33 protein-coding genes, 1 tRNA gene, 4 pseudogenes and 1 riboswitch are annotated in these 40,673 nt (G+C 39.5%); of the genes and pseudogenes, 7 read left to right on the forward strand and 31 right to left on the reverse strand.

Features of this window, described 5'->3' with window-relative positions; genetic code table 11:
• A partial coding sequence (locus tag V757_RS28075; protein WP_081710686.1) for an Rpn family recombination-promoting nuclease/putative transposase occupies nucleotides 1-862 on the forward strand: 862 nt, incomplete at its 5' end.
• A 168-nt stretch (nucleotides 863-1,030) separates the two neighbouring features.
• Here the strand turns inward: V757_RS28075 and azu are convergent.
• The 13 genes from azu to V757_RS23715 all read right to left on the reverse strand — a co-directional run bounded on the left by azu (nucleotide 1,031) and on the right by V757_RS23715 (nucleotide 11,299).
• Nucleotides 1,031-1,483 (reverse strand): azurin, encoded by a 453-nt coding sequence (gene azu / locus V757_RS23660; protein ID WP_023951844.1) that lies wholly within the window; start codon nucleotides 1,481-1,483, stop codon nucleotides 1,031-1,033.
• A gap of 488 nt (nucleotides 1,484-1,971) precedes the next feature.
• Nucleotides 1,972-2,056 (reverse strand) — tRNA-Leu (locus tag V757_RS23665).
• Nucleotides 2,057-2,130: 74 nt separating this feature from the next.
• Complete coding sequence (gene secG, locus V757_RS29975) at nucleotides 2,131-3,141, reverse strand: preprotein translocase subunit SecG (RefSeq protein WP_023951847.1); 1,011 nt, start codon at nucleotides 3,139-3,141, stop codon at nucleotides 2,131-2,133.
• A gap of 16 nt (nucleotides 3,142-3,157) precedes the next feature.
• On the reverse strand, nucleotides 3,158-3,922 hold the full coding sequence (tpiA, locus tag V757_RS23675; RefSeq protein WP_023951849.1) for a triose-phosphate isomerase: 765 nt from the start codon (nucleotides 3,920-3,922) through the stop codon (nucleotides 3,158-3,160).
• A gap of 137 nt (nucleotides 3,923-4,059) precedes the next feature.
• Complete coding sequence (locus tag V757_RS0114570) at nucleotides 4,060-4,635, reverse strand: GNAT family N-acetyltransferase (protein WP_023951850.1); 576 nt, start codon at nucleotides 4,633-4,635, stop codon at nucleotides 4,060-4,062.
• 103 nt (nucleotides 4,636-4,738) lie between these two features.
• Complete coding sequence (locus V757_RS23680; protein WP_023951852.1) at nucleotides 4,739-5,719, reverse strand: NAD(P)H-quinone oxidoreductase; 981 nt, start codon at nucleotides 5,717-5,719, stop codon at nucleotides 4,739-4,741.
• Nucleotides 5,720-5,721: 2 nt separating this feature from the next.
• On the reverse strand, nucleotides 5,722-6,054 hold the full coding sequence (locus V757_RS23685; RefSeq protein WP_023951854.1) for an oxidoreductase-like domain-containing protein: 333 nt from the start codon (nucleotides 6,052-6,054) through the stop codon (nucleotides 5,722-5,724).
• Between the two features lie 92 nt (nucleotides 6,055-6,146).
• Nucleotides 6,147-6,368 carry an RNA-binding S4 domain-containing protein gene (locus V757_RS23690; protein ID WP_023951856.1) on the reverse strand — a complete coding sequence of 74 codons (222 nt, stop codon included), beginning with the start codon at nucleotides 6,366-6,368 and terminating at the stop codon, nucleotides 6,147-6,149.
• A gap of 267 nt (nucleotides 6,369-6,635) precedes the next feature.
• A complete protein-coding gene (locus tag V757_RS23695; protein WP_023951858.1) occupies nucleotides 6,636-7,622 on the reverse strand; it encodes a branched-chain amino acid ABC transporter permease in 987 nt (328 codons plus the stop codon).
• Nucleotides 7,622-8,509 carry a branched-chain amino acid ABC transporter permease gene (locus V757_RS23700; protein ID WP_023951860.1) on the reverse strand — a complete coding sequence of 296 codons (888 nt, stop codon included), beginning with the start codon at nucleotides 8,507-8,509 and terminating at the stop codon, nucleotides 7,622-7,624. Before V757_RS23700 ends, V757_RS23695 begins: the two co-directional genes overlap by 1 nt.
• A gap of 64 nt (nucleotides 8,510-8,573) precedes the next feature.
• Entirely contained in the window at nucleotides 8,574-9,773 is a 1,200-nt protein-coding gene (locus tag V757_RS23705) for an ABC transporter substrate-binding protein (RefSeq protein ID WP_023951862.1), read from the reverse strand.
• 36 nt (nucleotides 9,774-9,809) lie between these two features.
• Nucleotides 9,810-10,526 (reverse strand): ABC transporter ATP-binding protein, encoded by a 717-nt coding sequence (locus V757_RS23710; RefSeq protein WP_023951865.1) that lies wholly within the window; start codon nucleotides 10,524-10,526, stop codon nucleotides 9,810-9,812.
• The gene (locus tag V757_RS23715) at nucleotides 10,526-11,299 is read right to left on the reverse strand and encodes an ABC transporter ATP-binding protein (RefSeq protein WP_023951867.1); all 774 of its coding nucleotides are present in this window, start codon (nucleotides 11,297-11,299) and stop codon (nucleotides 10,526-10,528) included. The genes V757_RS23710 and V757_RS23715 overlap by 1 nt, the downstream gene beginning before the upstream one ends.
• Before the next feature lie 145 nt (nucleotides 11,300-11,444).
• Nucleotides 11,445-11,542, forward strand: a riboswitch (yybP-ykoY riboswitch).
• 93 nt (nucleotides 11,543-11,635) lie between these two features.
• Here V757_RS23715 and V757_RS23720 point away from each other — a divergent pair.
• Nucleotides 11,636-12,211, forward strand: coding sequence for a TMEM165/GDT1 family protein (locus V757_RS23720; protein WP_023951869.1), 576 nt, complete (start codon nucleotides 11,636-11,638; stop codon nucleotides 12,209-12,211).
• Between the two features lie 300 nt (nucleotides 12,212-12,511).
• Here the strand turns inward: V757_RS23720 and htpG are convergent, their stop codons facing one another.
• Entirely contained in the window at nucleotides 12,512-14,401 is a 1,890-nt protein-coding gene (gene htpG / locus V757_RS23725) for a molecular chaperone HtpG (RefSeq protein WP_023951871.1), read from the reverse strand.
• Between the two features lie 465 nt (nucleotides 14,402-14,866).
• Between htpG and V757_RS23730 the strand changes: the two genes are divergently transcribed.
• Nucleotides 14,867-15,961, forward strand: a complete 1,095-nt coding sequence (locus V757_RS23730) for an NAD(P)-dependent alcohol dehydrogenase (RefSeq protein ID WP_023951873.1) — start codon at nucleotides 14,867-14,869, stop codon at nucleotides 15,959-15,961.
• A gap of 111 nt (nucleotides 15,962-16,072) precedes the next feature.
• Here V757_RS23730 and V757_RS23735 read toward each other — a convergent pair whose 3' ends face one another.
• The 4 genes and pseudogenes from V757_RS23735 to V757_RS23750 form a co-directional block, all read right to left on the reverse strand.
• Entirely contained in the window at nucleotides 16,073-17,101 is a 1,029-nt protein-coding gene (locus V757_RS23735; protein WP_023951875.1) for an L-threonylcarbamoyladenylate synthase, read from the reverse strand.
• On the reverse strand, nucleotides 17,094-18,281 hold the full coding sequence (locus V757_RS23740) for a 5-(carboxyamino)imidazole ribonucleotide synthase (protein ID WP_023951876.1): 1,188 nt from the start codon (nucleotides 18,279-18,281) through the stop codon (nucleotides 17,094-17,096). The genes V757_RS23735 and V757_RS23740 overlap by 8 nt, the downstream gene beginning before the upstream one ends.
• A pseudogene (purE, locus tag V757_RS23745) lies at nucleotides 18,274-18,778 on the reverse strand (5-(carboxyamino)imidazole ribonucleotide mutase). Before purE ends, V757_RS23740 begins: the two are co-directional and overlap by 8 nt.
• Nucleotides 18,779-18,819: 41 nt before the next feature.
• The gene (locus V757_RS23750) at nucleotides 18,820-19,701 is read right to left on the reverse strand and encodes a phosphoribosylaminoimidazolesuccinocarboxamide synthase (protein ID WP_031274720.1); all 882 of its coding nucleotides are present in this window, start codon (nucleotides 19,699-19,701) and stop codon (nucleotides 18,820-18,822) included.
• Between the two features lie 98 nt (nucleotides 19,702-19,799).
• Between V757_RS23750 and V757_RS23755 the strand changes: the two genes are divergently transcribed.
• Nucleotides 19,800-20,432 carry a DedA family protein gene (locus tag V757_RS23755; protein ID WP_023951882.1) on the forward strand — a complete coding sequence of 211 codons (633 nt, stop codon included), beginning with the start codon at nucleotides 19,800-19,802 and terminating at the stop codon, nucleotides 20,430-20,432.
• A gap of 211 nt (nucleotides 20,433-20,643) precedes the next feature.
• Here the strand turns inward: V757_RS23755 and fba are convergent, their stop codons facing one another.
• From fba to tkt, 9 genes and pseudogenes are all read right to left on the reverse strand, one after another.
• Nucleotides 20,644-21,708, reverse strand: a complete 1,065-nt coding sequence (gene fba / locus V757_RS23760) for a class II fructose-bisphosphate aldolase (protein WP_023951884.1) — start codon at nucleotides 21,706-21,708, stop codon at nucleotides 20,644-20,646.
• Nucleotides 21,709-21,803: 95 nt separating this feature from the next.
• Nucleotides 21,804-22,613: a carbon-nitrogen hydrolase family protein gene (locus tag V757_RS23765; protein WP_023951886.1), complete on the reverse strand. Its 810-nt coding sequence runs from the start codon at nucleotides 22,611-22,613 to the stop codon at nucleotides 21,804-21,806.
• 83 nt (nucleotides 22,614-22,696) lie between these two features.
• The gene (locus tag V757_RS29980) at nucleotides 22,697-23,035 is read right to left on the reverse strand and encodes a hypothetical protein (protein WP_390621562.1); all 339 of its coding nucleotides are present in this window, start codon (nucleotides 23,033-23,035) and stop codon (nucleotides 22,697-22,699) included.
• 24 nt (nucleotides 23,036-23,059) lie between these two features.
• Nucleotides 23,060-24,926: pseudogene (gene pbpC, locus V757_RS23770) on the reverse strand (penicillin-binding protein 1C); the annotation flags it as partial.
• Nucleotides 24,927-24,961: 35 nt separating this feature from the next.
• Nucleotides 24,962-26,953, reverse strand: a complete 1,992-nt coding sequence (locus V757_RS23775) for an alpha-2-macroglobulin family protein (protein WP_147628870.1) — start codon at nucleotides 26,951-26,953, stop codon at nucleotides 24,962-24,964.
• Nucleotides 26,910-30,536, reverse strand: coding sequence for an alpha-2-macroglobulin family protein (locus tag V757_RS23780; RefSeq protein WP_023951890.1), 3,627 nt, complete (start codon nucleotides 30,534-30,536; stop codon nucleotides 26,910-26,912). The genes V757_RS23775 and V757_RS23780 overlap by 44 nt, the downstream gene beginning before the upstream one ends.
• Nucleotides 30,537-30,570: 34 nt before the next feature.
• Nucleotides 30,571-31,765, reverse strand: a pseudogene (locus V757_RS23785) (phosphoglycerate kinase).
• Nucleotides 31,766-31,862: 97 nt separating this feature from the next.
• A complete protein-coding gene (gene gap, locus V757_RS23790) occupies nucleotides 31,863-32,873 on the reverse strand; it encodes a type I glyceraldehyde-3-phosphate dehydrogenase (protein WP_023951892.1) in 1,011 nt (336 codons plus the stop codon).
• 14 nt (nucleotides 32,874-32,887) lie between these two features.
• Nucleotides 32,888-34,939, reverse strand: a complete 2,052-nt coding sequence (gene tkt / locus V757_RS23795; protein WP_023951894.1) for a transketolase — start codon at nucleotides 34,937-34,939, stop codon at nucleotides 32,888-32,890.
• Between the two features lie 75 nt (nucleotides 34,940-35,014).
• Here tkt and V757_RS23800 point away from each other — a divergent pair, with 75 nt between their 5' ends.
• Entirely contained in the window at nucleotides 35,015-35,581 is a 567-nt protein-coding gene (locus V757_RS23800; protein ID WP_315970384.1) for an RsmE family RNA methyltransferase, read from the forward strand.
• A 13-nt stretch (nucleotides 35,582-35,594) separates the two neighbouring features.
• Complete coding sequence (locus V757_RS29785; protein WP_315970385.1) at nucleotides 35,595-35,747, forward strand: RsmE family RNA methyltransferase; 153 nt, start codon at nucleotides 35,595-35,597, stop codon at nucleotides 35,745-35,747.
• A 49-nt stretch (nucleotides 35,748-35,796) separates the two neighbouring features.
• Here the strand turns inward: V757_RS29785 and V757_RS23805 are convergent, their stop codons facing one another.
• The 4 genes from V757_RS23805 to V757_RS23820 form a co-directional block, all read right to left on the reverse strand.
• Nucleotides 35,797-36,264, reverse strand: a complete 468-nt coding sequence (locus tag V757_RS23805) for a barstar family protein (RefSeq protein WP_023951896.1) — start codon at nucleotides 36,262-36,264, stop codon at nucleotides 35,797-35,799.
• Nucleotides 36,265-36,411: 147 nt separating this feature from the next.
• Complete coding sequence (locus tag V757_RS23810) at nucleotides 36,412-38,709, reverse strand: NADP-dependent malic enzyme (RefSeq protein WP_023951898.1); 2,298 nt, start codon at nucleotides 38,707-38,709, stop codon at nucleotides 36,412-36,414.
• 161 nt (nucleotides 38,710-38,870) lie between these two features.
• On the reverse strand, nucleotides 38,871-39,095 hold the full coding sequence (locus V757_RS23815; RefSeq protein WP_023951901.1) for a hypothetical protein: 225 nt from the start codon (nucleotides 39,093-39,095) through the stop codon (nucleotides 38,871-38,873).
• Between the two features lie 65 nt (nucleotides 39,096-39,160).
• Nucleotides 39,161-39,775 (reverse strand): hypothetical protein, encoded by a 615-nt coding sequence (locus V757_RS23820; protein ID WP_147628871.1) that lies wholly within the window; start codon nucleotides 39,773-39,775, stop codon nucleotides 39,161-39,163.
• A 127-nt stretch (nucleotides 39,776-39,902) separates the two neighbouring features.
• Here V757_RS23820 and V757_RS23825 point away from each other — a divergent pair.
• Nucleotides 39,903-40,649: pseudogene (locus V757_RS23825) on the forward strand (aminotransferase class I/II-fold pyridoxal phosphate-dependent enzyme); the annotation flags it as partial.
• Between the last annotated feature and the right edge of the window lie 24 nt (nucleotides 40,650-40,673).

The following is a 40,673-nucleotide window of genomic DNA, read 5'->3' on the forward strand; positions in this document are numbered from 1 at the left end:
TCAGACTCAAGACTSRGTCTTTAAATGGATGTTCGGTCAGCTCGACCATAAGCACCTCCTCATCGACCTTCTCAACACCATCCTCGCCGATAAAGAGCCTCCCATCATCGATATTCAACTCAACAACACCGAACAAATCGGTGAATCCCTTGATAACCGCAACGTCATCTTCGATATCTACTGCACCACCTCTGATAACACTCACCTCATTATCGAAGTACAAAATATCGACCACCCCCACTATATTGACCGTACCTTAGCCTATGCGGTCACCTCCTTAAATAAACAAATCAAAGTCGGGGAGAATTGGCATCGCCCTTTTGACCCCGTCTACGTCATCTCCTTTATTAATTTTATTCAGTTTCCTAAAGAATCCTTTTTTACCCATGCCTCCCTCATCGATACCGAGACCCATCACCCGATTAGTCATAAACTCAACTTAATTTTTCTGGAACTGCCCAAAATCCAGAAAAATACGCTAGACTATCAGAACAGTCGCCTACACACTTGGCTATATTTCATTAAATTCCTTGGAGAAATGAACACCATGCCACATCAATTTATCACTGACGATACGTTTAGAGAAATCTTTCGCAAAGCCAATGTCGCTAACATGACTGCTCAACAAGTGGAGTACTTTATTCGCCAGAATAAATACCATTGGAATCATATGATTTCCCTTGATATTAAATATAATGAAGGAAAAGAAAAGGGGATTCAGGAAGGGATTAATATTGGGAAAGAAGAAGGCTCACATGAGGCTATGATCTCTACCGCTAAAAAACTAAAAGCGCGTGGCACAGATACTGCCCTTATCCATGATGTCACTGGTTTACCCATAGAAATAATTGAGAAACTATAAGTACACAATCACCCAATAAGTTGTATTTTTCATTAATAACAAGTCGTATTTTCCGTTAAGTAAACAACGTCACTTAAAAAGTAAAAAGTAAAATATTATCAAAGAGAAAGAGGATATTCAGAAAAGAATATCCTCTTTATTTATTTCTATTTTTCTAGTTAGATACTATTAATCAGTTACTTTTACAGTACCTTTCATCATAGCGATATGACCAGGGAATGAGCAAAAGAATGTATAAGCGTCATCTTTAGATAAAGTAGCAGGATCTAATGTTAGCTTATCAGACTCACCGCCACCAATTAATTTAGTGTGTGCAATAACTCTAGCATCATCTGCTTTGATATAGTTAGCATCAGGACCCGCCGCTGCGCCATCAGTTGCGATACCTGTTACATCAGCCTCTTTAGAAACGACAATATTATGACCCATTGCCGCTTTTGGCATTGAACCTACATGCTTCAACTCAATATCAAATGTTTTGCATGCTTTGCTTACCACGATTTCTTTAGTGTTGTATTGCATTTGGTCGTTTGACTCAACAACAGCACTACATTCAGCAGCCATTACTGGTGTAGCAGCTACGGCAAATACAGCCGCTAAAGCAAATTTTTTCATTGACATAGTATAACTCCTCTAAAAACATACTAAAAATTCAATTTTCAGGAATTAGCATATAACTAAACTCTTTATGATGCAAGGCGTGCCAAACGCTATTTAGTTTCATTAACCATCACATAAACTACTGTAAATATCATCTATTTTTCAGAATATACCCTCTAGTTCATCCTATTTTGCATTTAATTTCAAAAAGCCATACAGTTGTCTATCACTTATTACCCTACTAAAAAGCTCAGATAAGCTGTTTCATTAAGTTTCATGACCCAATTGAAATAGGTGGTTACCATATTTTTTATCAACCACTATCAATATCACTACCTACCTTTCTTTAAAAAGAGTCAATAATATGACTACTCTTGAGAAGTGGCAATTAGTGATTAGCAATTGACGATTAACTTTTAACAACAATAAATAATACCAAAGAAAAATCCCTGATTCCTTAAAAGAAATCAGGGACTTACGGACAAATGAAATACATTTGAAATACATTTTGGTGCTCACGACGAGATTTGAACTCGTACAGCTCTCGCCACTACCCCCTCAAGATAGCGTGTCTACCAATTCCACCACGTGAGCAATAAAGTCGTTATTATACATAACTTATCTGAGAAATTCAGAACTTTTTGACAGTTTAATGTCAATTTTCTAGTCTATTGCTGAGGTGCTTTTGAACCACCTACATTAGAATCTTTCTCTGTAGAGATAGGTGAAGTCACCTCTTTCTCCATCGCTTTGCTCGTCTCTTTCACCGCCTCTGTTGCTTGGTTTGTCGCTTCTTGTGATTTAGTCATCACTGCTTCACTCGCCTGTTTAGCATTTTCAGTAGCCGTTGCTGCATGAGAATCTGCTACATCCTGTACCTTATCTTTAGCAGCCTCTACTTTATCTGCTGCTTGCTCGACTTTATCAGAAGCAGTAGTAGCAGTAGTAGCAGTAGCATCTTTTTGAGCTGCACCATCAGCTACCGTTGAAACTGATTTGTCAGCCGCTTCAGCCGTCGTTGTAGTTGCACTTGCTGCTGAGTTTGCTGCAGCAGCATCTACTGTTTTAGCGCTTGTTGCTGCAGTAGTATCAGCAGTTGATGTACTCGTGCTAGATGTGGCAGGTGCTGTTGCAGATGATGTTGTTGCTGTTGTCTCTGAACTAGTCATTGATACATTAGGTGTTGCTGTGCCAGAAGATGCTGAAACAGCAGTATCACTAGAAGAGGACGAAGCACTATTTGTCGCCGTATTAGTCTCATTGGCAGGAGCAGATGTTGCTGTGCCTGTTGTGCTAGATGTGTTAGCTGTCGCAGCGTCAGCGTTACTAGCTGGTGCTGTTGGCACTGCCGATGTAGTATTATCAGGTACTGCTGTAGGCGTTGGCGCAAAACCTTCCATCAAACTACCGCCTGATGTAGGTGCTTTTTTCTCCAATCCACCTGACCCAACATAAGCCAAACCTAATGTACTCGCAAAGAAAATAACTGCAGCCCATTTTGTCATACGTGAAAAGAAATTTGCAGAGCCAGCCGATCCAAAGATACTACCAGCTGAGCCACTTCCAAATGATGAGCCCATATCTGCACCTTTTCCCTGCTGTAATAGCACTAGTGCAATAATCGCTAAAGCACTAATAACCTGTACGGCAATTAGGATTGGGAATAAATAAGTTAACATAACTACTCCGAAAAAATTAAGCTATTGCAATAGCCAAAAACTCATCTGCATCTAAGGCAGCGCCACCAACTAATGCACCGTCAATATCTTGCATAGCAAACAAACTTGCCGCATTAGCTGATTTAACACTACCACCATATAAAATTTGTACCTGCGGCGCTTGCTGTTGTCGTAATAACTCACGGATAAAGGCGTGCACTTCTTGGGCTTGTTCTGGCGTAGCCGTCAGCCCAGTCCCAATTGCCCAAACAGGTTCATAAGCAACTACTATATTTTTGAGTTGCTCTCCCAACGCAAGCACAGGCTTTAATTGCTGTTCAATAATGGCTAATGTATTACCCTCTTGTCTCTGCTCTAAAGACTCACCAATACAAACTATTGGCGTCATGCCTTGACTAAGTGCCAAACGGGCTTTCTCTGCCACCTGTTGACTAGTCTCACCATGATAACTACGTCGTTCTGAATGCCCCACAATCGCCCATTGACACGCAAAATCCATAAGCATACCCACGGATACTTCACCTGTGTAAGCACCTTCAGTGTATAAGCTTATATCCTGAGCTCCCCAAGAAATACTGGATCCGCTCAATGCCTGTTGTACTTGCGCTAGATAAGGAAACGACGGGCAGACAGCTAGTTGCACCGTTGCATACTTTTCTGGTGTCGCCTTAGTTTTCTCTAGTAAGCCAGCCAATAATGTCTGGTTTAACGCCAGACTTCCATTCATTTTCCAGTTACCTACTACAAGACGAGACGTACTTTTACGTATCTCATCACTCATATGTTTCTAGCCTTTTGAATTAGCAATTTAAAGTAAACCAACTATTATAAATTGAACCTATTTATTTTGTCAGTAATTTTATAGAGATACCTTAAAAATCAGTTGTTTAATGACTAAAATTACACCATTAATATTATTTAGATGCTTGAACATCTATGCTTGGTTGGAGAAACTATAACAGGCGAAACTGGCATTGCAAGTGTTTTAGCCATTAATACAGCGCCTTCGCCATACGTATTAAGTTGCTCAGCCAAGCCCAACTGTTGAGCATTGATAGGTTTAAAACCTTCTTTTTGCCACACCACCTCTGCACCCTGAACAGCCACAAGATAGGCAGACTTAAGCGTAGGTAACTGTTGTGCTTTTTGAAAAATTGCCCTTAAAAAAGCCTGTCTAACACCACGACCTCGAGCAAATGTGCTTAACGCCATATCATGCAAATATAATAGACTAGGCTTTTTAGGACATTCAAAGTTCTCTGTATGTAAACAAGGAAATTGTTCTAAACTCGCTAGCACACACATAAAATAGCCCAGCACTTGTCCTTGCAGATTGGTCGCGACAAGGCAAAAATCCGGAGATTGCTGTATTTTATTAATGAATGCTTCAGATGTTTCATGGTATTCCTCTGGATAACACTCATGTTGGATCCTATTAATGGCAGCAATATCACCCACTAATGCATGACGAATGATAAAAGAAGCTTTTTGCATTTTTAACGCTTGACTTTATGTATATTGAGTAAAGTATTGGACAGTAAGGTCAAATTGTTTCCAAGTGACCTTACAAACGATTCTACCTAGCTAGTAGCACCCTTTATTCAAGGGTTAAGACAATTTTACCGATTTGTTCGCCTGCATCCATCATCGCATGAGCCTTTTGCACATCCTCAAATGGGAATGTCGCGTATACCACAGGTTTTAGCTTACCTTGTGCAAACAAAGGCCAGACTTTCTCAGCAAGATTTTTCGCAATATCGGTTTTAAATTCTGCTGAACGAGGTCGTAATGTTGATCCCGTAATAGTTAAACGACGACGCATTAATAAATTACTATTAATCGTCGCTTTACTACCACCTAATTGAGCAATAATCACAGTACGACCATCTTCTGCTAAGGCTTGTAAGTTACGATTGATATACTCACCACTTACCATATCAAGAATTACATCGACCCCTTTACCTTGGGTTAATTGCTTAATTTCCTCAACAAAATCTTGTGTTTTATAGTTAATACCTTTATCAGCACCTAAGGTCTCTACCGCCTTGACTCTCTCATCAGAGCCCACTGTCGCAAATACCTTATGCCCCAGTGCTTTTGCCAACAAAATAGCTGTCGTGCCGATTCCTGAAGCACCGCCATGCACTAATAAGGTCTCATCACCTTTTAATTGTCCACGATCAAATACATTACTCCAGACGGTAAAATAGGTCTCTGGTAAAGTAGCTGCTTCCACAAGATTCAATCCTTTTGGAATGGGTAAACAATTCCCCGCTGGCGCTGCACAATATTCCGCATAGCCACCACCGGGCGTTAATGCGCAGACTAAGTCACCAATCTTAAAAGAAGTACCTGATAAATCTCCCTCTACAATCTCCCCTGCTACTTCTAAACCGGGTAAGTCAGATGCATCTGGTGGTGGTGGATAGGATCCTTGTCGCTGAAAAACATCGGGACGATTGATACCTGCAGCATGTACCTTAATTAAGACTTCCCCCTTTTTTAATGCGGGCTTTTCACGTTCAACAATCTGTAATACTTCGGGTCCACCTGGTGTGGTGATTTCAATGGCCTTCATCATTATTCCTTCTCTAATAAACTGTTTAACATCGCTATTTGCTTATCATAAGCTTCTTTTTCACGTGCATAAATGCTATATACACAAGCATCACCACAATCACTACCACAGCACTCCCAACTTTCTGGATAAGTCGGAGGCGTCAACTCTTCTATAAGCACCGATAATGTTGATTGGCTCTCACTACTGTCTGAGCGATTATCATTGTGACTTACAGAATGGCTATTGCTTTGTACATTCTCATCGAGTGGTTGTTTATTATTATATTGACTCTCTACTTGTTTACTATCATTTGGCAAACTATTGTCTAGTTTACTATCGAGCTCATTACTCATAGTACCAACTCTCTAACTTTTCATGCATCTTATGTAGATCTTGTCTATATTTTCTACAATCCCTATCTTTAGATACGTTATTGCTTAGGGCATTAGGCTTTGACCTCAATCACAATGCCATCTAATTCAATCCGTTCATCCGCCCGTATTTTAGCTGTTTTACGCGTTTCAACTTGTCCATTACGATACACATACCCTTCAGCGATCAAGTTTTTAGCTTGTCCACCACTATCGACAACACCAGCCAATTTTAATAAATCACATAAAGCGATAAACTCTTGGTCTTGTAGAGAAAATTCTATCTGAGCACTCATCAATTATTCCTTATTAATAAGTCATTATTGTAGCGTATAGTATCTATCAAGAACAAAAAGACAAGAATAACCTCTGATGGAAATTCTTGTCCGATGATTAATAATTAACTTTTTGTTTTTTGACGCACTGGTTTTTCAACTTAACAATCAAGTATAGAGCCGTATTACTCTATTGAAAACATAAGCATTGAAAACCTGAGCGCCGAAACTCCTTTTTTGTTTTTGACGCTCAGTTTTTTATCAAACCCTGAGCGCCGAAACTCCAGATCACACGTGTTTTTTCACAAAATTGTGTCTAAATTTATAACGTATTTCTCCCACAATACCTCGTCTAAAAGTCATCACGCAAAGGATAAAGATTAAGCCCATCACTAAGCTAACTGACTCTCCAAGTGAGTTAAACCATTGAATTCCTGTAGTATCGGCAAATAATCTTCCCATATCACCAATTTTGTTCTCTAGTGAGACCACTATCAATGCACCTAAAACAGGGCCAATAAACGTTCCCATCCCACCGATTAACGTCATCAACACAACTAGCCCTGAAGTTTGCCATACAGCATCACTTAAGGTTGCTGAAACGAATACGATTGTTTTAGTTGCGCCCGCTAGACCAGCCAAAGCAGCAGATAAGACAAAGGCAATCAATTTATATTGATCCACATCATAGCCTAGAGAGATACAACGTGATTCATTTTCTTTAATCGCCTTTAAAACACTACCAAACGGTGAATTAACACAGCGCCAGCAGATAAAGAAGCCAAAGATAAAAATAGCTAACACCACATAGTACAAATTCAAATCTTTGCTCAGATCAATTAAACCGAATAAGGTACCACGAGGGACGCCTTGCAATCCGTCCTCCCCACCAGTGAAAGGCGCTTGCAAAAAGAAGAAATAAATCATTTGCGATAAGGCTAAGGTAATCATAGTGAAATAAATACCTTTGCGTCGAATAGCTAAGCCTCCAATAATGGCACCTAAAATAGCCGCCATAATCACGCCAAATAAAATACTTAACTCTGTGCTCAGCCCCCAAACTTTAGCCGCATGCCCCGTAGCATAAGCAGCACCACCTAAAAAAGCAGCATGACCAAATGATAATAAACCCACATATCCTTGTAATAAATTAAATGCACACGCAAACAAGGCGTAGCATAAAATTTTCATGACAAAAATGGGATAAACACCAAACATTGGAAGAGCACCAATAATGATGGCCAATAATATATATGCGATGAGTTGACGATTCATTATTTTTCTTTCCCAAAAAGTCCAGCAGGACGAACTAATAAAACAAGTGCCATAATCATAAAGACCACAGTGCTTGATGCCTCAGGCCAAAATACTTTCGTAAGTCCCTCAATCACGCCTAAAGCAAGACCAGTCACAATAGACCCCATAATTGAACCCATTCCCCCAATAACCACTACGGCAAAAACCACAATAATAAGGTTAGACCCCATCAATGGAGAAACTTGCAACACCGGAGCGGCTAGAACGCCTGCAAATCCAGCTAATGCTACACCAAACCCATACGTCAAGGTAATCATCAATGGGACATTAATACCAAATGCTTCTACTAGTTTGGCATTCTCAGTGCCCGCTCTAAGCTGTGATCCCAAGCGCGTTTTTTCGATCATAAACCATGTGAATAGACATACTACTAATGAAGCCACCACTACCCAAGCACGATATTTGGGTAAAATCATAAAACCAAGATTTAAAGCTCCTTGGAGTGCTGTTGGTGTTGTATACGCTTGCCCTGATACACCATAGAAACTACGAAACAATCCCTCAAGAACTAATGTAATCCCAAACGTCAACAGTAAACCATAGACATGATCTAATTTATAAAGATGGCGTAATAAAAGACGCTCTAACACCATACCAAAGATGGCAACCACAATAGGAGCAAGAACTAGCATTATCCAATAATTGATCCCTAAATAATTGCTTCCCATCCAAGCAATATAGGCACCAAGCATAAATAAAGCACCATGAGCAAAATTAATGACGTTCAATAGTCCAAAAATAATCGCTAAACCTAAAGATAAAATAGCATAAAAAGAGCCATTTACTAGACCTAACAAAATTTGCCCAAGGAGAGCTGGTAATGGGATGTCAAACACAGTCATCATAATTATTTAACACATTGAGGAGAACGAACTAAGCTCGCCCCCCGATTAAACGAGTAATTAAAGTTTAAAGCTTGCAAGTAGATTCACTCTCTGGACCATAAGCCTCTTCACCAGACACTTTGCGGATCACTTTATAATAATCCCAAGGACCTTTTGATTCAGCTGGCGTTTTCACCTGATATAAATACATATCATGCGCAAGCAAACCATCTTTACGAACCGTCGTATTTTGAACGAAGAAGTCATTGAGCGGATTAGACTTAAACCATTTCATTACCGCTTCCCCATTGTCTGTACCCGTTTCCTTTACGGCTTTCAGATAGTTGGTAACAGCACTATAATCGCCTGCATGAATAAATGATGGTTTACGTTTAACTTTTTCCTCAAAACGTTTTGACCATTCACGCGAAGCATCATCTTGATCCCAATACCACGCACCTGTTAGATATAAACCTTGAGTAACTTCTAAGCCAAGAGAATGAACATCATTAATAAATACTAATAAACCAGCCGGTTTCATGCCCGGTGTTACCCCGAATTCACGAGCAGCTTTAATAGAGTTAATAAAATCACCACCTGCATTAGCCAAGCCTAGGATTTGCGCCCCCGACGATTGTGCTTGAAGCATATAAGATGAGAAGTCGCTTGTACTCAATGGTACTTTCACAGCGCCTTTTACCGTACCACCTGATTTTTTGACTACAGCAACGGTGTCTTTTTCTAGACTATGACCAAACGCATAATCAGCGGTAATAAAGAACCAATCTTTACCACCCTCTTTTACTACCGCCCCGCCAGTTACATTCGCCAGTGCCTTGGTACTATATCCATAGTGAATTGTGAAAGGAGTGCACGCTTCATTAGTTAATTGCGTTGAGCCTGCTCCTAATTGAATATAAGGAACTTTTTTCTCTGCTGCTAAACGAGCAACGGCAAGAGCTGCTGCCGAATTGGTTCCACCCACAATAATATCTACATGTTCTTGGTCAATCCACTCGCGAGCTTTAGCTGACGCTAAGTCTGCTTTGTTTTGATGGTCAAACGTTAATACTTCAATTTTCTTGCCATTTACTTCACCACCAGCATCAGCAATAGCCATTTTAATAGCTTCAGTGCCAGACGGACCATCAATATCAGAATAAACGCCTGACATATCGGTAATATGACCGATACGAATAACATCATTAGAAATAGTTTGTGCCATAGCACTAGTCATGCTCATCGCAGCTAGGCTTGCTGTTAAACAGCTGAATTTGAACTTCATACTATATGTCACCTCAGTTTCTAGACTAGTTTGTTTTTAAACACCCAATAAGGTGTGTAATGTTTGTTCTTTGCTACTAAGTTGAGAGGCAGTAAAACACTCCACCACTTCGCCATGATCCATCACATAGAATTGATCTGCCAATGGAGCAGCAAATTTAAAATTTTGCTCTACCATCACAATCGTGAATCCTTTATTTTTGAGCGTCATAATCATACGAGCCAACGCTTGTACAATAACGGGTGCTAATCCTTCGGAAATTTCATCCAACAGCAAAATATTAGCGCCAGTACGTAGAATTCTTGCCACGGCGAGCATCTGTTGTTCACCTCCAGATAAGCGAGTGCCTGGAGATAAGCGACGCTCTAAAAGATTAGGAAACATTTGATAAATTTCCTCTACAGACATCCCAATATCACGTTGCTTAGTTTTAAGATGTGGTGGTAATAATAAGTTTTCTTCTGTCGTCAGACTAGCAAAAATCCCTCTTTCTTCTGGACAATACCCTACACCTAAATGAGCGACCTTATAGGTAGGTAATCCTATGGATTCTGTACCATGAATTTTGATAGATCCTTTACGCTGTCCCGTCAAACCCATAATGGCACGTAATGTGGTAGTACGTCCAGCACCATTACGCCCTAATAGTGTGACTACCTGTCCTTTTGGCACTTGAATATTGACACCATGTAAAATATGTGACTCACCATACCATGCATGTAAATCCTTAATTTCTAACGATAGTGTACTCATTAATGCGCCCCCTCTAGAACACCCTCACTCGTCCCCATATATGCCTCCATCACAGCGGGATTTGTAGATACTTCTGCATAAGTGCCCTCTGCTAATACAGCACCACGTGCTAATACCGTAATGCAATCAGCAATCGAAGAAATCACATTCATATTGTGCTCTACCATAAGAATGGTACGACCAGTACTTACTTTTTTAATTAATTGAGTTGTTCTCTCCACATCCTCCAAGCCCATTCCTTGCGTTGGTTCATCTAGCAACATCAACTCTGGCTCCATCGCAAGCGTTGTCGCTATTTCTAATGCTCTTTTGCGACCATAGGGTAAATCGGCTGTGATATGATTCTCAAACTCTAATAAATCAACCTCTGCCAATAATTCTCTACAACGATTGTTTAATCTATTTAATGAACTATCACTTCGTAAAAAGTTATACGTATTAGTGTGTGTGCGTTGAAAACCAATACGCACATTTTCTAAGACTGTTAATTCGGGAAAAACAGCAGATATTTGAAATGAACGAATAATTCCTTTACGAGCAATCTGTGCTGGCTTAGTTTGGGTAATATTTTCGCCATTAAAATAAATCTTACCAGACGTTGGCTTTAAAAACTTAGTCAATAGGTTAAAACACGTTGTCTTACCTGCCCCATTAGGACCAATTAAGGCATGAATATTGCCTCGTTGTACATGCAAGTCAACATTATTAACAGCAATAAACCCTAGAAAGCTTTTAGTGAGCTGTTTGGTTTCTAGAATTAAGTCTTTCTCCATACAGATTCCTACATAGATGGTCAATGGAACACATTCTTCAGTATTTTTTTATGTCTTTCCCTCATCATATTTGAATTTTCTGTTGGAAAATACTAGCAGTTACCATTAGATGAATTTGACCTCCTAGGAATTTTTATTTACAATACGCTTACTCATTGGGGAGTAGTCTCTTCTTTAAGAAGGTTTACGTCAACATACTTGGCAACACTTGCTATGGCGTAAACGATTAGTGATAGCTAATTTGACAAGACCTTTGATTGTATTTCTCTTCCTGCCGGATACGAGAAGTATGGTCATTCGTCTTTTATTGATTAGTATCCGGCTTAAGGAATCATAATGAACGCACTTCTCATCTCTACTGGTGTTGTTGCTCTCGCCGAAATGGGCGATAAGACTCAATTACTCGCTTTTTTACTAGCCGCTCGTTTCAAAAAACCTCTTCCTATTATCCTTGGTATTATCTGCGCCACTCTGCTCAATCACGCATTAGCTGGTGCACTAGGTGCTTGGGTAACCACGCAAGTTAGCCCTGAAATATTACGTTGGGTATTAGGCATTTCGTTTATCGCTATGGCAATTTGGATCATGATTCCCGATAAACTTGATGATGAACAAGCAGATTACTCACAAAAATTTGGGGTCTTTGGGGTAACCTGTATTGCCTTTTTCCTCGCAGAAATGGGCGATAAAACACAAATTGCAACCGTTGCAATGGCCGCTCGTTTTGATCAACCAATTTTAGTGATTATAGGAACAACATTAGGCATGTTAATTGCCAATGTCCCCGCTGTATTCTTGGGTGAAAAATTCGCCCAAAAAATTCCAATGAAAGTTGTACACACCATTGCCGCTGCCATTTTCTTTCTTTTAGGTATTTTTACTCTATTTAAAGGCGACCAGCTTTTTAGCTAATCGCTGGTGTAGTTATGATGGCAGACGTTTTTATACGATAGATTGATAAACAAGTACGGAAAAATTAAGTGTCATGAAAAAAGACATCACAGAGAAAATTTCTGTGATGCTCTGAATAACAGTAAAGCAATACTTATCGTGTAAAGCTCTTCCTAAAATGATAAGTCAATACACTTTTAGAGTCACTTTAAATACTGTACATCAACATTAAATAGTTAAATAGAGTTGTCTTAGTACAGAGAAAAATAGTTTTAAATTTAACATAAATTTATTCATCTTTACCAAGAGCATTACCATTCACTATACACTTGCCAATAACCGATTTAGCTTCTGTACAAACTCAGCTGGGTTTTCTAATTGAGCACCTTCAACAAGCATCGCTTGATCTAATAAAACGTTTGCCCAATCTGCAAAATCCGCCTCATTTACCTGCTTCATTTTTTCAATTAACGCATGATTAGGGTTAATTTCGAGTGTAGGTTTGATATCAGGGATTTCTTGACCAGCTGACTTTAACATACGCAATAGATGTGGACTTAACTCATGTTGCCCTACTACTACGCATGCTGGAGAATCAACCAAGCGGTTGGTTATCTCTACTGTTTTAACTCTATCTTTTAAGACTGTTTGCAAACGTTCTACCAAAGGTTTCACATTTTCTGCCACTTCTTCTTGATGTTTCTTTTCTTCCTCATCTTCAAAAGCTGCTAAATCTAATCCACCTTTAGAAATAGACACCAATGATTTACCTTCAAATGTTTTGAAGAAGTTCAACGCCCATTCATCAACACGATCAGATAATAGTAAGACTTCAATTCCTTTTTTACGGAAAATCTCTAAATGGGGGCTACTTTTTGCATTGGCAAAACTTTCAGCGACAATATAGTAAATCTTATCTTGTCCTTCTTTCATACGTGACACATAATCTGCTAATGACACGGTTTGTGTCGCTTGCTCATCATGTGTGGAAGCAAAGCGCAATAGCTTAGCAATTCGCTCCTGATTACTTTGATCCTCTCCTAAACCCTCTTTGAGCACTTGTCCAAACTCCGCCCAAAAGCTTGCATAATCTGCTGGACGATTTTCTGCCAAATCTTCTAGCATACTCAAAACACGTTTAGCAGATCCTTCTCGAATCGTTTTCACATCACGACTTTCTTGTAGAATTTCACGTGATACATTTAATGGCAAATCAGCAGAATCAATAATACCCCGAACAAAACGCAGATAATTCGGTAATAATTGCTCCGCATCATCCATGATAAATACACGTTTTACGTAAAGTTTTACACCATGTTTGGCATCACGATCGTATAAATCAAACGGTGCATTTTTGGGAATATAAAGTAACTGAGTATATTCACTACGCCCTTCTACACGATTATGCGTCCACGTTAACGGATCATTAAAATCATGGCTGATGTGTTTATAAAACTCTTTGTACTGCTCTTCACTAATATCTGACTTATTGCGTGTCCATAGTGCATTTGCCTGATTAACTAACTCCCACTCATTACTTTTTTTCATTGTCTGAGCTTCTTGGTCATATTCTTCTTTTGGCATCTGTACAGGCAAAGAAATATGGTCTGAATAACGACGTAGAATTTCTTTTAATTTCCAACCATTTAAAAACTCTTCACCGTCTTCATTCAAAAACAAGGTAATGCTTGTACCTCTACTCTCTTTGGTAACGGTATCAATCGTATATTCACCTTGTCCCTCAGATACCCATTTCACCGCTTCATTCGCCGCTAATCCCGCTTTTCGAGTAAGTACTTGTACTTGTTTTGCCACAATAAAAGCAGAATAAAAACCCACCCCAAATTGTCCAATCAATTGGGCATCTTTCTGTTGATCTCCTGTTAATGAAGCAAAGAATTCTTTCGTCCCAGAACGTGCAATCGTTCCCAAATGAGCAATAACATCTTCGCGACTCATACCAATCCCATTATCCTCAATGGTAATGGTTTTATTTGCTTCATCATAAGAGACTCGAATACGAAGCTCAGTATCTTCGGCTAATAACTCTGGATATTGTAGTGATTCAAAACGCAATTTATCACATGCGTCCGAAGCATTTGAAATTAATTCACGTAAGAAAATTTCTTTATTTGAATAAAGAGAATGAATCATCAATTGAAGTAATTGTTTAACTTCTGTTTGAAAACCCATGGTTTGTGCAGTAGACATCAATAATCTCCTGAAAATAAGCTAATAAATCTGCCTTTAATTGAGGGCAATTTTTTTATTTTCAAGAAAGACAAAAAGAGCATAAGCAAATAAAAATTCCGCCAACAAAATTAGAACCATAAACTATGTAACTATCACAACAAATACTGTGGAATTATCATTAATTGTATTTATTTAAAGATGACATTCTTAGATATGATTTAACATCGTTTTTTATGTCATTATTGACTGTTATGAAAGAAAATTTAAGGCTTGCTTAAATACAAAATACTTTTCCATTTTTCAGCGCATATTTAATTAATTTTTTTTATTAAAACACCCTTAAAACACTAGCTATAGCTAAAGACCAACTAAATTATTATTTTCCATCTATTTTCATCATTTCTTCATCTAAAAGGACTATGATAAAAGCATCAGAATTAGCTATTTTAAGTGTTCCTTTCAACTGACTAGGAGGATAGTATTATGGCAATGATGAGAGCCGCAGCATTTATTGAACCAGGTAGAATTGAGCTTGTAGAAAAGCCTATTCCCGATGTTGGTCCAAACGATGCCTTAATTCGTATTACAACTACTACTATTTGTGGTACTGATGTGCATATTCTCAAAGGAGAATACCCTGTCGCCAAAGGGCTGACTGTAGGTCATGAGCCTGTAGGTGTTATTGAAAAACTTGGTAGCAATGTAAAAGGTTATCATGAGGGTCAGCGTGTCATTGCTGGTGCGATTTGTCCTAGTTTCACTTCTTACCCTTGCCAAGATGGTGTACCATCTCAAGACGGTGCTTATTTAACTGCTGATGGGACTTGTTCTTGCCATGGCTATAAGGCAACAGCAGGTTGGCGCTTTGGTAATATTATTGACGGGACTCAAGCTGACTATGTCCTCGTACCTGATGCACAAGCTAACCTAGAACCTATTCCTGACGGACTTACTGACGAACAAGTATTGATGTGTCCTGATATTATGTCTACAGGCTTCAAAGGAGCAGAAAATGCTAATATTCGCTTAGGTGATTTTGTGGTTGTTTTTGCACAAGGCCCTATCGGTTTATGTGCGACAGCAGGTGCCCGACTCTTAGGTGCTTCAACAGTGATTGCTGTAGATGGGATTAATGAGCGTTTGACTATCTCTCAAAAAATGGGTGCCGATGTGACTCTAAACTTCCGTGAGGTTGATGTCGTTGAAGAGGTCATGAAAATCACTAAAGGTCGTGGCGCTGATTCTGCTATTGAGTGTTTAGGTACTCAAAAAACATTTGAGACGGCTTTGCGCGTATTAAAACCAGGCGGTACATTATCAAGTCTAGGTGTTTACTCAGAAGACTTAGTTATCCCTGTGAGTGCATTTGCAGCTGGTTTAGGTGATCACAAAATTAATACAGCGCTTTGCCCTGGTGGTAAAGAACGTATGCGTCGCCTAATGAAAGTTATTCAAAGTGACCGCATAGATCTCAAAGCGCTCGTTACCCATGAATACAAGCTAGATGATATCGTTGCTGCTTATGATTTATTCGCTAATCAACGAGACGGTGTACTAAAAGTGGCGATTAAACCTTAATCGTTTATTTAGTCAAAAAACAAAGCTCTATTAGGGAGCTGACCCCATAAGTTAGATAACAAACTTATGGGGTATATTTTGAGACTAGCAATTTAGGTTGTAAACTATAACCTACTCAAACGCCGCTGCTGCCCTTTGTAATCGATCATTTAAGGCTTCCCAATTATCATCATCTTGTGGAAGTGATTGCACCATAATACGCTGAAACCCTTTAGTATCTAATTGACGTAACAAGGCATAAATATCATGCGCATAATCTTGTGCATTGGTCGATACATTAAAATAATTTAAATTTGAACTACTTGGCAATGTATCTATATCTGCAAAAGTCAACACAGCCCATTTCTCTATTGCAGGCACCAGACTCGGTAACCTATCTAGATCTGCTTCTTTGATAAGTTGTAAGGGAGTATTAGGCGCATAATGTGCTTTCAAAGAACCTGAAACACGTGGCGCTGATTTATCTGGACTAGCCGGCTGGTAGCCCAAAACTTCTGCCAATTGTGATCGGGTAATATGCCCCGGTCTTAGTAAAACAGCCCCTACCCCATCTTTAACACGAGAAAGATCTACAATCGTCGATTCAATTCCAATTTCCGAATCATCCCCTTCTAATACAGACAATATTCCTGAGGCTATTTCTTCAGGGAATTCAGAAAGTACATGTGCTGCACTCGTAGGTGAGACATGCCCAAACTTATTGGCAGAAGGTGCTGCCACTCCCCCTTGACCATTGGTTTTTAGCATAGCAAACGCTTTTAATAATTGCTGTGCCACGGGATGAGAGGGGCATCGAATACCAATACTATTTTGTCCACCACTCACAGCAGAAGGAATATGATCAGCCTTGGGGAGGATAAGCGTTAAAGGACCTGGCCAAAACGCCTCCATTAAAGCAAATGCTTCCTCTGGGACAGAAGAGGTCCAATACTGAATGTTTGCATCTGGCGGAATATGTACAATCAGTGGATGATTAGCTGGACGTCCTTTGGCTTGATAAATCTTTGCAACAGCATCAGGATTTTCAGCATCTGCTCCTAAACCATAGACTGTTTCAGTCGGAAAAGCGACTAATTCTCCATTTAACAGTTTTTTAGCCGCTTCGATAATACTTGAATCAAATAAATAAGTATCAGACATGTGCATTCAAATGTAAAATTTCACTTACTTGACGGGCATAGTGTAATACCTGTTGAGGGTCTTTATTGACAATATTCACATGCCCCATCTTACGCCCTTTTCTAGCCTCAGCCTTTCCGTACAAATGTAAATGTACACCAGGTAAGGCTAGCACTTTATCCCAGTCTGGTTCTTTGGCTTCTTGACTATCAATAAACCAACTATCCCCAAGAATATTCAGCATAATTGTCGGTGCTAATAAATCTGTTGCTCCTAATGGCATGCCTGCTAATACACGAACTTGCTGTTCAAATTGGCTAGTAAGACAAGCATTCATTGTGTAATGACCGCTATTATGGGGGCGTGGTGCAATTTCATTGGCTACCACACTATCATCTTCTAGAATAAAAAACTCAACACACATAACACCAAAGTAGTTTAGACCTGAAGCAATTTTAATGGCGGCATCTTTGGCTTTTTGTTCGATGATAGAAGAAATAGATTCAATCCCTACCACTGAACTAGATAAGATTCCATTAATATGAGTATTCACGCCAACCGGAAAGGTAACTACATCACCAGAGAAACCTCGTGCCATAACAACAGATATTTCTTTTTTCAATGGCAACATAGCTTCTAGTACGCAAGGTACTTCACCAAATGATTTAAACGCTTCTACAGCCTCATCTAGTGTCTTAACTCTTGCTTGTCCTTTACCGTCATAACCTAATCGTGCTGCTTTTAAAATACCAGGGAATAATGTCGTTGGAACTTGCTCTAAATCGGCTAGTGTCCTGATTTCAGCATAAGGGGCAACATCAATACCTTGAGACGCAATAAAGGCCTTTTCAGCAATACGATCTTGTACAACAGCTACAGCTGCTGCTGATGGACTTACACGCGCTTGCATAGAAAGATATTTAAGACTCGTGGCTGGTACATTCTCAAACTCTGTCGTAACAGCATTTGTATAATCAAGTAGCTTAGTCAAACCTTCTTCATCATCATAACTCGCCACAACTTCATATTCAGCCACACTGCCAGCTGGACTTGCCATATGAGGCTCAAATACGACAACCTTATACCCCATACTCTGCGCAGCATGACAAAACATACGGCCTAATTGTCCACCACCCAATATACCCAGAGTCTGTCCAGGGTGTAATACGGTGTTATAAGGCAACGGTTGTTTTTCACTCATGGCTACTTACCTCTGGTAATGTCATCGCTCTTGCTACTTGTGTTTGTTTCTGACGAAACTCAATTAATTTAGCTCGCAGATGTTCATCCGTCATCGCCAATGTTGCGATAGCATGCAACGCAGCATTCGCTGCACCAGCCTCGCCAATAGCAAATGTAGCCACAGGCACTCCCTTAGGCATTTGTACAATAGATAGCAACGAATCCTCACCTCGCAAATACCGTGATGGCACAGGTACGCCAAATACAGGTACCTCTGTTAATGCGGCCATCATACCCGGCAAATGTGCTGCTCCTCCTGCACCGGCAATAATAGCTCGAATACCATTTGCATAGGCTTTTGCACCATACTCCACCATATCATGAGGCATTCTATGTGCTGAAATCACTTGTGCTTCATACTCAACACCAAAATCTTTTAAAATGCGTACAGCATTTTGTCATGATATCCCAATCACTAGAGGAGCCCATAATGACGCCAACTTTAGCTACAGTCATGTCTAATCCTAACTCGATTTAAATATAAATAAATTTTTATATTAGCCACGTAAACGATCTAACGCTTCACGATATTTAGCCGCTGTTTTTTCCAATACATCTTTAGGCAAACGTGGCGCAGGAGGTGTTTTATCCCATACCTGTGTCTCTAACCAATCACGTACAAATTGTTTATCAAAAGATGCTGGACTTGTACCCTCTTGATAAGTATCAGCCGGCCAAAAGCGAGAGGAATCAGGCGTCAACACTTCATCCATTAAATGGAGTTTGCCATTTTCATCAAGACCAAACTCAAATTTTGTGTCAGCAATAATAATGCCTTTTGTTGCTGCGTAGTCAGAGGCTTCTTTGTATAAGCGCAAAGTAACGTCACGAATCTGCTCAGCTAGCTCTTTACCTACTACATTCACTACATGCTCAAAGCTCACATTTTCATCATGCTCACCTAAGTCTGCCTTTGCCGCAGGTGTAAAAATAGGCTCTGGTAATTTACTGGCTTGTTTTAAGCCTTCAGGTAATTTAACCCCACAAACAGAGCCCGTTGCTTGATAATCTTTCCAGCCAGAGCCAATAATATAGCCACGAGCTACCGCCTCAACCAGCACTGGTTTCAATCTTTTCACTACCATCGCACGCCCCTTGACTTGTTCGAGCTCATCAGGTGCAACAACATCTTCAGGGCGAATACCAGTTTCATGGTTTGGGATAATATGAGCAAGTTTTTTGAGCCAGAATTCTGTTAGCTCAGTAAGTACCTGACCTTTACCTGGAATCGGGTCATCTAAAATTACATCAAAAGCAGAAATACGATCGCTCGCAATAATTAATAATTTGTCATCACCCACAGCATACATGTCACGCACTTTTCCACGTGCTAATAAAGGTAACGATTTCAAACTAGATTGATGTAATGTACTCACGATAAGCCCTTTAAATTACAAAAAATGATGGCTTATTTTACTACAAATAGCTCTATTTTCCCTTACAATATCCGTTGATTTTATTATTCACCCACAGACTCATGATTTCAACTATTATTGATTTTATTCTTCACATTGATCAACACTTGACCGCCTTATCTGCCAGTTACGGACTTTGGATTTATGCCATTTTATTTCTGATTATTTTTTGTGAAACAGGTCTTGTAGTTACTCCTTTTCTTCCGGGGGATTCTTTACTATTTGCTGCGGGTGGTATTGCCGCTGTTGGGGGAATGAATATTCATGTCATGGTGGGTGTCCTCATTGCGGCAGCGATACTAGGTGATGTGGTTAATTTCACCATTGGAAAGTTTTTTGGGCAAAGACTATTTTCTAATCCAGATTCAAAAATTTTCCGTCAAAGCTATTTAGACAAAACACATGCATTCTACGAAAAATATGGAGGTAAAACCATTATCATTGCTCGTTTTGTACCTATCATCCGTACCTTTGCTCCCTTTGTTGCGGGTATGGCAAATATGCATTATGGGAATTTTTTACGCTATAACGTTATTGGTGGTGCATTATGGGTTGTCCTTTTCTCTTATGCAGGATATTTCTTTGCTAATATTCCAGTTGTCAAAAATAACCTCGGCTTAGTATTAGTAGCCATTATTATTATTTCTGTCTTACCTGCTGTGATAGAGGTTATTAGAGCAAAACGTAGTAAATAGTTAAACCACTTTGGGCATTATTATGTTTATACCCTGTCAGTTTTTTAGTATTTAAGAATTGTTGGCTAAACAACGGTTAAATCTTACCCCTATCATGACCCACACTAACTGGCTATACGGCAATAATCACCACTCTCCCAACAACAAATAACTCCATAAACACTATATGCCTATGGAGTTATTTTTGTCACAACACACTAACAATCAGCGATTACTTCACTTGTTGTGCTAGTTCACCTTTTGCATAGCGAGCAGCCATATCCACTAATGAAATTGGTTTAATTTTGCTAGCTTGACCAGCCGCACCAAATGCCTCATAACGGGCGATACATACTTTTTTCGCCGCCTCACGTGCTGGTTTATTGAACTCACGTGGGTCAAATTTTGAAGGGTTTTCAAACAAGAAACGGCGCACTGCTGCCGTCATCGCTAAACGAATATCTGTATCAATATTCACTTTGCGAACACCATATTTAATCGCTTCTTGAATTTCTTCTACAGGCACACCGTAAGTTTCTTTCATATCACCACCGAATTGACGAATTTCTTCGAGCAACTCTTGAGGTACGCTTGAAGAACCATGCATCACGATATGTGTGTTAGGTAAGCGAGCGTGAATCTCTTTGATACGTTGGATAGAAAGAATATCACCTGTCGGCTTACGTGTGAATTTGTAAGCACCATGACTTGTACCAATAGCAATTGCCAACGCATCAACCTGCGTTTGACGAACAAAGTCAGCTGCTTGCTCAGGGTCTGTCAATAATTGTTCACGTGTCAATGTACCATCTGCACCGTGACCATCTTCTTTATCACCCTGCATTGTTTCTAATGAGCCCAATACACCTAACTCACCCTCAACAGAGATACCCAAGGCATGAGCCATTTGAACAACTTCTTTCGTTACATCAACATTGTACTCATAACTAGCGACTGATTTACCGTCAGACATTAAGGATCCATCCATCATCACACTAGAGAAACCTAAATCAATAGCTCCTTTACAAATAGCTGGCGATTGTCCATGATCTTGATGCATGACAACCGGAATTTCAGGATAAGACTCTACAGCCGCTTGAATTAAATATTTCAAGAAATGTTCACCCGCATATTTACGTGCACCAGCAGAAGCTTGCATGATAACAGGGCTATTGGTTTCTTTGGCGGCTTCCATAATCGCTTGAACTTGTTCAAGATTATTCACATTAAAGGCTGGTAAGCCATAACCATTTTCCGCCGCATGGTCTAATAATTGACGCATTGACACGAGTGCCATACAAAAACTCCTAGATAATTTGAAAATCTATAATTTCTCTATTTTAAAGCGTATTAAGACTAAAGACTATTTAACCTTCAAAACTTAATAAAAAATTATACTAACCGACGATTGGCTAAACAAGGTAATAACTCTCTCACCTCTTCTATTCTCTTGATCGAAAGATCTTGAACTTGTATACCCACTTGTTCGCCACAGCTAGCTAATACAAATCCCATAGGGTCAATAACCATACTTTGACCCACGCCTTTAGGTGCCGTTTGTCCACTCGCTAACACATATGAGGTATTTTCTACTGCTCGTGTGCGTAGCAATAAATCCCAATGCATTTCTTTATATGCGCCAGGTATCCAATTCGCACTAATACTTAACACATTAACTCCTCTACTCACTAAAGCACGAGCTAATTCAGGAAAGCGCAAATCATAGCAATTAATCAAACCAAAGCAAAATTCTTTAATCTTAAAAATACCAAACATTGAACCATCTTCATAAAGCGTTCCAGGTTGTACTTTGTCAGATTCTTTAAATTTGAACGCATCATATACGTGAATCTTATTGTATTGGCTAATCACTTCCCCTTTATTATTCAATACTAATAATTGGTTCTGTACACGTTGCTCTGCAGGATCTTTATTAAGACTCAGTACACCAACAACAATATGCATATTATGCTGGATGCTTAATTGCTTGATAAACTCAATAAAGTCTGGTGTATGCCGTTGTGACATCTCTCTCAATACATTAAGCTCTGATGCAAAAGAGCACATTGATGCTTCCGGAAGTACCAATAACTCAACTTTTGCCATGGCAGCTTTACTGACAAGTTGGCTAATAAATTGCTTATTTTCTTCTATATCATTACTGGCAGGAAATTGCCCCACCGCTACTTTTAACGTATCCATTGCTTACCCATTCATGAACTTTGTTTATGACTATTACAAATCATTTGTTTTTATCATAACCGAGAAACAGATAATTATTTAGATTAACGTATTCCTCGCACAGAAAAATGCACTTCGTCTAGTTTCCTACCATCAATTGAGAATAATTCAAGCGTAAATTTACCTGTTGTAATGGGGAGATAATACGGGTTTTCTCGGCTAATTTCTTTCCCATTCAAATACCAAATAATATGATCTGCTCGTTGCTGATTAACATTATTTGCGGCTAGTTTTAAAGCTTGCTGAGACACTGGAATATCAGGATCGATGGCAATAATTGTGCCATCTGTAGGCTGACTAATCATGGTATTAACTGTAACATCGGTCGTTATATCTGACTCGTCTTTATGCGGTGATTGTTGTGATAGTCTTACCACATCCATTTCTGTACCATGAATAAAAAACTCTTGTCGATCTGCCTCAACAGTAGGCTCATAATGCACTTGTTTCGCCACTATCCCTTGAGGCATTGGGTCAAAAAATACATTATTATTTTTATGCAAATAATCCATCACATCATGCCAAATAGGTGCAGCCCCAGAAACACCACTAATATTACGCATACTTTCGCCTGCACTATTACCCACCCAAACCCCAACGGTATATTTCGGTGACCAACCTATTGTCCAATTATCTCGCATATCTTTACTGGTTCCCGTTTTTACCGCCGTATGATAAGGCGTACTCAAAGCACTATCCAAACCAAAAGTGATAGTTCTTGCTGTCCGATCAGATAAAATGTGTTGGATGATCCATGCACTTTGCTCACTAAATACACGTATTTCTTTTCCCGTATCTTTGGTGCGATTTTCTGATTGATGAGGGTTTGAATACTCAGAATTTATCCATTGTACTGGCGAATAAATCCCTTTATTGGCTAATGCACGATAAGCATTGGTTAAACTTAATAAGGTAATATCCGCACTTCCTAGAGCAAGACTATAGCCATAATAGTCACCACTTTCATACAAAGGCAGCCCCAAAGCAACCAATTCATCTCGAAAATCTTCAGCACCTATCATAGTTAAAGTTTGTACGGCAGGAATATTCAATGACGATGCCAATGCTGTACGAACAGATACCCATCCTTTAAAGCCTTTATCATAATTTTGAGGAATATATAAACCTGTATCAACAGCGACACTCATTTCACTATCATTCAGTAATGATGCTGCTGTCAATAATCTATTATCAAACGCCTGAGCATAAAGAAAAGGTTTTAAGGTTGATCCTGCTTGACGCAATGCTTGCACATGGTCTACCTGAGACGCATTCGATAAGTTGGCTGATGACCCTAGATAGGCAAGAATTTCACCAGAGTTATTATCCAGAACGACCACAGCAGCATCACTCACTTTTTCTTGGAACAGCTCAACTAATCTAGCATGCACTCGTTGCTTCACATATTGCTGCAATTTCTTATCTATGGTTGAACGGATAACGGGTGGTATAGTAAGTTTATTTTTTTGATACTCACTTAATAACGCTCTAGCATAATGAGGGGTTTCTTCTGGATTATCTAAATAATAACTTTGCGGAGAGTTTACAGCATTCGCAATAAAGTCTGGCATATAGTCACATGTCTTCGACTCTATTAATAAACAAGCACGTTTTGCCAATAGAGAAACAGATACATTTGGTGCCCGTAGCATCGCTGCTAATACACTCGCTTCCCGTTTATTCAACGCATAGGTATATTTTTGGAAAAAAGTCTTAGCACCACTTGGCATACCTACCACCTCACCTCTTAATGGCACAAGATTAAGATAGGCCTCCAAAATTTGTGCCTTTGTCCAATGCATTTCTAGACTTTGAGCATAGTATAGTTGTTTTATTTTTTGCCATAATCTACGTTGTCCGCTACCTTGCAATGAAGGGTCTAATAAACCTACTAATTGCATCGTGATAGTAGATGCCCCTCCGTTTATCTACCTGCAGCAAGTAGCCCCTGAAAGCATTTGCTAAGGCAATCCAATCAACACCATGATGCTGATAAAAACGTTTATCTTCTGAACGCAAAACGGCTTGTTTCAAATGTTCTGAAAAGTCTTTTTCCTCAACCCACTCACTTTTTCTCGTATCAAAGTCAGTTCGAATAGAAGATAATGATTGTTGTTGTCTATCAAAAATTTGGATATAAGAGCTTTGATTATTTTGTCTAACAGATTGATACGTTGGGGTATCAATAGTGGCAATAATTATTCTCGATACTAATAAAAAAAGCATCGCAAGGATTAATAAAAACACTAGGCTCTTGACTAGATATTTTCTCATGTTCAATCCTTGGATGCTTTCTCACTCACTCGTCATTAGTGAGTTTTCACATAAAAGTCAGTATTAATTGTTTCTCCAAATACAGACGGTGCATACATACCTTCAACTCGTGTTGGTGGCATAGTAAATCGACCGACACTATTTAATCTCACCGTGTAACTAAGGTTAACCTCTCCCTGATCCACGAACTGATAATAGGCACGATAAATATCCGCCTTACGTTCCACAAAATCAGGATTTAGATAGTTATCTTCGGTATTCTGACTATTCGATAAAATAGCAGAGTCACGACCTAAACCACTACCTAAAATAGTTGATCCACTTGGAACAGGATCGCTTAGCACTACCCATGTCATCGGTGCATCGGCTGTAATTTTAATTTTTACACGATACACATCGCCAACTGACCATTGTCCAGTAAGTCGTCGTGTGACAGGCTCAATCACCTTTTCTACCCGATAACCAGCATATGTTGGCTCAACAGGATTCACTGCTGCTAGTGTTGAGACTGTTGCCCATACCGTTCCTTTACCCGCTAAATTTAGGTGTAAATTGGCTGGTTTTTTATCGAGCCAAGGCGTAACTATTGTTTGATTCAATGCTACGCCATTCCACTGTTGTGGCTCACCATACCCAGCACCACTCATGCGAATATTAACTTCACCACTCGCTGGGACACGCTCAAATACTCGGCTAAAGTTCTTAATCGCCAACGCCCCTAACACATTATTAGTCGTCATACCCCATTGACCTTTATCCTGTGCTTTAACTAAAGCATTAGTAAGATACGGCACCTCTTCTTTCCACATTGGATCATTAGCTACAGCGGAAATTAGTCTGGCTAAGACAGTTTTGTTATCCTCCATCAGCCACCATAAACCATTCAGTTTAGTCGCCTCTTTGAATACCATACTATCGCCTTGTTTAACCATTTTATTCAAAATAGCTTCACGCAATATTTTCAGTCCCTGTTTCTGGTCAACACCGTCTAAATGCTGATAAATCGTATACAGATTAACAAGACCTAAGGCTGTATAGGAATCATTTAATGAATAATTATCAAGCATATTAGGGGTAACGGCATTATATCTTGCCGCCGCCGCCAATAAAGTCAATTGATAATCGACTGAATCTGGTAATGGTTTCCAGTCACGGTTACGGTTTACTCTACCTTGTAAATAATTGACCAAGGCTTCTAACATTTTTTGTCTAGCATTTTCAGGGATTTCAAATGGCTGCCCAACTTTTGCTGACTCTGCAGAAATAGATAATAGGTAAGCATTGAGTAAAGGGCTTCCTTGTAGATAAGCTGATGGGTAATAACGTACAAAGCCTAAATCATCCATATAGCTAGAAATTTGTGCCATCAAGTCATTCCAAGCAGAATGGTCATCTAACCCTAACGCTACTGATGCTTGTTGTTCAAAGCAAATATAGGGATACTCTTTAAAATAGCGTTTTACACCATCAAGACTGGCACTTAGATTTTTCTGCAATTGTACTTGGATACCGCCACGAACTTTATCATTAATGGTTAAAGCCCTAGTCGGTGCTTGAATAGGCACATTAGTTCCCTTTGAATCGGCGGCAATACTAATAAGCTGAGCATTTCTGATGGTAACAGGCACATAAGGAATTAATGCTTGGTTAATCACTACACGATCTTGAGCGGGTTTTTGAACCGATGCATTAGCTTCTTTAGCATTAAATGTCCATACCAAGTTCTGACGTCCCTCAGTATCACTTAATCGAATAGGATCTACCGACCATGTCATTGTCTGTGCTCTACCAGCAGGGATACTCACCTCTCTAGGCTCTAGCGATAATGCTTGATCATGCCCTTTCTTAACACTACCATCTACAGTTACCGTCATCGTTCTATCGGTAGTATTTCTTAGGGTAATTTGTGCTTCAAATGCATCGGCATCGCGAATGACAAGCGGTAATCCAGAAATAATCTGCAAGTCTTGACGACTAGACAAATCAATTTTTTGCGTACCTAAATAAGTCATTACCTGATTCAGCAACAGCAACTACCTCAAATTGAGAAATACTATCGTTTAATGGGAATTCGACTTTTGCCGTTCCTTTATCATCTAGGACAAGATTGGCTTTCCAAAATACCAATGCATCGAATAACTCGCGTGTTGGTGCCAAACCACCGCCACCACCAGCAGGAATAGCCTTACGTCCATAGTGACGTCGTCCGACAATCTCACCTTGAGCTGTCGCTGTTTCGATATCCCAAGAACGTTCTGGGTTCATCACTGCCAATAAATCAGTCGTATTATTTTTTGCTAATTCCAATAATGCCTTATCAACAACAAACAAGGTTACATTGGCATTACTGGCAGGTTGGTTGTTTGGCAAGGTAGCAGAAATATCAACGGTTGCCTTTTCTTTCACTTGATAAACTGCCTTATCAAGTTTCAACGCTAGGTCGATTTTTTGCTGAGAATTATCGACATTAACCTTTACCACACCCATTCTGAATGATGGTTTGGCTAAGTCAATAAGTGTACTTGCCCCATTAGATTGCTCATCATTGGCTAACCAAACTTTACCTGCATCACTTTTGTCACCACGAATTCTTCCACGCACAGATAACACATTGACATAAACATTTGGCAACCAATTTTGCTCAACTTTAAGCTTAAAGGTTGAACTATTTTTCTCGAAATTAACCACTTTATATTCAAGAATATTTTCACGCTCAATACTCACCAATGCCGTTGCTTGACTGAATGGAATACGTACATCAAAAACAGCCTCATCACCGATTTTGTACTCTTTTTTATCAGTAATAACGTCTACTCTATCAGTATCATTTCCGGTATACCAAGAGGCTCCTTCAAATACCCATAGCGGAGAATTAACGATGAACTCATTATTATTAGCATCTTTGGCCACCGCTGTTAAATCTAACTCCCCCTCCTCTTTGAGTTGTACCTTACATTTTAATACCCCTTCACTATTACTAGTACCTGAGCACAACTCTCCAAGGTTCTCTACGACAGGATTAGAGTCATATGTATAAAAACCACCCACTAAACGCTTACGTACAACATTATATTTTGTCTTAGTGGCATTAACAGTCACTGGCATATTTGCTGTAGGTTTTCCTTCCGCATTAACTGTCAACACTTCAAACTCGAAGTCTTGGTTTGGCTCAAAATAAGCCGCACTACGTATCCCAGGAATTACAGCACCTGACACCGCACTCACTTTTTGCGAAATTGTTTGTACTTGTCCATTTGGATCCATAAAACTAACTTCAATCAATAAGTCAGTCTGACCTTTAATAGGAGGAATGTTATCAATTACAAATTGACTATTTCCATTCTTATCTAAGGTTAATTTTTTCTTGTCTAAAAAGACCTTGCGACTAACTTCTTCATCCTCTACAGAGTTTGAAAAATTCACATTCTCAAGATTATTAACAGTAAACTCACTTGGAATGGCTACCGCAGACACTTCAATAGGTAACTCAGAGGCAGCACCTCCAGCAAGAAAACTTACCTGAACATTAGCCGTTAATGACTTAGGATTAATTAATTTAGCTCCCTGCTGTTGCTCACTATTTACTTGGATACTACCTTTCAAGAAAGGTAATTTAAACTCCTCAACCTGAAATGAAACGGTCGGCGTATGAGTATTTACCCAACTTTCATCTTCACCTTGTTGGTAGCTAATCTCATATACACCATTTTTGGCTGTTTTAGGCACCACCCACGTAGTCTCGGCATATTGGCTACCATTTTTAGTAGTTTGCCACTTTAATGGTAATTTAATTTGTTCATCTAGAGCGGATAGGTTAAATACTACCGTGTCTGGTAAGACTGTTTGAGCCGTCGGGAAAGCCACACCATTCGGTGTTTGTTGGCGTACAAAATGTTTAATCGTTACTGTTTCGCCTGCTCGCAATAATGTACGGCTAAGTAAAGGATGAATAATTAATTTTGTATCATCGCTATCATAAGATGAATAACTTGACCCTACATTAAATTGCCAATTTTGAATGCCTTTATTCCAATCACTCATGGCAAATGAATAATCAGCAACGCCATAAGACATCGGATGAGTCGCAGGGATACTGGCACTCGCCATATAATTGTAATCATATGGACAATCTTTATTTTGAGGTATTTTTCCTGAGAACTTAAAAATACCATCTTGATTTGTTTTTCCTGATGCAATCACTTTATTATTGCAACTGGTAATCATCACATCTGCATCTGGAACAACTTTAGAATCCTCTAGCCGAGTAACCCAGACCATAGCATCGTTTGTACCTGTTTTGAAATGCACAGCCATATTAGTGACTAACGCTGCCGTACGTACAAACATAGGCTTAGACTCTTGAGTTAGGATAGAACCTAACTGTGGTGATTGTGCTTCAAAAACATAAAATCCTGGCTGATAAACAGGCAAACCAATCACTTCTGAATCATTCTTTGTATCACTTAAGGCAGGTAATTGAAACTGTGTTGTCCCTTGTTGATGTTCTAATATAGACAAATTACGTATATCTACTTCTGCTTCATTTTCTCTATACTCAGTAGGTAACCCTTCCATGATACGGTCGAAATTTCTAGGACTGATAGTGCGTTGCCCATCAACAGAATCCATCACACTTAACCATTTACGGATATCAGCATGATTCTGGGCTTTAATCTGAGAAACTTTTGCAGGGGTTAATTTACCATTGATACCTAATTCTTTTTCTACATTACGCACCGTCAATGGAATCAACGCAGGTTGCTCCATTAAATTTGCTCCAACTTGTTTAGCATTAGCATAGGTTTCAATAATGCCGAACTTACCTGTTGAAAATTTTAGCAATGGAGGATAGTCACCAAACCCTGATTCTAGCGGGAATTTTTTTGCATTCCGTGCTAAACGTCCACTATCGTCTTGCATATTGTCGGGTAAAGTAACCCAAATCTTAGCATTTGGTGTAAATGGACCTTTATATACCAAACTATCCACTAAGGTTTCTACTTCATTACCATTTTTGAGACTAGGCTTAATTTCTTTGTCATTAACGGTGACTTTGATTTTATCAGCCATCTCTTTTTTAACGTAACTACTGAACAAGAGTCTAAAATCACCTAACGGAGAACAAGGCGTTTTTAATTTAACACGCTCACAAGAAAACAATACTGTAAATGGAGGTCTCACCTTATAAGACAGTACAGAATCTCTTAAGGTTTTATCGCCAGTATTGCTTTCTACGCCTTTTTTAATAACTAAATTAACTTTTGCTCCAGTTGGCAATTTTCGACCGCATTGAACGATAGCGGTTTTGGCTGGGTTATCCGCCGCCATCCAAGGAAAACGATTAAGGATTTGTTCTCTATCTTTTCCTAAGACAAGTTGAACAGGAATATCTTCACCGATATTTGTAGATTGGCAAAAAGTCTGCTGTTCGAGGGATTTAAGATTAACCTCATCCTCAAATGTCAACAAAAACGCTTGTTCTTCATCAATCTCATCACCGTCACTAGGATAAACAGATTGTAAATTAGCTATTTCAGCATGTGCAAATGTACTCGCTACAAATAGGCTCAGCAATGTTGTTATCAACACTTTATGTTTAAATAAAGCCATTCTTTCCCCCTATATCAGTATCTTAAATAGGAATCTATGTATCGTTACGTTTTTCTAAAATTTCTACTGCTGGTAATACTTTTCCCTCTAAAAATTCTAAGAAAGCACCTCCACCTGTAGATATATAACCCACCTTATCCGCAATATCAAATTTAGCGATAGCAGCTAAGGTATCTCCGCCTCCAGCAATAGAGAAGCCAGAAGACTCAGCAATCGCTCGAGAAATGGTTTCTGTTCCTTTGGCAAACTGATCAAATTCAAAAACGCCTACTGGTCCATTCCACACAATAGTACCTGCCTTTTTAATGATTTCTGCTAAGATATTCGCTGTTTCAGTACCAATGTCAAAAATCATTTCATCCTCAGCCACCTCTGTCGCTTTTTTGGCAATTGCAGGGGTAGTCGCAGCAAATTCTTTTCCAACCACAACATCTGTCGGGATAGGCACCGTAGCACCACGTTTTTCCATTAAATCAATAACAGCTTTGGCTTGCTCAATTTGGTCTGCTCCGCCAAGGATTTACCGATAGAAAGGCCTTTTGCAACATAAATGTATTGGCAATACCACCACCCACAACAAGTTGGTCTACTTTTTCTGCCAATGACTGGAGAATTGATAACTTAGTAGATACTTTTGAGCCACCAACAATCGCCACTAATGGACGTTTTGGATCTTTTAATGCACGCCCCAAAGCCGTTAATTCAGCTTCTAATAAAGGACCAGCACAAGCAATCGGCGCAAACTTAGCTATACCATAAGTCGTTGCTTCTGCACGATGGGCTGTACCAAACGCATCATTAACATAAATATCACACAAAGAAGCCATTTTTTTAGCGAGTTCTTCGTTATTTTTCTTCTCACCAACATTTACACGGCAGTTCTCTAATAAAACAACTTCCCCTGCTTGTACCTCAACACCATCTACCCAGTTTTGTACAAGCGGTACTTCTCTACCAAGTAATTCTGACAAACGCTTTGCTACAGGCTTTAATGAATCCTCCTCATTTAATACGCCTTCTGTAGGACGCCCTAAGTGCGATGTAACCATCACCGCAGCACCAGCATCTAAAGCCATCTTAATGGCAGGGATTGATGCTTTAATTCTTGTATCTTCGGTGATCTGTCCTTGTTCATTGAATGGTACATTTAAATCTGAACGAATAAATACTTTTTTATTTTTTAATTCACCCGACTTTGTAAGTGAGGATAATGTTTTAACATTTAGCATTCTGACACTCCATTTTATTTTTTGAATTATCGTTGAAATTAGAAAAAAGGCTCCCATTCATTGTATGAGAGCCAATATGTATAGGTTAAAGACGAAATTACTTAGCATTCATCATAGCGACTGTCGTATCTAACATACGGCAAGAAAAGCCCCACTCATTATCATACCAAGCAGATACTTTTACTAAACGACCATTAACCTTGGTTAACGTAGCGTCGTAAGTACTAGACACTGCCGTATGGTTAAAGTCTGAAGACACTAATGGATCTGTATTAAAGGCTAAGATACCTTTTAATGCCCCCTCAGATGCGTCTTTTAATACTTTATTAATTTCATCAATATTAGTATCACGTTTTGCAACAAACGTTAAATCCACCATAGAAACATTAATTGTTGGCACACGTACCGCATAACCATCCAACTTACCATTTAATTCTGGCAATACGAGACCAACGGCAGCGGCTGCACCCGTTTTAGTTGGAATAAGGTTGGTTGTCGCAGAACGAGCACGACGTAAATCTTTATGACGTACATCAATCAACACTTGGTCATTAGTGTAAGCATGGATAGTTGTCATTAGACCATTTTCGATGCCAATCGCATCTTGTAACGGTTTAACTAATGGGGCTAAGCAGTTTGTTGTGCAAGAAGCGTTAGACACTACTGTATGCTCTGCTTTTAATACATCATGATTAACACCATAAACAACAGTCGCATCCACATCCTTACCACCCGGCGCTGAAATCAACACTTTTTTAGCACCAGCCTGTAAATGTAAGCCAGCTTTTTCTTTTGAAGTAAAGGCTCCTGTACATTCAAGTACAACATCTACATTTAAATCTGCCCATGGTAATTCTAATGGATCACGAGTACTAAACAAACGAATACGGTCACCGTTCACCACCATATAGTCACCGTCCAATGAAACGTCTGCATTAAAGCGACCATGTGTCGTATCATATTTTGTCAAATGTACATTAGTTTCTGCAGAACCTGATGCATTGATAGCCACGATTTCGATATCGTGTTTTTTACCATATTCATAGTGTGCACGTAACACCATACGTCCGATACGACCATAACCATTAATCGCTACACGAATAGCCATTTTTTTCTCCTAATTTATAAAATCTCTTTGACTTTTTGGGCAATATTTTCGGCAGTTAATCCAAAATACTTGAATAACGCACTAGCTGGTGCAGACTCTCCATATGAGTCTATTCCAACCACCGCTCCTTGACGTCCAACATATTTATACCATGCACCAGAACAACCTGCTTCCACAGCTACGGCTGGTAAATTTAGTGGTATAACTTGTTCTTGATAATCTTTTGTTTGACGATCAAATACATTTGTACTAGGCATTGATACTACTCGAGTATTAATACCTTCTTGTGACAATAATTCTTGTGCTTTAAGAGCAAGCTCTACTTCTGAGCCAGTAGCAATAATCACAGCTTTGGCATCAACGGTATCTTTAAGAATATACCCACCTTTAGCCACGTCAGCAGCTGTTTTCTCATCTCGAGTAACAAAAGGCAAGTTTTGACGTGACAACAATAATGCACTTGGACCACCATTCTTGACTTGCATACCCAAACTAGCAGGACGACTAACGGCTGATTGCCATGCCACTGCCGTTTCATACGTATCACAAGGACGCCATACATCTAAGTTAGGGATGAGACGTAAACTCCATGCATGCTCAATAGATTGATGCGTTGGACCGTCTTCACCAAGCCCAATCGAATCATGCGTAAATACATGCACAACTCGTTGTTTCATTAAGGCTGCCATACGAATAGCATTACGAGAATAGTCAGAGAACGTTAAAAACGTACCACCATAGGGTAAGAATCCACCATGTAATGCGATACCATTCATAATGGCAGCCATACCAAACTCTCTTACACCATAATTAATATGACGACCTAACTGAATGCCACTATCACCTGCTCGTACAGGAGCAACACCCTTCCAATCGGTAAAATTTGAGCCTGTTAAATCAGCTGACCCACCTAAGAATTCAGGTAAAATTTGCGCTAAGGCAGTAATAGCAAATTGTGAAGCCTTGCGACTTGCTACTGTTTCAGCTTTATTAACGGTTTCTTCCAAATAGTTGTTATATTGTGCAGCAAAATCAGCGGGTAATTCACCTTGCATACGCCGAGAGAAGTCAGCCGCCAATTCTGGGTAAGCTTGCTGATACGCTACCCATTGTGTATTCCAAGCATTTTCTTGCTCAGCACCTTGTTTTTTGTGGCACCACGCTTGCATAATATCAGCTGGAATCTCAAACGGTGCATTTGTCCAACCTAAAGATTCACGTGTTGCGGCAACTTCTGTCGCACCTAATGGAGAACCATGAACTTTCTCTGACCCTTGCATAGTAGGTGCGCCTTTGCCAATCACTGTCTTACAACAAATTAATGTTGGACCAGCACCTGATTTTAGGGCATTGTCTTTGGCGGCTTGAATTGCCGCATCGACCGCATCAATACTATGACCATCTACATCACGAATAACATTCCAACCATAGGCCTCAAAGCGTTTTGGCGTATCGTCCCCAAACCACGAGGAAACTTTACCATCAATGGAAATACCATTGTCATCGTATAACACAATTAACTTGCTTAACTTTAATGTTCCTGCTAATGAAAAGGCCTCATGTGAAATACCTTCCATCAAACAACCATCCCCCGCAAATGCGTAGGTAAAATGATCAACGATAGCGTGACCTTCACGATTAAACTCAGCAGCTAACAATGCCTCTGCTAATGCAAAACCAACTGCATTCGCAATACCTTGACCTAATGGACCCGTTGTTGTTTCTACACCAGCCGTAATCCCAACTTCAGGATGGCCTGGCGTTTTTGAGTGTAATTGGCGAAAATTCTTTAACTCACTTATTGGTAAATCATAACCAGTTAAATGTAGCAAAGAATAAATAAGCATAGATCCATGACCATTAGATAAAACAAAACGGTCTCGATTAAACCATTGGGGATTAGTAGGATTATGCTTTAGATGACGATGCCATAAAGCCACGGCAATTTCTGCCATACCCATTGGGGCGCCTGGATGACCAGAGTTAGCTTGTTGAACAGCATCCATTGATAATGCACGGATAGCATTAGCCAAAACCGTTGGCTGAATAGTCGATTGTGTGTTCATTTGAGTCCTGTTAGGTCTGACAAACTTTTTCAACGTATAATTTTAACACTTGTAAACAATTTTATTTGACTGATAATGACCTTACCACGTTTTTTCTGCCCTATTCCAATTGAAAATAACTCTATTATTGCATTACCAGCTACGGTGGCTCATCATGCAGGTAGAGCATTACGGCTACGAGAAGGTGACCGTATTGTGCTATTTAATGGTAAAGGTGGAGAATATGAAGGGATTTTGCGATTTAACAAAGGTGAAGCTTTAGCAGAAATTGATTGCTTTCGAGATACGAATAGAGATTTATCCACAAAAATTACGCTTGTTCAAGCACTCGCTTCTGGTGATAAGATGGATTGGATTATTGAAAAAGCGGTTGAAATGGGAGTCTCACAATTTATTCCCATCCAAGCGGAACGCTCTGTGTTGCAACTATCGGGAGCACGTCTAGAAAAAAGACAATTGCATTGGCAAAGTATTATCCAATCAGCAAGTGAACAATGTGGACGCAATACACTGATGACACTAACACCAGTAGTTGCTTTAAAAGACTGTTTTGTATTTTTACAAGACACACTAAAGCTTGTGGCTGACCCTGAGGCAGCACAATCATTAACCACTGTGCTCTCTGAAACAAAAACCACATAGCTTAAGTTTTTTTATTGGTCCAGAAGGAGGATGGTCAAGTAAGGAAATTAACACTATTGTTCAACAAGACGCTTTAGCCATTCGCTTTGGTGAGCGTATATTACGCACGGAGACAGCTGGAATTGCCCTAGTCAGTGCTAGTGCTAGTTTACTCAATCTAATTTAAATACCCACTCTCTTTATTCATAACACAAGTGGGCGTACATAACTACTAATTACTCTGCGGCCTCAGCATATTTTTGAGGCTCAACACCCGGTTCTGGCGCACTTAATTTACCTGCATGCTCAACAACGAATGCAAAAATTTTCTTATGTTCTTGGGCATTTTTTACCACTTCATTTAATATTAAAAATATTTCTGCAACATCGGCTTTTAAACTAGGGTCGGCTGAATGCAACTCTTGAACCCATAACACGCAACCTGCTTTTTGTTCAGCAACAGTTTCCACTAAACAATCATAAAATGCGTCCAAATCTTTACCAAAAAATACAGGGTAATCAACTCCTTTAGCAAACGCCCTTAACAACGCTGATAAGTTTCTAGCTTTAGAGCAATCTATGGTAAATATTGCCAAACCCATTTCATCTAGTTGATTAAGCAACTCGTCTTGTTTGTTAAGCCATGCTTTGGGCAGCTCACCACCTTGCTCAATTTCCTGCTTAGGGGTCAATTTTTTTGCCATTAGTCCTCCTGTTTCGGGTGCAGTTTATTTTCTTTTAAAGAAATGTAATTGTTTAACTACCTCAACGTCAATAATTTTTTACAAAAAATTCTCAGCTAGTAATAATTTTTTTAATAGCCGAGAACTTCAGCGTTGCTACCTTAGTGATTAGTTACCATCTTTACGCGTGTTAGCATCAACCACAGCTAATGCAGCCATATTAACAATACGTCTCACCGTAGAGCTCGCCGTTAAAATATGTACTGGTGCACTTGTTCCTAATAAGAATGGACCAATGGCAACATTACTGCCTGCGCTCACTTTTAATAAATTATACGCAATATTACTTGCATCCACATTAGGGCAAATTAATAAGTTTGCTGCACCTTTTAATGGACTATCTGGCATAACGCGTTGACGTAATTTCTCATCTAATGCCGTATCTACATGCATTTCGCCATCAATTTCTAACGTAGGATCCAACTCTCTAGCAATCTCTAGTGCATCACGCATTGTTTGCCCAGAACTTGGTTTATCTGTACCATAGTTTGAACTTGAAACAAGTGCTACCTTAGGATCCAATTGCAAGTAACGCATTTCTCGTGCAGACATAACCGCTATCTCTGCCAATTCTTGTGCATTTGGTTGAGCATTAATGTGTGTATCGGCAATAGCAATCATAGACTCTTGCGTCAAGATAATATTCATCGCAGCATAAGTTGATACACCCGGTGCTTTACCTAATACTTGATCAATTAACTCTAAATGATTACTATAACGACCGATAGTGCCACAAATCATACCGTCAGCTTCACCAAAGCGAACCATCAATGCACCTACCAAAGTAGATCGACGACGTACTTCTAGGCGTGCAAATTCTTTGGAAACTCCACGACGACGCATGATTTCCCAATATTCTGTCCAATAACGGTTATAGCGCTCATCATGTTCGCTATCCACAACTTCCACGTCTTTATCCAAATCAAAACGTAAGCCATAGCGTTGAACACGAGTTTTAATAACAGCAGGACGACCAACAAGAATCGGCGTACATACTTTTTCATCAACCAAGACTTGAATTGCTCGTAGAACGCGCTCATCCTCTCCTTCAGTAAAGACAATACGATCTTTACCACCTTCTTTTTTGAACCGTCTCGCCATAGAAAAGATAGGTTTCATAAATGAGCCAGAGTAATACACAAACTGTTGCAACTGTTCAGCATAAGTTTGTAAATCCTCAATAGGACGAGTCGCGACCCCTTCATCCATTGCTGCTTTAGCCACAGCTGGTGCAATACGCACAATTAAGCGAGGATCAAATGGTTTAGGTATAAAATACTCTGGACCATATGATAAGCCTACTGTTCCATAAGCCGCAGCAACTACTTCATTTTGCTCTTCTTTCGCTAATTTACAAATAGCATAAACAGCCGCTTTTTCCATATTCCGCGTAATAGTGGTTGCACCCACGTCTAATGCACCACGGAATATATAAGGGAAACAAAGTACATTATTCACTTGGTTAGGGTAATCTGAACGTCCTGTTGCCATCACCACATCACCTCGTGCTGCCTTAGCATCCTCTGGTAAAATTTCGGGGTTAGGATTTGCTAAAGCGAGGATTAATGGGTTAGATGCCATCATTTTAACCATTTCTGGCTTGAGCACATTACCTGCCGATAAGCCTAAAAACACATCCGCATCAACAATAATTTCTGCTAGTGTGCGCTTTTCTATCTCTTGTGCAAAACGCTCTTTGTCAGGATCCATCAAGGTTGTACGTCCTTTATAGACAACCCCTTCAATATCCGATACCCAAATATTCTCAATAGGTAGCCCCATATCAACCATTAGGTCTAGACACGCCAATGCAGCAGCACCTGCACCAGATACCACCACTTTAACCTCGCTAATATTCTTGCCAACAACACCCAGACCATTGATAAATGCCGACGTAACACAAATCGCTGTACCATGTTGATCGTCATGGAACACTGGGATATTCATTTTTTTGCGGAGTTCACGTTCCACATAGAAACATTCCGGCGCCTTAATATCTTCTAAATTAATGCCACCAAATGTAGGCTCTAACCCTGCGATTATTTGTACTAATTTTTCAGGGTCAGTTTCATTAATTTCAATATCAAAGACATCAATACCAGCAAATTTTTTGAATAATACAGCTTTACCTTCCATTACAGGCTTAGATGCCAAAGCACCAATATTTCCTAAGCCAAGAACCGCCGTACCATTACTAATTACGCCAACTAAATTACCTCGGCTGGTATATTGGACCACATTAGCTGGATCTTTGACGATTTCTTCACAAGCAGCAGCCACCCCAGGTGAATAAGCAAGTGCTAAATCGCGTTGATTAGATAATTGTTTTGTCGGTACTACGGTAATCTTACCGGGTCGCCCCGCCTTATGATACTCCAAGGCTGCTTGGCGTAAAGTGTCTTTCATCATTAATTCCTGTGAGGTCAATATTTTTTATAAGCTTAAATCATATACTAAAAAATTCAACCTTTGTGTATAGAGACGATTAGGTCTGATAGGGTTTTATCAACTCCGTGCCGTAAAACTCAGTCTTTTGGGGCGAGGGACGTCAAAAACTACCGAATAAACTACCCGATGACCTCATCATCATACAAAAAGATACCCGTAGGATCAAAAAGCCCTTTTATTCTGTCATTGATGCGAGCAATACTCTCCGAATCAGCACACTCCTCTTCAGGTAGCTGCGCTTTAAGTAATAGTACATCTTGCGGAATTTTACGAATTACCCATTGTTGTACCCAAATTATACGCCCCTGATGTCCCTGAAAAAACAGTGCGATATTGATATCCACCAAGTTCTTTTTCAACGAATCTAGACGATAACTATACGGCCAATAATCACTTGCTAACTGTATTTCTACGCTATCCTCCTTAGTAATTCAAATAAATTGGGGATACAACGACTTAATATAGGTACTGAGAGGACTGAACGATCATCCACACCAAATCCACCTACAACGGCTTGTGAACCATCAGCAAAGATGGCATTGATTCTTTCTACCCCTGATAAAAAACTAAAATAAGGTCGGCAATCATGGTAAAGAGGACTAGCAAACCATTGTGCAATCGTCATCTCCGCAGGAACCCGGCTAAATTGATAATAACCAAGCGCAAGTAACTGCCCTGCTGTCACCGAAGGTTGTGCTAGGCATGCTTGTTCTCCTAATTCCTCAATTATATTTAACGATGGACTAAATTGCACCATGAGCAAATCACGGGTATGGACCGTTTGAGGGGAGGCAAATCCATCAAGTACCATAGCAACCTCATATTCTCGACATAACGCATAAATATGCTGTATGTCTGCCAATCGATAGATACATATTTGAGCAGCGTGATAAGCCTCATTAAGACCATCTAACCGTTTAAAGTCACCCCGTACAGTTCGTTGTAAGCGATGACAAAAAAGATCCCAAGGGGTTTCTGGCAATACCCCTGAACGACCAAACTGTAAAAATGAACGCCTATCCATACCTAGCATTTTTCAACTAAAAAGATAGCTAATTTTAACGAGTTTCTCTAATAAAACCCACAACAAAAGCACAACAAACTAAAATGTAGCATTACTTCTTACCACCAACGATAGTGTTATTATTGTTATGTTAAATGTTGCTTCTAGAGTACATCAGGCAGTTACCTTTCAAGCCGTAGAAATAACCAAACAAGCACAAGCCTTGCGTGAACAAGGCAAAGATATTATTAGCTTAGGTATTGGTGAACCTGATTTTACCGCTCCACCAATTGTTGTAAATACTTTGCACAAAGCCGCTTCTGCGGGGTTAAGTGGCTATAGCCCATCATTAGGAATTACACCTTTACGGATGTGTATTGCTGATTATTACAACAAAGAGTTTGGTACATCTATTACTCATGAACAAGTCATTGTGACCACTGGTGCTTCTGGTGCATTATCACTAGCGTGTATGGGTCTCCTCAATCCTGGTGATGAGGTATTAATGCCTGACCCTTATTATCCGGCCAACTTTAATTTTATTCTATGCACAGGTGCAACCACAAAGCTCATTCCTTGCTATCCAGAGGAACGCTTTCAATTAAGTGCAGACTCAATTGCGGCAAATTGGAGTGATACAACCAAAGGCGTATTAATCGCTTCTCCAAGTAATCCTACCGGAACAAGCATTACCGAAGATGAATTAAAAAAAATACTCGCTTTGGTTAAATCAAAAAATGGTTTTGTTATTCTTGACGAAATTTATCTAGGCCTAAGCTATGACGGTAAACCTAAATCTGGGCTTGCTTTGGATGATGACATTATCATTATTAATAGTTTTTCTAAATTCTTTAATATGACTGGTTGGCGTCTTGGTTGGATTATTGCGCCCAAGTATTTTGATACCTCACCTAGCTGA

Origin of the sequence: Pelistega indica, from assembly GCF_000506865.1 — a bacterium.
Taxonomy (GTDB): domain Bacteria; phylum Pseudomonadota; class Gammaproteobacteria; order Burkholderiales; family Burkholderiaceae_B; genus Taylorella; species Taylorella indica.

Excerpts from the sequence above, each read along its gene's own strand:
- V757_RS23695 (WP_023951858.1), bottom strand. The coding sequence starts at position 7,622 with ATGAATCGTCAACTCATCGCATATATATTATTGGCCATCATTATTGGT.
- V757_RS23715 (WP_023951867.1), bottom strand. The coding sequence starts at position 11,299 with ATGGAGAAAGACTTAATTCTAGAAACCAAACAGCTCACTAAAAGCTTT.
- V757_RS0114570 (WP_023951850.1), bottom strand. The coding sequence starts at position 4,635 with ATGCAAAAAGCTTCTTTTATCATTCGTCATGCATTAGTGGGTGATATT.
- V757_RS23710 (WP_023951865.1), bottom strand. The coding sequence starts at position 10,526 with ATGAGTACACTATCGTTAGAAATTAAGGATTTACATGCATGGTATGGT.
- V757_RS23735 (WP_023951875.1), bottom strand. The coding sequence starts at position 17,101 with ATGTCTGATACTTATTTATTTGATTCAAGTATTATCGAAGCGGCTAAA.
- V757_RS23820 (WP_147628871.1), bottom strand. The coding sequence starts at position 39,775 with ATGGATAGGCGTTCATTTTTACAGTTTGGTCGTTCAGGGGTATTGCCA.
- V757_RS23680 (WP_023951852.1), bottom strand. The coding sequence starts at position 5,719 with ATGAAGGCCATTGAAATCACCACACCAGGTGGACCCGAAGTATTACAG.
- V757_RS23765 (WP_023951886.1), bottom strand. The coding sequence starts at position 22,613 with ATGGATACGTTAAAAGTAGCGGTGGGGCAATTTCCTGCCAGTAATGAT.
- fba (WP_023951884.1), bottom strand. The coding sequence starts at position 21,708 with ATGGCACTCGTGTCAATGCGTCAATTATTAGACCATGCGGCGGAAAAT.
- V757_RS23755 (WP_023951882.1), top strand. The coding sequence starts at position 19,800 with ATGATTTCAACTATTATTGATTTTATTCTTCACATTGATCAACACTTG.
- V757_RS23700 (WP_023951860.1), bottom strand. The coding sequence starts at position 8,509 with ATGATGACTGTGTTTGACATCCCATTACCAGCTCTCCTTGGGCAAATT.
- V757_RS23800 (WP_315970384.1), top strand. The coding sequence starts at position 35,015 with ATGACCTTACCACGTTTTTTCTGCCCTATTCCAATTGAAAATAACTCT.
- gap (WP_023951892.1), bottom strand. The coding sequence starts at position 32,873 with ATGGCTATTCGTGTAGCGATTAATGGTTATGGTCGTATCGGACGTATG.
- htpG (WP_023951871.1), bottom strand. The coding sequence starts at position 14,401 with ATGTCTACTGCACAAACCATGGGTTTTCAAACAGAAGTTAAACAATTA.
- V757_RS23690 (WP_023951856.1), bottom strand. The coding sequence starts at position 6,368 with ATGAGTGCTCAGATAGAATTTTCTCTACAAGACCAAGAGTTTATCGCT.
- V757_RS23805 (WP_023951896.1), bottom strand. The coding sequence starts at position 36,264 with ATGGCAAAAAAATTGACCCCTAAGCAGGAAATTGAGCAAGGTGGTGAG.
- secG (WP_023951847.1), bottom strand. The coding sequence starts at position 3,141 with ATGTTAACTTATTTATTCCCAATCCTAATTGCCGTACAGGTTATTAGT.
- V757_RS23685 (WP_023951854.1), bottom strand. The coding sequence starts at position 6,054 with ATGAGTAATGAGCTCGATAGTAAACTAGACAATAGTTTGCCAAATGAT.
- V757_RS23810 (WP_023951898.1), bottom strand. The coding sequence starts at position 38,709 with ATGAAAGACACTTTACGCCAAGCAGCCTTGGAGTATCATAAGGCGGGG.
- V757_RS23730 (WP_023951873.1), top strand. The coding sequence starts at position 14,867 with ATGGCAATGATGAGAGCCGCAGCATTTATTGAACCAGGTAGAATTGAG.
- tkt (WP_023951894.1), bottom strand. The coding sequence starts at position 34,939 with ATGAACACACAATCGACTATTCAGCCAACGGTTTTGGCTAATGCTATC.
- V757_RS23705 (WP_023951862.1), bottom strand. The coding sequence starts at position 9,773 with ATGAAGTTCAAATTCAGCTGTTTAACAGCAAGCCTAGCTGCGATGAGC.
- V757_RS29980 (WP_390621562.1), bottom strand. The coding sequence starts at position 23,035 with ATGGATGTGGTAAGACTATCACAACAATCACCGCATAAAGACGAGTCA.
- V757_RS23740 (WP_023951876.1), bottom strand. The coding sequence starts at position 18,281 with ATGAGTGAAAAACAACCGTTGCCTTATAACACCGTATTACACCCTGGA.
- V757_RS23780 (WP_023951890.1), bottom strand. The coding sequence starts at position 30,536 with ATGGCTTTATTTAAACATAAAGTGTTGATAACAACATTGCTGAGCCTA.
- tpiA (WP_023951849.1), bottom strand. The coding sequence starts at position 3,922 with ATGAGTGATGAGATACGTAAAAGTACGTCTCGTCTTGTAGTAGGTAAC.
- V757_RS23720 (WP_023951869.1), top strand. The coding sequence starts at position 11,636 with ATGAACGCACTTCTCATCTCTACTGGTGTTGTTGCTCTCGCCGAAATG.
- azu (WP_023951844.1), bottom strand. The coding sequence starts at position 1,483 with ATGTCAATGAAAAAATTTGCTTTAGCGGCTGTATTTGCCGTAGCTGCT.